Origin of the sequence: Cobetia sp. Dlab-2-AX, from assembly GCF_024124625.1 — a bacterium.
GTDB lineage: Bacteria > Pseudomonadota > Gammaproteobacteria > Pseudomonadales > Halomonadaceae > Cobetia.
This window is the reverse complement of the sequence record NZ_JAMXRV010000006.1, coordinates 1-57,671: the sequence shown is the minus strand read 5'-3', so window position 1 is coordinate 57,671 and position 57,671 is coordinate 1. Positions and strand designations below refer to the sequence as shown.

The window sequence follows — 57,671 nt, the reverse complement described above, 5'->3', positions numbered from 1 at the left end:
GATGGTCATGATGTCACGCGCACAGACATTGCCCTCGTCATCGAAGCGCGGCAGACGCTGAGTGCGCCCCAGCGCGACGATGGCGACCTCCGGCTGGTTGATGATTGGCGCGGCATAGGTGCCGCCCAGCGCACCGATATTGGAGATCGACAAGGTGCCGCCCTTGAGATCCGCCTGGGCAACGCGCCCGCTGCGCGCAGCCTCGGTCAGCCGCCCGACCTCACGCGCGATCTCGAGAATGCTCAGGCGTTCGACGCTCTTCACGTTCGGGACCATCAGTCCGCTGGCGCTGTCCACCGCCATGCCGATGTTGCAGGTGCCCTGGTAGAGAATCTCGCTTTCATCCTCACTGAGGCGCGCATTGAGAATCGGCTCCTCGATGACCGCCAGCGCCATGGCCTTCATGATGAACGGCATCAGGGTCAGGCGAATGCCCTGCTGCTCGGCGCGTACCTTGAGGCGAGCCCGCAACGCCAGCAGGTCGGTGATATCGAGCTCATCGCCATAATGGAAATGCGGGATCTGCGTGCTGGCCTGTACCATGCGCCGAGCCATCACCGCCGCGACCCCCTTGAGCGGTACCGCTTTTGACTCAAGGCGTGACGACCTCTCCTCGTGACTGGCCACAGCACACGCTTCGGCAGCTGCCTTGTCGGTCTCGACAGCCTCACCGACCTTGTGAGCATCATCAGGCACGAGGTCAGTCTCGCGAGCCTCGGATTGCTTGAGATAAGCCAGCACATCTTCCTTCAGCACCCGCCCGTTACGCCCCGAGCCAGCAATGGCCTGGAGTTCGAGCTGATGCTCGCGCAACAGGCGGCGCACGGCAGGGGTCGCGGGTATGCGAGGCCGGCTCTCCCCATGACTCCCGTCTTGCCCACTCTTTTTGTCGCTCTTGTCGTCGCCCTCCTGGCGGTGCTCCGCCAGATACTCTGGCTGAGCCTGCTTGCGCTCAGGCACGGTGACTTCACTCTCAGTGCTCTCAGCGCTTTCAGCCTCTGCCTCTTCATCAGGCACATAGGCATAAAGCGGCGTATGCACCCGAGCATTCTCGCCCTGGGCGTAATGGAAGCGCACGATACGTCCGGGCTCCGAGGCGGTGATCTCGACCAGCGCCTTGTCGGTCATCACATCCACGATCGTCTGGTCTTCTTCCACCGTGTCGCCTTCCGCGACGTGCCAGGTGACCACCTCACATTCGACGATGCCTTCACCGATATCCGGCAGGATGAAATCACGCGAGCGTCGTTCAAGGGCCGCGGCTGTCTGTGTGCTAGCTGCGCCATTGCTGGCTGGTTTGGCAGACGCTGACGCAGCCACATCCGACTGACTGCTGGCCGCCTGGCTGGCGGCTGACTGAGTCGGTGCCGTCGAGCGAGCAGGTGCTGCAACCGTCATGACATCGCCGGCGTGATCATCCTCGCGCTCGCCGTGTCCGGTCTTCTCGCTATCACTATCACTGCCAACGCCGTCATCCACCGCAAACAGCGGCGCATGGACACGGGCAATCTCGCCTTCCTGACAGTAAAGCTTGACCACAGTACCGGCGTGGGGCGCGGGGATCTCTACCAACGCCTTGTCTGTCATGACCTCGGCCACCGGCTGATCTTCCTCGATCACGTCGCCTTCCTTGATCAACCACTTGACCAGCTCGCACTCGACAATGCCTTCGCCGATATCGGGCAGGATGAAATCATTCATGGCGCGCATCACTCCCTGTCATCAGTAATTCAAGCTTTGCTTGATGGCCTCGTAGATCTTGAGCTCGTCCGGCAGATGCTCCTTCTCGAGCACCAGCGGGAACGGCGTATCAAGGCCAGTGACGCGCCGGATCGGTGCCTCGAGATACAGGAAACAACGCTCCTGCACGGTGGCGGCGATCTCGCTGGCAAAGCCTCCCGTCAGCGGGGCTTCATGACTGACCACCAGACGACCGGTCTTGAGCACCGAGTCACACACCGTCTCGATATCCCAGGGCAGAATGCTGCGCAGGTCGATGATCTCGCAGTCGATGCCATCCTGCTCGGCAAGCGCAGCGGCCTTCTCGATGACTTCCATCTGAGCGCCCCAGCCGAGCAGCGTGATATCGCGGCCTTCACGAATGACATCGGCCACGCCCAGGGGCAGTTCATAATCGGCTTCTGGTACCTCGCCTACCGAGGCGCGATAGAGCCGCTTGGGCTCCATGAACAGCACCGGATTGGGATCACGAATCGCTGCCAGCAGAAGGCCCTTGGCCTGGTGCGGGTTGCGTGGGATCACAATCTTGAGGCCCGGAGTATGCGCGAAATACGCCTCGGGCGACTGGGAGTGATAGAGCCCACCTGCGATGCCGCCACCATAGGGCGTGCGAATCGTCAGGCCGCCGACATCGAACAGATCACCGGAGCGGTAGCGGAACTTGGCCGCCTCGTTCACGATCTGGTCAAAGGCGGGGAAGATGTAGTCGGCGAACTGGATCTCGGCCACCGGCGTCGCCCCCTGTGCCGCCAGCCCGTTGGCGAACCCGATGATGCCCTGCTCGGTGAGTGGCGTATTGAAGCAGCGCTCTCGACCGTATTTGTCCTGCAGGTGGCTGGTAGCTCGGAAGACGCCGCCAAATACCCCGACATCCTCCCCGAACAACACCACACGGGGATTGGCGGCCATGGCAATATCCAACGCATTGTTGATCGCCTGCAGCATGTTCATCTGTTTCTTGCCCGAGGCCGAGACCGCTGCATCCTTGCTGCCAGGCGCGGCAGACGCTTCTTTCGCCGCTGAACCCGCCGCAGCTGAGTCGCTTGTAGCTGAATCTGTCACTGGCGTTTTCTCCAACGGCTGTTCACTCATCTGCTCGCTCATGATGTCTGGCCTCCATCCACACGCTGATGGCGTTCCTGATACACCTTGCGGCTGTCTTCCAGCTCCTGTGCTGTGAATCCCATGCTGGCGGCGCCTTTGGGGTAGGCGTGCGGGTACTTGCGAATATGTTGTTTCACGTCTTCGAGCTGCTGTGTGAGCAACGGCGTCGGCGTGTCGTAGACATCACTGATCAGCGTGTCCAGCGCCGGTGGCGCCAGTTTCTCGGCGCGCTTCATGGACTCAAGCACTTCGCGACGCAGTTGATCACCAGTGGCCTTTTCCTCCTCTTCGCTCCACCAGCCTTGTGCCTCCAGCCAGTTGCGCATGCGCAGAATGGGGTCCTTGTCGCGCCAGATGGCCTCCTCCTTCTTGCTGCGATACCCGGAGGGATCATCCGATGAGGAGTGAGCCGCCAGACGGTAGGTCATCGCCTCGATCAATACCGGCTGATGGGTCTCGACCGCGATCTTGCGCGCCGCCAGGGTGGCTTCGTAGACGGCGATCACGTCATTGCCATCCACCCGGATGCTCTGCATGTGATAGCCGAAGGCGCGGGGCGCGATGCCATCAGCGGCGAATTGCTCGCATGACGGGGTGGAAATGGCATAGCCATTGTTGCGACACAGGAAGATGCACGGCACCCGATGCACGGAGGCCATGTTGAGGGCGGCATGAAAATCGCCCTCGGAGGCGGCCCCTTCACCGAAGATGGTGATGGTGCACTGCCCCTTGCCCGCCAGCTTCTGACCGTAGGCATAGCCGGTCGCCTGGGGGATCTGGGTTGCCAGCGGCGAAGAGATGGTCATGTAGTGCAGGTCACGCGACCCATAGTGGATCGGCATCTGACGGCCCTTGCCGTAGTCGCGCTCGTTGCCGAACATCTGGTTCATGAATTCGTCACAGCTGAAGCCACGCCAGGCAAGCGCACCCTGCTCACGGTATTGCGCCATGATCATGTCATCGTCCTGAAGCGCCGCCGCACTGCCGATCACCGTGGCTTCCTCACCGGTGCATTGCATGTAGAAGCTCAAGCGCCCCTGGCGCTGGGCAGCCAGCATGCGCTCATCCAGCACCCGGGTGAACAGCATCGTGCGGTAGATCTTGAGCGCCGTGTCGCGCTCGATCGGGTCGCGTTCGATCGGATCACGTTCGATAGGTGAAGCGTCCTGTGACGGCTCTCCCTGTACCTGCGACTCATCGACGGGATAAAGGGTGCCGTCCTGACGCAGGCGCTTGAAGATCGGGATGCAGAGTTCATCGCCGGTCATGAAGGCCAGATGATGCAGCACCGTCGGCCCCTGCGGCGCGATCTGGTCTGCCGTCGGCATGGCGGTCAGGTCATTCAGCTCTGGCTGTAAGCCATCGGGCGGCGCGCTCCCCGGGGAGACGGGTCCGCGTGTTGTTGTATCGGACATGCTCAGCGTCCTCTCTTACCGATCAGGCGTTTGAGGGATTACCCAGCCCTCGTGAGGCCGGGCAGGCAATGGCGTACCTTCAGGAATGTCGAACCGGAAGCTGTCGATTCGACGATGGCAACAGTGCCTACCATCAGACTAGTGGAAAGTCGCTCTGGCGGCCTATCAGTTAACGTTAACGTCAAGGTATCGCAAAGGCAGACGATATGCCTGCCTGACAACTACTTCTTTGGTGGAACCTTTTGCGGCATGGGCTCATGCGCGTTCGGCATAGAAAGCTGAATTCGCGCGTAAGAACGCTTTTTTGCGACTAAAGGTGCAGAGGGTGAGTGAAGGCTGACTGTTAATCTTCCCGCACCAAAAAAGTGCTTAATGCAGTGCGCAATCGTGACAAGGCATCGAGACGACAGACTCGGGCGCGCCCTGAGCATCATCAGCGATGATCATCGCTAGACACCTAAGGACAGTTCCATGAGTGATTCCTCCCGCCCTAACCTGTGGCGCCGTTTGCCGTTGTGGCAGAAGATCCTGGGCGGCCTCGCCCTGGGGATACTCGCTGGCGCCCTGATGGGAGAAAGCGCCAGCATGTTCAAGCCGCTGGGCGATATCTTCATCAATGCGATCAAGATGCTGATCGTACCGTTGGTCTTCAGCACCCTGGTGGTCGGTATCACCTCGATGCGTGACCCGCAGAAGATGGGCCGCATCGGCGGCAAGACCATCGCCCTCTACCTGCTGACGACCGCCTTCGCGATCGCCATCGGCATGCTGGCCTCCAGCATCTTCCAGCCGGGCAACGGTTTCACGTTCGACTTCGACAAGGCGATGGAAGCCAAGGACGCGCCTTCACTGGTGCAGATTCTGGTCGACCTGGTGCCGAGCAACCCCATCGATGCGCTGGCTAACGGCAACATCATGCAGATCATCGTCTTCGCCATCGGGATCGGCATCTCGCTGATCATGATCGGCGACAAGGGCGAGCCGGTCGTGCGCGTCTTCGACAGCTTCGCCGAAGTGATGTACAAGCTGACCGAGTTCGTGATGGCCTTCGCGCCGTTCGGTGTCTTCGGCCTGATGGCGCACGTCTCCGGCAACTACGGCCTGGATGTGCTGCTGCCGCTGGCCAAGGTGATCGGCGTGGCCTATCTGGCGAGCATCGTGCACGTACTGGTGGTCTACTCCGGCCTGTTGGCGACGCTGGGCAAGCTGAACCCGGTGCGCTATCTGCGCGGTATCGTCGATGCGCTGGTCGTGGCCTTCTCTTCGGCTTCAAGCTCCGGCACCCTGCCGATCTCCATCCGCTGCGCCCAGAAGAACCTCGGTGTCTCGGAAGGTGTCTCCGGCTTCGTGCTGCCGGTCGGCGCGACCATCAACATGGATGGCACCGCCATTTATCAGGGCGTGGTGGCACTGTTCATCGCCCAGATGACCGGGATCGAGCTGTCGATGATGGACTACGGCATGATCGTGCTGACCGGTACGCTCGCCTCCATCGGCACCGCCGGTGTACCGGGTGCCGGCTTGATCATGCTCTCCATCGTATTGAGCCAGGTAGGCCTGCCGCTGGAAGCCATCGCGGTGATCGCCGGTATCGACCGTATCCTCGACATGGCACGTACTACCGTGAATGTTGCGGGCGATCTGATGGTCACCACCCTGGTCGGCAAGTCCGAGAACGAGCTGGACCTCGAGATATATAACGCGCCCCAGCACAAGAAGGACGCCTGAAGCAGGCTCAGGCGCTCTCAACAGCGCCTGGCCTTGAAACATACATCGTAAACACGAACGCCCCGCTCAATGAGCGGGGCGTTCGTGTTTCAAGAGCAGTGTTCAGACTCCGTATTTCAGGCTGTCACCAACAGGGAGATATCAACGGCAAGGTCAGGCAGATTCCGGCGGCGAATCGCGCAGTTCACGCCTGAGCACCTTGCCAACGTTGGTCTTGGGCAGCTCATCGATGAAGACCACCTGACGTGGCACCTTGTAGCTGGCCAGCTCCTTGCGCGACCAGTCACGCAGCGCATCCGCCTCGAGCTCTGCGCCGTCCTTGAGCACGACATATAGCTTGATCGCTTCACCACTGCGCTCATCCACCACCGAGACGGCGGCCGCCTCGAGCACATCCGGGTGACGCACGATGACGTCCTCGACCTCATTGGGATACACGTTGAAGCCGGAGACGATGATCATGTCCTTCTTGCGATCGACGATGCGCATATAACCATCGTCCTGGAAGACTGCGATATCCCCTGTGCGCAGGAAGCCATCGGTAGTGAAGCTGTCCTTGGTTGCCTGCTCACGCTGCCAATACCCCTTCATCACCTGCGGCCCCTTCACGCACAGCTCGCCCGGCTCCCCCATCGCGACCAGTGCACCCTCATCGTCATACAGGCGCACCTCGGTGGAAGGCATCGGCCGACCGATGGTGCCGAGCTGAATGGCATCCAGCGGGTTGAACGACACGATCGGCGAGGTCTCGGTCATGCCGTAGCCCTCGGAGATATCGCTGCCGGTGACCCGCTTCCACTCTTCTGCCGCCTTGCGCGTCAGCGCCACGCCCCCTGAGGTGGTGATCTTGAGCTTCGAGAAATCCAGTGCCTGGAAGCCGGGGTTGTTGCACAGCGCCACGAACAACGTGTTGAGACCGACGAACATCGTGAAGTCGTGCTTTTGCAGCGTCTTGACGAAGCCCGGGATATCGCGCGGATTGGGAATCAACAGGGTGTGATTACCTTCACTGAGCATGCAGGCCAAGTGAATGGTGAAGGCGTAGATGTGATAGAGCGGCAGCGGCGCCACCAGCGTTTCGTGGCCGGGGTTCAAGCCCTGCGTCAGGGCCATCTTGCCTTGCAGCATGTTGGCGAGCAGGTTGCGGTGAGTCAGCATCGCGCCCTTGGCGACCCCGGTGGTGCCGCCGGTGTACTGCAGCACAGCGATATCATCGAGTGCCAGTGTCGGCCGTTCCCAGCGCTCGGCCTTGCCCTGCGAGATGGCCGTGCGCAGCGCAATAGCGTCAGGCAGGTGGTAACTCGGCACCAGCTTCTTGACGTGCTTGACCACGGTATTGATCAGCAGTCGCTTGAAGGCCGGGTGCATGTCGCCCAATTCACAGACCAGCACGTACTCAAGGCCAGTGCGCCCCCGCACGCGTTCGACCTTATCCGCCATGTTGGCCAGTACTACCAACGCCCGCGCGCCGGAATCATTGAATTGATGCTCCATCTCACGTTCGGTATACAGCGGATTGGTATTTACCAGCACCAGGCCTGCACGCAGCACGGCGAAGGCCACCACCGGAAACATCAGCGTATTGGGCAACTGGATGGCGACACGATCGCCCGGTTGGAGGTCGGTCTCATGCTGGAACCAGTCCGCCAGCTGACGACTGGTGGCATCCAGCTCCGCAAAGGTCATGGTGCGGTCCATGCAGGTAAAGGCAGGGCGCTCGCCATGCGCCGAGCAGGCCTTCTCCAGCATGTCCATCAGGGAGTCGTAGCCGCTGAAATCCACCTCCTGGGAAGACCGCAGGCACGACATGCCGCTCATGTCGCCTGTCGTTGCCTGTGCGCTCGAAACGTCGGGCGAGGCATTTGCCAGGCGGGCAGGCTGTGTATTCAAGTCATTAATGGAGTCGTTAGTGGACTTGCCTGACTCATCGGGTCGAGCCGCTATGGGATCATGCATGGCGTTGCTCCTTGATCAGTACGTGGGGCGCTCGGCGTCACTGCCCCCGCTACCTTGTTGTTGTAGACGTCGTTGCAAGACGTCGTAAGTCATCGTGGTGAGACGCTGCTGGGGCTCCGTCGGGTGAGTGTCAGCCTGTTGGCCCTTCACTGTCGACAGCATAGCCGCAAACCGAAGCTGCGCGCCGTTGGCGGAATCGATGGACCTGCCAGCATTGGAACATACGTACGTTTGATATTGCCTTGCGACCTTGGTGACATGCGCAGGCCTGCTCTGGAGCAGGGAAACAGCCCTGAGCCCAGGAGGTAAACGGCCCTGACCTGAAAGCGAGAAACACCGAGGCCCCTGCCCAGGGGGCAGAGGCCTCATGTCTTGCACTCCGAACGCACGCGTCAGGCGCATACGTCTGACAAACGGCAACTCAGGAGAGGTCGCGGACCTCGTTCTCGATCATCTTGCGGATGTGCTCCTCGTTCTCGATCAGCGACTCGCCATCCGCACGCAGCGATTTCAACAGCCCGAACATCATCGCGATCAGCACGAAGGTGAACGGCAAGGCGCCGGCGATCGAGGCAGCCTGCAGGGACTTGAGCGCCTGATCGCCCCCCAGCAACAGCAGGATCAAGGTCACGGCGCCCAGCATCATGCCCCAGATGATGCGTTGTTGAACCGGAGGGCGACGACCGAAGGCCAGCAGGCGTCCCAGCACCAGGGTGCCGGAATCCGCAGACGTGACGAAAAAGATGATCACCACGACCAGCGCGGCCACCTTGGCCACGGTCGCGGCGATGCCGGGTGTGAGCACATCGAACGAGTGGTAGAGGGTGCCGGCGTAGTCCCAGTTGGTGACCGCAGCCGTGTAGATGCCCATGTCGGCCCCGTACAGGGACTGATAGATCCCCGCCGAGCCGATGACACCGAACCAGACCAGCGCGACGACGGAGGGAATGACCATCACCCCGAGAATGAATTCACGAATGGTCCGGCCGCGCGAGATGCGGGCAATGAACATGCCGACGAAACCGGCCCAGGCGATCCACCAGCCCCAGTAGAAGATGGTCCAGCCACCCTGCCACACTTGCTCGTCCGGCGTGCGCGCCGTCCACAGTGTCATCGAGACGCCATCGGTGAGGTAATCCCCGAGCGCGGTGATCGAGCTCGCAATCAGATAGTTGGCGTCGCTCACCAGCAGGAAGTAGGCAAGGATGCCGAGGCAGACCCAGGTATTGAAGGTGGAAAGCAGCTTGATGCCACGTGCCACGCCGCTGGTCGCTGACAGGGTGGCAATGACGCTGATCAACACGATGGAGACCACGGTCACCATGCGCGACTTCTCTTCGATGAGGCCCAGTGACATCAGGCCGGAGCCGATCTGCTCGACGCCCAGACCGAGCGTCGTGGCGATGCCGAAAATGGTGCCGAACACGGTCAGGATATCGACGGTGTGTCCGATGGGCCCGTAGATCCGGTTGCCGATCAGCGGATAGAGAGCCGAGCGCATCGAGAGCGGCAGCCCTTTGCGGAAGGCGAAATAGGCCAGTGACAGCCCGACGATGGCATACATGGCCCAGGCGATCGTGCCCCAGTGGAAGACGGTGAGCTTGATGCCACCGGCGGCCGCTTCCGCGACGCGGCTGTCAGGCACCGGGAAGCCTTCGTCTCCCGGCATGAGACCACTCGCCAGGGCGACCTGCTTGGCCTCGAAGAAGGCGGCAACGGCCGCCTTGACGTCAGCACTCAAAAACGGATTGCCGCCGCTCCAATCACTCGCGAAATGGATCATGGGCTCGGACATCGAGAAGAACAGCATGCCTGCGCCGGTCCCGCAGCCGAACAGCATCGAGAACCAGGCAAAATTGCTGAACTCGGGACGCTCATCGTCACGCCCCAGCCGAATCTTGCCGACACGCGAACACATCACGTAAAGACAGACCACGAAGGTCGAGAACATCACCAGCACGTAGTACCAGCCCAAGGTGCTCTCTATCCAGGACTTGATGCCCAGAAACTGCTCGCTGGCCGTTTTGCCCAACAGAATCGCATAGAGAATGAAGAACACGGTCATGGTGATCGCGGTGATACCGAGCGTCGAGTTGAGTCCCTTCAGGACACCTCGCTGCTCGATGAGTGCATCCAGTTCCTTTCCTTTCAGCATGTTTCTACCTCGTGACGGGTATTTATTATCATTTTCATGATGCCGCTATCGTCGTTGATGACAGCGGTATCGTTGTTCATGACTGCGGATGCTGGGGCTCAGGGAACCTCAGCCGTCATGGAGACATTGCGGGCAGATCGCGCTCGCCTTCGGTCAGTCATGGGCGAGAATCCTGGCAGGAGACAACACCGCGGCATGTCATCTGGCTCCAGCCGATATGCGACTTTATGGGGGAAAATCCATGCTAAAGGCCACCCGCTTGCGAGACCAATAAGATCTCGACGCCGCCTGAATAAGCAGAGCTAATGCCTGAACCGACAAAAGGCTCACATTCTGGTGTCTTTGGACAAGGGTCCTATCCGAGCCGGTTCTTTCAGGGAACCTCGTTCAGGGGAACCTCATACAGACTGACAAAGGCCCCCGGCGGATCTCTCCACAAGGGGCTCTTGCGTCATGGCGACCCGAGAAGTGTCATTGACTGCCCGTCCGGATCATTGACCGACCGACTGGCTCAGACGTAACTGGTGCAGGTAGTGCATATGACGCTCGTACTGCTCGAGCAGATCATTGATGACCTGGTCCTTGCTGTAGCCCATCAGGTCATAGGATTGACCGCCTTCCTTGAGGAAGACTTCGGCACGACAGTAATCCTCTTCATCCCCCTCGTCTTCCTGATCCAGATTGAGGTCCGGACGCAGATGAGAACGAATACGCACCCCGTAGACGAAGTCATCTTCCTCACCGTGGCGTGCATTGAAGTAGACGCGATCACGGCTGGTGGTGACGTCGACTTCCAGCCCCTGGCTGCGCAGCTCTTCGGCCAGCTCCTGCATGCCTTCCGCGACAGTGCCGCGCAGGAAGCCACGTACCATGGCGCGCGTCGGGAAGCTCATCAGGTGCTGGGCACGCTTGCGCCAGTTGCCCTTCTCGCCCATCGGCGTCGCGGCGGCAGTGTTAACCGACAGAGAACGGCGCTTGACGGACTCGAGATTGAGCTGACGCAGCAGCCCGAATATCGCGGCCAGCAGGATCATGCCGAACGGCAAGGCGGTGGCGATGGTGGCTGTCTGCAGCGCCCCCAGACCACCAGCCAGCATCAGCACGATGGCCAAAAGACCCACCGCGAAGGCCCAGTAGATACGCTGCCAGGTCGGGGTGTCTTCACGACCGCCGGAGGCCAGCATGTCGACCACCATCGAGCCGGAGTCCGCCGAGGTAACGAAGAACACGATGACCATCACCAACGCGATCACCGAAGTGATGGACGACAGCGGCAGCTGCTCAAGGAAGGTGAACAGGGCCAGCGAATAGTTGTCGTTGACGGTGTCGACCAGCGCCGTGACGTTCTGCTCCAGAATCATCGAGATGGCGGTGTTGCCGAAGATGGTCATCCACAGAAGGGTGAAACCGGCCGGCACGAACAGCACGCCGATCACGAATTCCCGGATGGTACGGCCACGCGAGACACGCGCGATGAACATGCCAACAAACGGAGACCAGGACATCCACCAACCCCAGTAGAGCAGCGTCCAGCCACCGATCCAATCGTTGGGTTCATAGGCATAGAGCTCGAAGGTCTTGCCGACGATATCCGCCATGTAGAAACCGCTGTTCTGCACGAATGCCTTGAGCAGGAAGGCCGTCGGGCCGAGCAGCAGCACGAACAACAACAGCACCACGGCCAGGCCGAGGTTGATCTCGGACAGGATACGAATGCCCTTGTCCAGGCCGGTCACGACCGAAATGGTGGCAAGGCCGGTGATCACGACGATGATCGCGACCTGGGTCCAGTCGTTGTTCGGCATGCCGGTCAGGTGCGAGAGCCCGGCATTGACCTGTGCCACACCGTAGCCCAGCGTGGTCGCGACACCACAGACGGTGCCGACGATGGCGAAGATGTCCACCGCATGGCCGATCGGGCCGTAGATGCGCTTGCCGATCAGAGGATACAAGGCACTGCGCAGCGTCAGCGGCAGGTCATGGCGGTAGCTGAAGTAGGCCAGAATCAGCGCGACGATGGCGTAGATCGACCAGGCATGCAGCCCCCAGTGGAAGAAGGTCAGCTTCATCGCTTCACGCGCGGTCTCGACCTGCTCCGGGGTGCCTGTCGGTGGATTGAGGAAGTGCATCACCGGCTCGGCCACGCCGAAGAACATCAGACCGATGCCCATGCCCGCCGAGAAGAGCATCGCGAACCAGGTGACGTTGCTGTAGTCCGGCAATGAGTGGTCCGGCCCCAGGCGAATCTCGCCATGGCGTGAGAAGCCGACATACACCACCGAGATCAGTACGATCGCCACGCACAGAATGTAGAACCAGCTTGCCGTGTTGGTGATCCAGCTCTGAACCGCTTCGAATATCGACATAGCGGTACCGGAAAAGGCCGCCGTGAAGATGACCAGCATCAATACGATGGCATTGGCACCGAAGAAGACCGGTGGGTTGACCTTGGCAAACAGGCCGGAGCGCGGCGCGTCACTGGCGGATTCGCCACCGCCCGCTGCAGGAGTATTGCGCATGAGGATTTCCTTGTGAGTGTACTGCAAGGCAGTCATGACCGGTGTCGACGCCTTGCTGGCACACGACACTATAATGAAAAAAAATAATCAGATCGTTTGGAAATAATATCATCTAATAACCAAGCAGCCAATGTCTTGTCCAACTACCGTCCAACTTCTCGCCACGCTCTTGGCGCACAATGCCATTTGTTTTCTTGATGCTTGCACGCTGGCACCCAACACCATCAGCACACTCAATTGCCATGCTGTCCATACAGGAGTATACGCATGAGTCGCAATCGTCATTCCGGCAAGGCCCCCCTACGCTATCTCGCGCTGGCTCTCGCCCTGTTGAGTGCCCTGCCGGCCACGTCTGCTATGGCCGGACCAGGGCATGGGCGTTTCGATGGTCCGGGCTACATAGGCCCCGACATCGTGATCGGGCATGGTAAGCCCGGTCGGCTGATTCGCTGGGCACCGGGTGGCCCGGGGCACGGTCATGGCCTGCCCGCAGGGGCGCGTGGTGTCTGGGTGGGCGCTACGCTGTATTTCCTGGCGGCAGGCACCTATTACCTGTGGGAAGAGAGCCAGCAGCAGTATCTGCCCGTCCAGGCCCCCGCTCAGGCGACACTCACGGCCGCGGCGGTCGATGTCATCGCCTACCCCACCAAGGGCCAGAGCGAAGACCAGCAAGCGCGTGACCGCTATGAGTGCCATCGCTGGGCCAATCAGCAGAGTGGCGCTGAAGCCAATTCCGCGGCACCGCCCGTGACCGCCAGCAACGCAGACACCTATCGCCGCGCGCTGAGTGCCTGCTTCACTGGTCGCGGTTACAGCGTGCAATAGTCTGCTTGAGCCATGAGCATGAAAAGCCCCGCCAGTTCGCGATGATCGCGGCCTGGCGGGGCTTTCTTGTGTCTGTCTGCTTGTTACGGATTCGCCTGCTTGCGGGATTTGCTGCTCGTGGCGATCAGCCGCGCCGCTTCTGGTGCCGTTCGCGGTTGTTGTCACGCGCCGCGCGGGATTTGCGCAACATCACCAGCGTCGCCCCCAACCCACCATGGCGCGGCGTGGCACTGCTCCAGGCCTGCACCTCGGGCATCTGCTCCAGCCAGTGCACCAGGTAGGCACGAATCAAGGCGGCATGCGATTCGCTGTCACGCCCCTTGCCATGAATCACCAGCAGGCAACGCAACTCGCTGCGCCAGGCATCTTGGATGAAGCGATGCACCTCACGGCGACACTCGATGAGCGGACGACGCATCAGATTGAGCTGCGCCTCAGGTGGGTAGCCGCCTTGGCGCAAGCGCTCCAGCACACCGGTCTGGATGCCATCGCGGCGAAACTCGACCGGGTCGTGCGGCGAGAGATGCTCCACGTAGCTGTCGGACAGCCCGTCCAGCTCGTTGCCCACGGCCTTCTGTGCGTCTTCACGCCGTGCAAGCTGAGCCTCGCTGGGGCCCTTGCGGACAGTGGTGACATCGGCGCGGTCCTTGCCGCGCGTCAGGGGAGCAACGCCTTGCATCTCACGACTGAACAGATCATCCGCCTCGGCACTGCTCAACTCACGGGCATGCGCCGCCGACATCATTGCAGGGGAAAAACGTGACATGGCACCCTCCAGTCTTCACCAGGACGTGTCAATTACGTGGAGCGCGTAGCCAAGGTCGACAAACGACGACGCCCCGAGACAGAGCATGCCTCGGGGCGTCGGTTCAGCTCAAGTCGCTGACGTGATTTCTTGCGTCATCACGCATCAAGGGCGGATCAATGCCCGGTCTTGAGCTGCTCCCAGTACTTCTGATAGATCGACAGCGCATCGCCGACATCGGTCTGGAATTCGCCGCGGGCGAGATCCTGCTGAGTCGGGAAGACCACCGGGTTGTCACGCACTTCCGGGTCCATCATATTCTTGGCCGCCAGGCTCGGCGTGGTGTAACCCACGTACTCGCTGATTTCCTTGCTGACTTGCGGGCTGATCAGGTAATCGATGAACTGATAGGCCGCATCGACGTGACGCGCGTTGGACGGAATCGCCATGGTGTCCATCCACAGGATAATGCCTTCCTTGGGATAGACATACTCGACCGGCACGCCTTCCTGGTTGGCCTGATAGACCTCACCGTTCCAGATCAGGCCGGCATCGACCTCGCCCTGCATGAAGGGCACGCGCGCCGCATCCGAGTTGAAGGCACGCACATTCAGCATCAGCTGGGACAGCTTCTGGTAGGCCGCCTTGATCTCATCGGGGTCCGTGGTGTTGCCGCTGAAGCCGAGGCTTGCCAATGCGACATGGAAGACTTCGCGCATGTCGTTGGAGAGCAGCAGCTTGTCACGATATTTGTCGTTCCACAGGTCGTTCCAGCTGGTCAGCGCGCCCTCTTCGACATAGTCCGGGTTGTAACCGATACCGGCACTACCCCACATGTAAGGCACGCTGTACTGGTTGCCCTTGTCGAAGTCACGATCGACCAGATTGGGGTCGAGGTCCTCGAAGTGGTCGAGCTTGCTGACATCCAGCTTCTGCAGCAGGCCTTCACGCGCCATCTTGTCGATGTAATAGGTCGACGGGAAGACGAGGTCGTAGCTGTTGTCGCTGTCCAGCAGCTTGAGCTTGGCGTACATCGCTTCGTTGGAATCGAAGGTGGAGTAGACGACATCGATGCCGGTCTGCTCTTCGAAGCGCTCGATGACCTCATCGGGCATGTACTCGGTCCAGTTGTAGACGTAGAGGACCTTGTCGCTGTCATCCGCGGCCAGAACGGGGGCGGATGTGGCCACGGAAGCCAGGCTGACGGCAGCCATCAGGCCAGCGGCACGCAGCGGGAAACGGGAACCTTGCATGTTATTTTTTCTCCTTGAGCAACAACTGTGAAATCAACAGCAGACAGAGCGACAGCCCCAACAGCAGGGTTGCCAATGCATTCACTTCAGGTTTGAGCCCCAGTCGCACCATCGAGTAGATGCGCAGCGGCAGCACCTCGAAGGTCGGCCCGGTGACGAAGGTCGAGATCACCACATCATCCAGCGACAGGGTGAAGCTCAACAACCAGCCAGAGGCGATCGCCGGCATCAGCGCCGGCACCAGCACGTGCCAGACGGCGCGGGCTTCACTGGCCCCCAGATCACGCGCCGCTTCCAGCAACTGCGGGTTGATGCCCGTCAGGCGAGAATAGACGGTGATCACCACGAACGGCAGACAGAAGGTGGCGTGCGAGACCAGCAGCGAGAAATAGCCCAGCTGGATACCCAACGCAATGAACAGCGCCAGGAAGGCGATCGCCATCACGATGTCCGGCATCATCATCACCGTGAACAGCATGCCATTGAGCAACGGCTTGCCACGAAAGCGATAGCGATAAAGCGCGGTGGCCGTCAGTGTGCCGATCAGGGTCGCCAGCGTCGCCGCCGTCACCCCGAGCCACAACGTATTGAGCGCAGCCTCCATCAGATTGCCATTGCTCAGCAGCTTGTCGTACCAGCGCAGGCTGAAGCCGCCCCACACGAAGGGGTTGCGTGAGTCATTGAACGAGATGCCGATCAACACCAGGATCGGCACATACAACAGCGTGAAGATCAGCGTCAGATAACAGCGGCTGAACCAACGCAGCGCGGCCCTTGCCTTCATAGGGTCACCTCACGCTTGAAGAGCTTGACGCTGCGGTAATAGGCCAACAGCAGGAACGCCATCACAAGTGTCAGCATCACGCTGATCGCCGCGCCGAAGGTCCAGTTGTTGGCCTCCAGGAACTGACCCTTGATGATGTTGCCGATCAGCGGATGGCGTGAGCCGCCCAGCAGGTCCGAGACATAGAACATGCCCATCGCCGGCAGGAACACCAGTAACACGCCCGCGATGATGCCCGGCATGGTCAGTGGCAGCACGATATGGCGGAAGGTGGCCAGACCATTGGCGCCAAGGTCGCGGGCCGCCTCCAGTGTCGGGCGATTCAACTGCTCGAAGACGGCATACAGCGGCAGGATCATGAACGGCAGCAGCATGTAGACCAGCCCCACGATCACCGCCTCCTCGGTATACAGCAGACGCAGCGGCGCATCGATCAGGCCGAGATTCATCAGCACATCGTTGAGCAGCCCGCGCGTTGCGATCAGCGTGCGCAGGGCATAGATGCGGATCAGCGAGTTGGTCCAGAACGGAATGATCACCAACAGCAGCAGCAAGGGCTGCAGGCGCGGACTGGCCCGCGAGATCATCCACGCGAAGGGATAGCCGAGCAGCAGACAGATCAGCGTCGTGACCAGGCCGATCCACAGCGAATGACCGAAGACGCCCAGATACACCGGGCTGATCATCTGGCCATAGTTGGTCACGAAGCCCTGCCACAGCGTGCTCGGCGACAGCTCACCGCCCAGCAGCTGGCCGGTGTTTTCCGGCATCAGACTGACCAGCACCACCAGCAGCGTCGGGGCCAGCACCAGCAGGATCAGCCAGCCCCAGATGACGGTCAGGGTGGCCGTCTTGAAGGGATTGCGCGCCAGACTCATGCACCCGCTCCCGTCACGGCAGGCACATCATCGGGCAGGATGATCTCCCAGTCCGGCACCCAGCTGACACGTACGCGCTCGCCAAGGCGATAGTCGAAGTCAGGATCATCCTCGTCGAAGAACTCGCTGGCCAGCAACTGCTGACCGCTGTCCAGCTCCAGCACCGTGTCCAAGGTCATGCCCTTGTAGTTTCGCTCGATGACCCGTGCCGGGAAACCTTCGCTGTCCTCGGCGCCCTTGAGTCGCATGTCTTCCGGGCGCAGCAGCACCTGCACCGCCTCTCCGCCCTGATAGGCGCGGCCATGGCTGCTGAGTTCCACCGTCTGACCGAGCAGCGTGATCTCAATGCGTCCGGCCGTCGCCGCGGGGCGCACGACCTGTGCCGCCAGCTGGTTGATCTCACCGACGAAGCGCGCCACGAACAGCGTGCTCGGCGATTCATAGACCTCACGCGGTGTGCCGATCTGCTCGATGCCACCTTCGCGCATCACCACCACGCGATCGGACATCGACAGCGCCTCTTCCTGATCGTGAGTGACGAACACGAAGGTGATGCCCAGACGTCGCTGCAGGCGCTTGAGCTCGTTCTGCATTTGCTTGCGCAGCTTGTAATCCAGCGCCGACAGCGGCTCATCGAGCAGCAGGACGCGGGGTCGCTTGACCACGGCGCGGGCAATCGCGACGCGCTGCTGCTGCCCGCCGGAGAGCTGGTCCGGGCGGCGGTCCGACAGATGGGCCAGTTGCACCATCTCCAGCGCTTCGCGCACCCGCTCATGAATCTCGGCCTTGGCGACCTTCTCCATGCGCAGACCGAAGGCCACGTTGTCATAGAGGTTCATATGCGGAAACAGCGCATAGCTCTGGAAGACGGTATTGACCGGGCGCTGGTGAGCGGGACGCTCATGCAAGGCCGTCGACTCGAGCGTGATAGTGCCGCTATCCGGCGATTCGAAACCGGCGATCATTCTCAGCACGGTGGTCTTGCCGCAACCGGACGGGCCCAGCAGCGTGACGAACTCACCATCGTTCAAATCCAAGTCAAGGCTGTCCAACACCTTGCGATCACCAAAGGTCTTGGAAATGCCACGCAACTTGACCAGCGGGGCCTTCTCAGGAGCAGAGCTTTTCATCGGCGGGTTGTCACCTCCAGCGGGCGCCGCGAACGGCACCCTCATGCATGTCAGGCGCGCCAGGGACTGGCACGCCACATCGTCAATTCCATCGTGCCTGGCCACCGGGAGACTGCCAGCTCTCGCCTCGCCGCTCGCATTGGCGCTGGCACACAGGTCGCGCAAAGGTCACATCAGGCAGCAGGCAAGGCACCGTCGTCAGTCTGGCATGCCAACCTTTCACTTGCGTGTCTGCACGGCGAGCCGCCGCCAGCTGACCTGTCTCACCCATACCTCACCCATACTTCAGTCAGGCTCTCCAGCGTGCAGGTCGACTTCTAGCAAGACAAGCGAGCGGTTCCGGGTCATGCGCGAGAGACAAATAAAAAGGCCCGAGCGGGAGTCGGGCCCTTTCATTGTCATCAGTCTTCGGCGTTCGCCTCACCCTGTGCGGGGAGAGCCGTCGGCACAGGGTGCGCATTCTGCCCATTCAATCTCGGGCTGTCACCTTACCATCGCGTACCCGTCGCCTTCAGGTCGCGGCAAGTGCGGGATCCTGCGAGCCCTTCTTCTCCACCGCCGCGGACTCAGCGTCCACCTCCTCCACTCCGGGCAGGACATCCACCAGGCTGCAGGCCATGCGTTCCTTCTCGGCGGCGCGCGCATGCGCCAGCGCTTCGCGCAGCGGCTCGAGGCGCGGATGCGGCGCTTCGCCCGCCTCGCCGGCCGGCAACTCCCAAGGCAAGGCATGGGCCATTTCCCACAGAGAGTAATGGTTGAGGTCACGCCCCAGTACCCATTGGCCATCCTGGGTCTGACTGGCGATGTTCTCGGCGATCAGCGGCTTGAGGACTCGGCGATAACGGCTGCCAAGCACCTCCGTGAGGCGGTCATCGGACAGCGGCTCACCGTGCTCATGGGCATCCTTGAGCAGCATCACGGCGCCAAGGGTCTGCCAGAACGGCGGCCAGCGATGCCAGTCAGCATTGGAGCGTTCGCCCATCCAGGCTGCAACCTCCGCCCCCAACAGCACAATGCACCAGGACAGGAACACCCACAGCAGGAAGAGCGGCACGGCCGCGAAGGCGCCGTAGATAGCCTGATAGGACGGGAAATGCGTCACGTAGAGCGAGAAGCCCGCCTTGGCCAGCTCCAGCGCCAGCGCCGTGGTCAGCGCGCCGACTGCGGCGTCACGCAGGCGAACCTTGCAGTTGGGCACCGCGGCATAGATGAAGGTGAAGGCCGCAGCGCTCAACAGCGGCGGCAACAGACGCAGCAGCAGGGCCTTGCCGCCCAGCATCTCGGCAGCCGAGTCGAAGAAGGACAGCGAGGTCAGAAAGGACGACAGCAAAAAGCCCGAGCCCAGCATCAGCGGCCCCAACGTCAGGACGGCCCAGTACATCAGGAAGCTCGACAGTCCCTTGCGCCCTTCCGGCACCTGCCAGATGGCATTGAAGGCGCCTTCGATGGTGATCATCATCATCACCGAGGTCACGAACAGGAAGATCAGACCCACCGAGGTCAGATTGCGCGCCTGACCGGAGAACTCGTTGAGATACTCGAGCACCGTAGCGCCGGTCGAGGGCAGAAACTGGGAGAACACCGTGGTCTGCAGTTGATCGCCCACGCCGTCGAAACTCGGAATGACGGCAAACATCGCATAGATGACCGTCATCAGAGGCACAATGGCGAACAGCGTCGTATAGGTCAGTGCCGACGCGGTCTTCTTGCCGTCGTGATAGTTGAAACGTGATACCAGCTTGAGGATGACGCCGATGGCGGGCATGACCCGCGAGATCCCTGGCAGTTGTGGCATTCTTGTGCGCCCCTCTACAATGCGTGCCTGATGCATACGCCACCGCCGGCCATGGCCAGTAGCGCCTGCGTGAAACCCATCACCTGTCCGGAAACGGAGACAGTCATGTCAATATTGAAACTCTACCATAACCCACGCTGCTCCAAGTCACGGGAAACACTGGCGCTTTTGACCGCGCGCCTCGAGGGCGATGCCTTCGAGACCGTCCGCTACCTGGAAGATCCCCTCGATCGTGGGCAGCTCGAGGCCCTGGCCGCCCGAGTGGAAGGTGGGGCGCGGGCTCTGACCCGCGAGAACGAAGCCGAGTGGAAGGCACTGGGCCTCGTAGCCCCCAGCGATGCGCAACGCCTTGACGCGATTGCCGCAACGCCGAAATTGATGCAGCGGCCGATTCTCGATGATGGCGCGCATGCCGTCATCGGTCGCCCACCCGAAGATGTGCTGGTGCTGTTGAGCGACGCGTGATCCCCTGACGACAAGATATGCCCACTCAAGCGCCCCGCTTGCCCCTTTCGACAGATTGTCATCCACCTGAGGAAGCTCATGTCCGCAACGCCCTCCGACGCGACGCCGTACGTCCTCGTCCTCTATTACTCCCGCCATGGTGCGACCCGCACGCTGGCCGAGCAGGTCGCCGCCGGTATCGAGTCCATCAGCGGTGTACAGGCGCGCCTGCGCCGTGTGCCCGAGATCTCGGCCACCTGTGAGCAGACCGAGCCGGAAATCCCCGACAGCGGGGCCATGTATGTCGAGCTGGACGACCTGCGCCATTGTGCGGGCCTGGCGCTGGGCAGCCCGACCCGTTTCGGCAACATGGCGGCGCCGCTCAAGTACTTCCTGGACTCCACCAGTGAGCTGTGGATGAACGGCGCCTTGATCGACAAGCCTGCCACCGCCTTCAGCGCCTCAAGCTCTCTGCATGGCGGCCAGGAAACCACGCTGATCACCATGCTGATCCCGCTGCTGCATCATGGCATGGTGTATGCCGGTGTGCCCTACAGCGCCACCGAGTTGCTCGAGACCACCCAGGGCGGCACGCCCTACGGCACGACCCACGTCAGCGGCAAGCGTGGCGACAACGATGTTGATGACAACGAACAGCGCCTGGCACTGGCGCAAGGCAAGCGTATCGCTCGCCTGGCCCTGGCCATGCAACCTCTCAGGGAGACGAAATAGATGCGCGCCTGGCTTGAACGACTGGAACGTGAGCAGGGCCTCGACATGCTCGAGGCCAAGAGCCGTCGCGGTGTGATCGCAAGTTTTGCGGCCGTCGCCCTGCTGCTGCTGATCGGCGGCATTCAGCTGATGGCGCAGAGCGAGAACAGCGGCCTGCTGCCGCTGCTGATCCGCCTGCTACCGCTCGCCCTGTTTCTACCCGCCATCATCACTCGCCGGGCACGCGGTCATGTCTGGCTAGCCTTCGTCAGCCTGCTCTACATCATGCAGGGCGTGATGCTGGCCGGTGTGCCTGGCCACGCCGTCATCGGCGTACTGGAAGCACTGGCGGCGCTGGGGCTGTTCATTTCCAGCATGGCTTACGCCCGTTTCCGCTCGCGCAACCTCAAGCGTCAGCCGCAGGCCTGATCAAGCCCTGGCCTCTCCATTTCCCGCCCTTCTCGTCGCGCCTTGTTCGTCTAGAATGGCCGACTGAAATAGGCGACTAGAATAGCCGTAAAAAAGCCGACTAGAATGGCGGGTATCGGTTTGCGCCTTCCCATGGCGGCTTGCCGCTTTCCCCACCGCTACCCACCGCTTCTTCCAGCGTGTCTCCTCAACCATCGCGAGCCGCCTATGCTGTATCGGCTTTGCGAGTTGACCACAGCGAGGCTTTGTCATGATCAGCCTGACAACACACTTGTCTTTTCCGCGCCCTGGGGGCATTTCGCGCAACCGCCTGACCACTGGCGTGCTAGCGGCTGGCGCGGTGCTTGCCAGCCTGTTGGTATCGCCTGCGGCACTGGCCGACAAGGCGGAGGATGCCATCCAGTACCGTCAGGCTGTCTTCCAGACACTGGCGTGGCAATTCAGTCCGATGGGCGCGATGGTCAAGGGCAAGCAGGACTATGATGTCGAGGAGTTTCGCACCCGCGCCGAGCGACTGGCGCTGTTGGCTCAGATGCCATGGGAGGGCTTCATCGCTGGCTCCTACGACGGTGATACCGACGCGCTGAGCAAGATAGAGAGCGACCGTGCAGGCTTCGACAAGCGTGCAGAAGCGCTGATGACCCAGAGCCGGGCATTGGCCGACGCCGCCGTCAGTCAGGACCTTGACGCCCTGCGCAGCCAGTTCGTCGAGACAGCCAAGACCTGCAAGGGCTGTCATCAGCAGTATCGCGCTGACTGATATCGCCAAAGCTCCTTCAAGACGCAAAAGCGCCGCCATGAGATTGCTCGTGGCGGCGCTTTTGCGTCTTGGCATACTTGAGGGCGAAAGTCAGAGTGAAAGCAAGCAAAGCTTACGGCAACTGCGCCCCCTGCCAGATGACCAGAACGGCAATACCGATCGCCAACCCCAGCGCGAGCCACCTGCGTGGGCGTGAAGGTGGCACTGGCTCACCCTCGTCTGCCACCGACTCATCGCGCCTGAAATGCTTGCGGCCATGCACCATCGCCCAGATCAACCACTCACCGCGCAGGCCGTGCCAGACAATGGCCATCAGATGCAGAGCGATCAGCCCCCACAGCAGCGTGATATTGGTGTGATGCACCCAGGCCAGCCCCTCGGCGACACTCGCTGGGACCCGGTCATGCAGGGGCCCTTCGAACAGCAGGTCATCGGTCAGAAACAGCCCGCTCGATCCCTGAATCGCCAGCACCAGCAACATGGTCAGCGTCATCCAGCCCCCCAGGGGGTTATGGCCTGCATGGCGTGGCGCGCGACCCGCCAGAAAGTCACCGGCGTAGCGCCAGGTCGTGCGCGGTGACGCCACGAAGCGGCTGAAGCGAGCATGCCCGCTGCCCACCAGCCCCCAGATGAGGCGAAATACCACCAGTCCGATCACGCAATATCCCAGCCGTGCGTGCCAAACCATCGGAAAGTCGAGCCCTGCGCCCACCTCGGCGGTGTACCACATGCCGATGATCGCCAGAATCAGCAACAGGTGAAACAGCCGGATGGCCAGCCCCCAGACCTCGACACTGCGCAGCGATGAAAGCCCGCCCTCAACGGGAAGCAACGTATCAGACGAGGTCTTGCGGGATCGGTTCGAACTCATCCTGATGACTCCCTCAGCGAATGAACCTTTGATGGCACGGCATGTGGTCAGGCAGCGATAGGCAGCCAGCGAGCGACTACAGGCCAGCATAGGTGGCCGTGACCTGGCGACCCACGGTAAAGCAACCTGCTCTGCCGCCATGAGACATGTGAAATATCAGTAATGAAGCGCTGAGTCAGCACTTTCCACTGCCAGCTGCCACCTTGGCAGCATCGCCTGACACTTGATGACATTATATGCTGCGTAGATTGTCTGCAGCTTGTGGGGACTCGGCCTCTTGAAGGCCCCCTGCATGTGTCGCCCATCTTCACCCCGCCTGCGCAGAATGGAACTCTCGCCATGTCATCGCCTTCCACGGCCAGTACCTCGCACGCCTCCCAGGGCGACACCGCCGGTGCAGGCTCGCCTCCCCGGCAGCCAGTCAGCGATCGCCACCTATGGCAACAGGCACTCAACCAGACCTTGCCGGTGATGTTCGGCTATATCCCGCTGGGCGCTGCCTTCGGCGTGCTGTTCACCCAGCTGCCGTTGAGTCCATGGCTGGGCCTTCTCATGTCACTGGTCATCCTGGCCGGGGCCGGCCAGTTTCTGGCGGTGGCATTGCTCGGTGCGGGAGCCGGCATCACCGAGGTCTTCGTGGCCACGCTGCTGCTCAATTCGCGTCACCTCTTCTACGGCCTGTCGCTGCTGGAGCGCTTCCGCGCGGCGGGCCTTGGCAAGCTCTACCTCATCTTCGGGCTGACCGATGAAACCTACTCGCTGCTGGCCAGCCTGCCGTGCAGCGGCGAGCGCGATGATCCTGTGGCGCGCCGTGATGACCAACGCCTGATGTTGCGCATCACCTTCCTCAACCAATCCTGGTGGGTACTGGGGACGCTGCTGGGTCTGGCAGCCGGACAGCTCAGCTTTGACAGCAGCGGCATCGAGTTTGCGTTGACGGCACTGTTCGTGGTGCTGGGCATCGAACAGTGGTTCGCCCTGCGCGAGCGCTGGCCCTTCATGCTCGGCCTGCTGGTCACGCTCGCGGGCCTGTGGCTGTTGCCGGAAGACCAGCTGTTGCTGGGCAGCATCGCGGCAGCCTGCGCGCTCCTGCTGGGGCAATATCATTACCAGCGTGGCAAACAACAGCCACACGGCAAGCACGCCTCGCATGACGATCATCCCCCACACGGCAAGTCTGGCTCGCGCCAGACTGAGCACAATCAAGCCTCGGAGCACACCACCCCATGACGACCTTGCAGGCCTTGCTATTGATCGCCGTGTCAGCCGGTGCGACCTTCGCCACGCGCGCGTTGCCCTTCGTGTTCCTGTCCCGCCATTCGGCCCATCCGCTGATTCTGCACATGGGCCGCTATCTGCCGGCCATCGTCATGGTCGTGCTGATCATCGTCTCGCTGTCGGCCATGCAGCTGCCTGACATGTCAGAGTCCGTGTACCGCATCTCGGCCTGGCGGAGTTGGCTTGAAAGCGCCGAGGGCGCCGGCATGCTGGTCGCGGCCCTCTACGTGGCGGGACTGCATCTGTGGCGCCGCAATGCGCTGCTCTCGATTGCCGTCGGTACCGGGCTTTACATGGCGTGGCTGCAGCTGGGCGGTATCTGAGGCTTGCGATCCAGCACGTGAGCGGTCACAGTCATCTCATTACATGAGCAATTCATCAAGGGAGCCCACCATGAACCGCGATATCGCCGATGTGCGCAGAACCTATTCCGGTGATGGCCTGAGCCTTGCGAACACACCGCTGGAGCCCTTCGAGCTGTTTCAGGAGTGGTTGACCAGTGCCCTGTCCACCGATGACAACGACGCCAATGTCATGACGCTCTCCACCGTCGACAGCCAAGGCAAGCCGCATGCGCGCATCGTGCTGCTCAAGGGCTGCGACAGTGAAGGCTTCATCTTCTATACCAACTATCAGAGCCACAAGGGCAGCGAACTGGCCAATGTGCCCTTCGCCGCACTGACCTTCTGGTGGCCCGCGCTGGAGCGCCAGGTGCGCATCGAAGGCAGCGTCGAGAAGGTCGCGGATGCCACCTCCGATCAGTACTTCGCCTCACGCCCCAAAGAGAGCCAGCTGGGCGCCTGGGTCTCGCAGCAGAGTGTCGAGATCCCCGATCGCGAATGGCTCAGCGAGCGTCAGGGTCGCTTCGAGCAGGTCTATGCCACCACCGAGGTACCGCGTCCGGAGCATTGGGGCGGCTACCGCGTGGTGCCGGAGATGATCGAATTCTGGCAGGGTCAGCCCTCGCGCCTGCACGATCGCGTGCGCTACCAGCGCCTGGACACCGAAGACGGCGAATGGCACAAGCAGCTGCTGGCGCCCTGACCCGCTAGCCAGTCCATGCCGATAGCCACTCTGCGCCAACACAGCGCTCTTTTCGAGGCTCCGCTCATGCGGGGCCTCTTGCGTTGCCGTTCGGGTTACTGTGCGGGCGCCGTCCGGGATGCCGCTTGTGTTATCGCTTGCGCTAACCTGAGACCCCCGCAGGTGCAGATTCGCGCGGTCAGCGGCTTGCCCTCGCCGGGCACAAGCCGGACAATGGCCGCCCTTTCGGCCTCTCGAACGCCAGTCGGCCTGCGCCCTTCACGGTGCCCCCGACATGGCCTGCGATGCCAGACACGCTCAGATTGGAGGCTTCATGGCCTGGGATGACAGCGGCACCCCCAAGGTGGCACGTCAGACACTGGTAGACCGTCTGCTGGCCGGCTACACCCCGTCCGATAGGCATGGCATCTCGCTGGTCGATCACGCCGTGGTCGGTAATGTGCTGCATACCGTGCTGGAGCACCCTCACGGCCATACCTTCATTCGCCAGCACCTGATGCAGGCCCCCAAGAATGGGGATCCCAGCCGCTGGGAATACCATATCCGTGACGAGGGCACGCCAGACATTCCGCTGCAATGCCCCCAGGAGCTACTTGAACAGTCGACAGCGCCCGGTGAGATTGCCGCCCAGTGGCGCACCGACACCCGCGCGGCGCGTGATGCTGCCGCGGCGCGCAAGCGCAAGATCAAGAAGCTCAAGAAGGGTGAGGTGCTGACCGCACTGGATGGCAGCCAGGTGATCTTCGTGCGCGCATTCACCGCCAGCCTCTTCATCGGTCGTGCGCCTGAGGATGGTGAGGACGATGAGTATGAGTATCACTGGCAGGATATCGTGCTTTAGACCGCGCCAGCGCTCTAGAGCACGCCAGCAATTACCTCACTTGCCATTTCGCCCCGCCCTCCTTGATGTCACTGACGAGCCCCTATGCAGCCACAAGCCGACCCGTTCATCGTTCCCGTCTGCCACGAAACCTACGCGGTGCTGTACGCCGACGATGACATTCTGCTGATCCACAAGCCCAGTGGCCTGCTCAGCCTTTCCGGCAAGCATCCGCTCAATCTGGATTCGCTGCATCATCGTCTGGTCAAGGAATACCCCAGCGCCAAGCTGCTGCATCGGCTGGATTTCGGCACCTCCGGCATCATGCTGGTCGCACTCAACAAGCCGGCCAACGGCAACCTGACACGCCAGTTTCAGGACCGCAACATCGGCAAGTCCTACACCGCGATCCTGCATGGCCATCTCCAGGAGGACAGCGGGCGCATCTCGCTGCCCATCGCCAAGGACGTCGACCAGTTCCCACTGCAAAAGATCTGCCACGAGACAGGCAAGGCCGCCATCAGTGATTTCCGCGTCATCGAACGTCTGGAGAACCCGGCGCGCACACGCGTCGAGTTCACGCCGGTGTCAGGCCGCACCCATCAGTTGCGCATCCATAGCCAGCAGATCGGCCACCCGATCCTGGGCTGCGATCTCTATGCGACGGATGAGGCCTTCTTCATGGCCAAGCGCCTGATGCTGCACGCCGAGATGATCAGCTTCGATCACCCGGTGAGCGGTGAGCGCATGGAAGTGCGCAGTCCCTGTCCGTTCTGAGCCAGCCCGTTCTGATCAATTCAGGGTGAGCCCGCCCCGTGTGAGTGACGCGTCCTTGCAGGCACACAACGAAACGCCCCCACAGGAGACCCTGCGGAGGCGTTTCGTCATTCATGACTCAGTGAGTCATGCGTCAGGCATCACTCAGCCGCGGCCGGCAGCCATTCCTTGACGATATCCTGATGGTTTTCCACCCACGCCTTGGCGGTTTCGTAGGGGTCGGCGTCATCTTCCTGGTTGTTGAGCATCACTTCGCCCATGTCAGCCGGGGTCCAGGCGAAGTTGTCGAGAATCGCGTAGACCTCCGGCATGTCTTCCTCGAGTCCCTTGCGCGCCAGGGTGTGAATCTCCTCGGCACCGCCGTAGACGCCCTTCGGGTCATCCAGGTACTTGAGATCCCAGCGGGCGAACATCCAGTGCGGCGTCCAGCCAGTGACGACGATCTCACGCTCACCCTTGATCGCATTGCTCAGCGCGGCGGTCATGGTCGCGCCGCTGCCGGTGGTCAGATCGATGTCCTCGAGAGCGTAGTCCTCAAGCACCTGCTCGGTCAGACGCGTCAGACCTGCGCCCGGCTCGATGCCGACGATGCGCTCATCGATGTCATCGGCGTGGGTCTTGATGTCGTCGATGGTCTCGAGCTTGCTGTAGGACGGCACGACCAGCCCCAGCTTGGTGCCTTCGAGATTGACGCCCAGGTCGTCGACCTTGTCGGCGATCTTGGCCATGTAGTCTTCGTGGGTGGTGGGGAGCCACGCACCGACCATGCCATCGGCATCGCCGAAGGCGACCGCCTGGAACATCGCCGCCGCAGACAGCGCCTTGAGTTCGACGTTGTAGCCCTGTGATTCGAGCACCGCCTTGACCACATTGGTGGAGGCGACTTCAGAAGACCACTCGACGTAAGCCAGCGTCACATCGCCCTTGTCACCGGCGGCATACACGGCGCTCGCCCCGGCCAGTGAGGAGGACATGACAGCGCCGAGCAGCAATGCCTTGGTGGCGGCATTCATCTTCGCGGTGACGTTCAAGGTAGTGCGGGAGGCATCTTGCTTGTTCATCATTTTCCCCTTCATTCGAATTTACTCATTGTTTATCGAAGCACATCTGTCGAAAAACGCGTGCCGACGGCCAAACGTTGAGTCGGGTATGGAAGTGCTCGAAGCGGCCTCCGCATAGCCACAAAGCGCACGGAGGCCACTGGTGAATCCCCTCATGAACGGGGCTTCTTTTCCTTGCTGAAGGTCTGGGTCAGGCGGTCGAGCAGCATGGCCAGGATGACCACCGCGATGCCCGCTTCGAAACCATCTCCCGGACGCAGGCGCTGGATGGCTTTCCAGACCTCATTCCCCAGGCCATCGGCGCCGATCATGGCCGCGATCACCACCATCGACAGTGCCAGCATGATGGTCTGGTTGATGCCGGCCATCACGGTGGGCAGGGAAAGCGGCAGCTGCAGCTTGAAGAGCTTCTGGCTGCGGGTGGCCCCGAAGGCATCGGCCGCTTCGATCAGGTCATTGGGCACCTGCCGAATGCCCAGCGTGGTGAAGCGAATCGCCGGCGGCATCGAGAAGATCACGGTGGCGAAGATGGCGGAGACCGAGCCGATGCCGAAGAAGGGAATCGCCGGGATCAGATAGACGAAGGCCGGCATGGTCTGCATGAAATCCAGCACCGGCATGATGACCTTGTAGAAGCGGTCCGAGAGTGCCGCCAGAATCCCCAGCGGTACCGCGATCACCACCGCGACCAGGGTGGCGATCACCACCAGGGTCAGGGATTCGATCATCGGGTGCCACAAATCCAGGTTCCAGATCAGTCCCAGCCCCAGTACGGAACCGATGGCCAGGCGCGTGCCGGCCAGCCGCCAGCACAGCAGCGCGACCAGAGCGATCAGCGCCCACTCGGGCAGCCACATCAGTGCATCGTTCAGGACGTCGATGCCGGTCTCGGTGAACTTGGAGATACCGCGCGTGATGCCTGAGTAGTTGGTCGTCAGGTAATCCAGCCCCGTCTCGATCCAGTCACCCAGCTCTATCTTCGGGATGGTAAAACCGGTTGCGTCGCTCATGCGTGTGCCTCCCCTGCTTCCGCCAGTTCCGCGAGTACGGACCCTTTGATCACCACGCCCAAGAGGCGGGATTGCTCATCGACCACCGCCAGCGGATGGTGATGACCGGCAAACATCGCGAACAGGTTGTGCAGCGGTTCTTCCGGCGAGACCTGACAGCAATCGGAGTGGATGATGCTCGAGAGATCGGTAAGATTCTCGCGCACGGCACGTTCGGTATCCTCGGCGGTGATGATCCCGAGCACGGTGCGATCACGACGGACCACGAACAGGCTGTCGAGGCCGTTGTCGCCCATCTTGCGCAGCGCCGTGCGCGGGCCATCGTCATCACGTGCGGTGGCCCGCACATCGGTCATCGCCGAGCGGGCAGTGAGGATACGCGACATGTCGACGCCTTCGACGAAGCGCGCCACATAATCATTGGCCGGGGAAGTGAGGATGCTTTCGGGGGAGCCGATCTGCACGATCTCGCCATCCTTGAGCAGGATGATGCGGTCGCCGATGGACAGAGCTTCATCGAGGTCGTGGGTGATGAAGATGGTGGTCTTCTTCATCTTGTGCTGCAGCGCCAGCAACTCCTGCTGCATGTCCTTGCGAATCAGAGGATCAAGGGCCGAGAAGGCTTCGTCCATCAGCAGAACGCTTGAGTCGTTGGCCAGGGCGCGTGCCAGGCCGACCCGTTGCTGCATGCCACCCGAGAGCTGGCTGGGATAGGCATCTTCCCACCCTTCCAGCCCTACCTGCTTGAGCGCATCGCGCCCACGCTGATAACAGACCGTCTTGTCCTCACCGCGCACCTCGAGGCCGAATTCGGCGTTCTGCTGCACGGTGCGATGCGGAAAGAGCGCGAAATTCTGGAACACCATCGAGAAATGCTTGCGGCGACAGCGCAACAGCGACTTGTCATCCAGCTTGGCGACATCATCGCCATCGATGAGGATCTCGCCCTCCGTCGGCTCGATCAACCGGTTCAGGCAGCGGATCAGGGTCGATTTCCCGGAACCGGACAGTCCCATGATGACCAGCAACTCGCCTTCCATCACATCAAATTCCACGTTGGAAAGCCCCAACGTCTGGCCAGTCTTCTCGAGAATCTCAGGGCGCTTCATGCCCTCATCACGCAATTTGAGTGCCTTGTCGGGCTGATTGCCGAACACCTTGCTCAGATTGCGCACTCGAATCTTCACGTCGCGAGTGTCAGTCATTGGCTTTCCTGTCGTCAGCGGGCAGGAAATATTCACGGATTCTGTCAATTACGCACTCAATCCGGCAGGGAGAATGGCTCGCCCTGCCGCTGACATCGCGCAATCTGGCCGCAAGCTGCGCTTGCCGACCTGCTGACAGAATACTGTGTCATCCCCTGCGCCATTATCCATAAAGGATTCTTATATTTGTAATTACAATACAGTTTTATTGATAAGCGCTCAAACACGAACAGACGTTTATACGACCAAGGTGGTATGCTCTTGACGCTTCTTGCTGGTACCTCCCTGAATCACGACATTGCATGTTGTTATTGGTCTATTGCTCTCCATCCCCTGACGCATTGCGTGTGGCCGAGAACCGCCTGGCGTGCACGCGCCCTTGAACAACCCCCGCACACGCCTATCAAATGAGCCCATGCACCAACAAGACGCATCAGGCCTTGGCTTCCAGCCTCAGGCGCTGCCAATCACTGACCGGCTCGTTGAGACGGATGCTGGCATCGATGACCTGCTCCTCCATGTTGTAGCGACAGGTGAAGCCAAGGTGCTTCATCAGGGCACGCATCGGATGGTTGTCGATCATGATCTTGCCGACCATCTCCAGCGTGCCCAGCGAGCGGCAATAGCGCAGCATCTTCTCCATCAGCAGACGACCGATCCCTTCGCCTTGCATGTCATCACGGATGATGACGGAGAACTCGGTGCGAATGTTGTCCGGGTCATTCCATACCCGCACCACCCCCAGCATCTCGCGCTGCGGCGACTGACCTGACTGGACTTCCACTTCACGCTCGGCGATGAAGGCCATCTGGCGGTCGTAATTGATCTGGGCGAGCAACGCGAGATCTCGCTGAGTCAGCGCCGCCTTGTGGTGGAAGTAGCGGAAACGAATGCTCTCCTCGGAGAGCCGCGCGTGGAAGGCCGTGATCAAGGGCGCATCCTCGCCGCGTATCGGGCGCACCTCGACGTGCATGCCATTGTCCAGCGACACCCATTCACGCAGCTCCTCCGGATACGGCATGATCGCGAAACGAGCCGGTTTGCCGAGATCCAACGCGAAGTCCACCGCCACGGCTTCCTCACGGTTGAGCAACAACGGATTGATTTCCAACCCTCTTATGTCAGGCAAATCCGATGCCAACTGTGAGAGCTTGATCAACAGCGTGCTGACGCGCTCGAAATCGCGCTCCGGGTCCGGCGAGTGCTCGGCGATCAGGCGGGAGGCATGGCTGCGCGAGATCAGCTCACGCGCCAGTGTCATGTTGAGGGGCGGCAAGGCCACCTGGCGGTCCGCCAGCACATTGACCTTGTAACCGCCGATACCGAACACGATCACCGGGCCGAATTCGTCATCGCGCGTGATGCCTGCGCTCAACTGCAGCGAGTGTTTGCCACGCTGCATCGGCTGCAGGCAGAACTCATGAATGCGCGTGCGCTCGTGGTCACTACGGCCGCGTTCGACATCGCCCTCCGCCACCTTCTGGGTGATGCGGCGGATCGCCAGCGCGATATCCTCCGGACCGGAAAGGTCCTGCACCACGCCGGAAGACAACCGCTGTGGGTAGCGGCGATAGCGGAACGGCTGGCTGTTGTGTTCATGCACCACGCGCAGCGCATAGGGGCCATGACGAGAAGGCTTGTCGTCATCCGTGGCAGAACGCTGCAACTCGACGATGGCACGCACGCCTTCAGCGGCGTCGAGTACATAGCGGCTGGGCGCGGTCGCGATGCCGTAGGTATCGAGCACCTGCGCCGTCTCCGAGTGGGTCAACCATTCACGGCCCGCACGCCGCGCGCTATGCACCAGGTCATGGGCACGGGCGCGGATCTCGGCACTGGTCGAGAAGGCCAGGCTCGGTGGCGTCTGCTGCAACAGTGTCTGCACGCGGTGATAATCGACCATCTGCAGGAAGGCCTTGACGCCCTTCTCAGGTGACAGATAGGTCGGAATGCCGGCCAGATGACATTCATGACGGGCCGAAAGTGCCTGCTCAAGTCCCATCCAGCTGGTCAGCAGGTTGCGTCGGAATTGCTTGCGATGCGCCACCAGCGCCTCGGCCGTCGCCCGCGAAGGAGCAAGACGTGTCGGCGCATGCACGACCAGCACGGCGTCCACGCCACGGTCATTGGCCACGATGTTGACCGCGGCCAGGAAGTCTTGTGGCGTAGCATTGCCGCCCAGATCCACCGGATTACGCCCCGGCAGGCTGACGTCCAACTCGGCCTTGAGCAGCGCCTGGCGGCTCTCCTCACTCAGCTCGGCCAACTTGCCGCCACCCGCCATCAGCTTGTCGATGGCCAGCAAGGCCGGGCCCAACCCATTGGAGACGATCGCCAGTCGATCACCGCGCAACGGCTTCATGCGATTCAGCGTCTCCAGCGCATCGAACATGTCTTCGCTGTCATTGACACGCACCACCCCGGCACGCGCGAGGGCAACATCGACGATCCGGTCGCGATTGGGCACGCCCCGCGTGACATGTGTGCCGAACAGGTCGGCCTCGGGGGTGCGCCCGCTCTTGATCGCCAGCACCAGCCGATTGCGGGACGCCTCACGCAGCGCGGTCATGAAGTGCATCGGGTCGTGAATGCGCTCCAGGTGCAACAACAAGGCCTGCGACGGCCCGTACTGGTTCAGATAGTCGATCAGGTCGGGCAGCATCACATCGACGCTGTCGCCCAGGGTCACCAGATGCGAGAAGCCGATGCCGCGCCCAGCCGCCCAGTCGATCATCGCATTGCCCAGCATCCCCGACTGGCCGAGATAGGCGACCTTGCCTTTGACCACTGGCTGTCCGCTGAAGGAGGCATTCAGGTGGCGGTTGGGCACGCAGATGCCCATGCATTCCGGCCCGAGCAGACGAATCCCACTGCCACGGGCGGCCTTTAGCAACCGACTGTTGAGACTTTCCTGATCACGGTGGATACGCGGGATTTCGACTCCCGGCTCTCGTGCCTGCGAGGCATCCAGCACGTCGTCCGTGCTGTCGGCGATTCGCGGATAGCGCTCGGGGCTCGACGCTAAAGGCTCGCCGGCCTCATCCAAAGACGACGACTCGGTGGCGGAGGGATTGGGGCCTGACTTGCTCGAAATGGACGTGTGAATGCCTGGCAGGCGCGGGGCAGAGAAGTTCAGCCCATCGCGGCGTGACAGCATCTCAAGCCCCTTGCCGGTAACGCGAGCCAACGAGCTGACCGGTGTCGGCGCGACACCTCCCGAAATCAGCAGCGCCGCCTTGACGCCGCGCCGGCCCAGCTTCTCGATCACACGCGGCAAGGTATCCGGCGGTGAGCACAGAATGGCCAGGTCCGGCACCTGCTCCAGCTCACTGACCCGCTTGACGCACGCCACGCCATGCACCGTCTCATATCCCTTGGGATTGACCACCGTCAGGGCGCCCTTGAAGCCCCCTTCAAGCAGATTGCGCAATACCTGCCCGCCCAGTGAATGCGGCTTTTCCGAAGCGCCGATCACCACAATACTGGCGGGCTCGAAGAAATTGCGCAGAAATCGCGTTCCCATAGGCTTGTCCTGTCAGCGGTTGCGCCTCGTCAGCGCGATATGAGCAGCATGCCGCGAAAGCGCAGGTCTGAACAGCCATCCTCGCGCCCTTCATGCGTGAAACAAGGTAGACCATCGGCGACTGGCTCATGCCATTGACGACTCTTACTGTTACGTCATGGTGCAGACCATTATGACCCGCACACTCACGCAGGCATGCCGATGATCACCTCCTACATATCCCATCGCGACTGCGGTCAGCATTTCATGGGCCCCACCCATCCCGAGAGCCCACTGCGTCTGCAGGCCATCGAACGTCAGCTGGCGCTGAGCGGTGTGATTCAGCATGTCCAGCAATACAGTGCGCGAGCGGCAACGCTTGAGCAGCTGGCGCGCGTGCACCCCATGCGCCACCTGCAGGCACTGGAAAAATGCCCACCCCAGGCCGGGCAGCTGCTGACCATCAACGAAGACACCGTGATGTGTGCCGATAGCCTGGTCGCGGCGCGACTGGCCGCCGGCGCGGTGGTACGCGGGGTCGACCAGGTGATGCGCGATCAGGCCGACAACGTCTTCTGCGCCGTGCGCCCACCGGGCCACCATGCCGAACGCGCCGATGCGATGGGTTTCTGCTTCTACAACAACGTGGCGGTGGGCGCCCTGCACGCCCGCCAGCATTACGGCGTGAAGCGGATCGCGATCCTCGATTTCGATGTGCACCAGGGCAACGGCACCGTCGATATCTTCAAGCATGATCCCGATACGCTGGTATGCTCCTCCTTCCAAGACGCCATGTACCCGTGGCGCTATCTGGAGAGCCGCTGGGAGCACATCCACAACACCCCCTTGAGCGAAGGCAGCGGCTCACTGGCCTTCCGGCGCGCCATTGAAGCCCAATGGCTGAAGAAGCTGGATGATTTCAAGCCGGAGTTGATCCTGATCTCGGCGGGCTTTGATGCGCATCGTGAAGACCCGATGGCGGAACTGTGCCTGGAAGATGACGACTATTACTGGGTTACCCTGCTGGCGATGGATGTCGCGCGGCGTCATTGCCACGGGCGTATCGTCTCCGTGCTGGAGGGCGGGTATTGCCTGGAGGCACTGGGGCGCAGCACCGAGGCGCATCTCAAGGCGCTGGCGGGCTTGCCGATGCAGGATGGCCTCGATGCGCGTGCCAGCGGCCAACGCCCCGGCCAGTGCCCATTAGATCAGCTCGATCTCGCGCCTCCCACCGTGGATACCCTCCCAACCCGCTCCGCCCCTGGCACACCAGACGGCGTCCAGCCGCCGCTTGCCAAGCCCGCCGAGGATGAGCGTGATCACCCGCTGTTCTAGCGCCTTGCTGTTCTAGTGCCCGGCTGTTCTAGCGCTGGGCATCCCCCGCACAGGTGGCTTCCCCCTGGCGAGCACCACACCTCGCGACAGGTTTCCCGCAGCCAGGAAACCTGTCGCTGCATCAAGCGAGCACCAGCAAGCCTTGAGTGTTACAGACAGCCATGTCGCGGACAGCCATGTTGGCTACGTGTCGGGATGATGCGCACTTGCCATGCTGTGATAAGCTGGCGATAAAGTTTCCGATAGTAAACTTTATCGCCAGCTGACAGCGCTGCGACACTCAATGTCGTGCGCCGCCAATATCACGCCCATAGCGAAGCCACTCTCATGAGCACACCGACAGACAAGGACGCCGCCGTCCGGATAGCTTCCGGTCGCAAACCCTTCGTTGAGCCCCTGAAGCTTGGCGAACGCGTGAAGCAGATCCGCCTCTCCCATCATTGGACGCTGGAAGATGTCAGCCAGCGCACGGGGCTGGCACGCTCCACATTGTCCAAGATCGAGAATGAGCAGATCTCGCCGACCTTCACTGCGGTCCAGAAGTTGATTCATGGACTCAACATCGACCTGCCGCAGCTGCTGAGCCCGCCCAAGCGCCAGAGTGGCACTCTCGGGCGTCGCGATCTGACGCGCGTCGGCGATGGCAAGTCACACCCGACACCGACCTATGAGCACGAGCTGCTGTCCTGGCAGCTGGCGCAGAAACGCATGATTCCCTTCAAGACTCGCGTGCGTGCGCGCAGCTTCGATGACTTCCCCGACTGGGTGCGTCACGACGGCGAGGAGTTCCTGATGGTATTGGCGGGCAACATTCAGCTCTATTCGGAATTCTATGAACCCTTGCCGCTGAGTGAGGGTGACAGCATCTATTTCGACTCCGACATGGGTCACGCTCTGGTTTCTACCAGCGAAGAAGATGCCATCGTGCTGTCAGTGTGTACTCGCAATGATTCGGAGCTGAGCTGATGTGAAGTGAGCAGAGCTGTGTTTAAGCGAGCTGGGCTGTGTTGAAGTGAGATGAGCTGAGATAAGCCATATGACGCGCTGGCGGGAAGCTAAACCGCAAAGATTGCCTTAACGCGAGCGCCACCTGGCCGGTCCATTCGAAACAATGACTTGCTAGACCATGCTCGCCGTCAGCCCGCAATAAAAAAATCGCCCACTAGCCATGCGCTAATGGGCGATTTTTTGGATGTCGTAAAGACACTCATGGCTTCCGGCCAGTCCTGACCGCCAGCATCCGCCAGGTGTTCAGCTTATCGAGCGTCTCATTACAGAGCATCTCAATACCGAGTGTCTCGATACCGAGCGCTTCAATCGTGCTGTGCGGCATCGCCGCGCCAGATCAACTGTCCGCATTCGCGCAGATCATAGCCGCCGAGGGATTGCGCCAGCTGAATACCATTCGGTGTGGCCAGATAGTCCAGCAATCCCTGGAAGAGATCGCGGAAGTAGACATTGCGCGGCACCACCAGGTCGAAGGCCTCTTCACAGACCGGCACGAAGCCGAGGCCAAACTCATTGGCGGCCGACAGCGTGCCGGGGCCGACATCCACCTCGCCCCGCGCCACCATCGAGGCCACTTCACGCTCGGAATAGGCGATCGCCAGGGTGTTGAGCTGCTCGGCACGCATCTGATGGCCGGACAGCCACTCCTGCAGGAAGCGCTGCGAGCCCGCCCCCTCCTGTCGCACCGCCCACCGCCGCTGCGAACCGAACAGACCGCTGGGGTCGATGGACAGATGACGATCATCATTGCGGATGATCAGCCCCTGGGTACGACGCGCAAGCCGCACCATCACCCACTGACGATAGCCATCGTGGCCGCGAATCAGCGCCGGATGACGCAGCGCCGCCTCTTCCGCTCGCCCCCAGTGAATGGCGCAGACGTCAGCACGCCCCTGGCTGAGCAGATCAAGCCCCAGACGCGTACCGGTCACACTCATGCCATAGAAGGCGCTACCGGCATGCTGCTGATTGAGGCGCATGGAGAGCGCGGCCAGCAGCGGGTCGTCACTGCCGGTGATCATCAGACGATCCGCCAGTACACCATGATGGCTGGACTCGAGAATCCATTGCTCCACCAATCGGCGTGGAAACAACCACTTGCCGGTCACCTTGGTCGCCGGCATGGTCCCGTCACTGGCCAGCTGATAGATCTTCTTCTCGTTGAGATGCAGCAGGCGCGCGACTTCCTGCACCGTCAGAAAGGGGTTGTCGTGGGGGACCGGAGCCTGCCGACCGGTGGCCGCATTCAGGCCCTCGCCTGAAGGCTCAGCGGCAGAGCTGTCTGAAGGTGTGCCGAGTTCAGAGGAAAAGCCCTGTGAGAATATGACGCCCAGCGGCGAAGAAAGACGACTCATCACTGCCCCTCCTTGTCGTGCCCGGCTGCGCAGGCTGATGAAGATGGCTTGCCTGACGCGTCATGGCGCGATGACTTGAGAGCGTCACCTGCACGCAGCGGCGGGATGGCGTCCAGCACCAGCCGCCCGGCAGGGTCCACCGCCTGGAAGTGGCGCCCCTTGGCGCGCGCGATCAACAGCACGCCAAAGCGTTCCGCCAGCTCCACCCCCTTCTGCGTGACGCCGGAGCGTGAGACCAGCACCGAGATCCCCGCCTGAGCCACCTTCAGTACCATCTCGGAGGTCAGGCGGCCGGTGGTGTAGAAGATGTTGGCCCCCTGATAATCACTGGCATCATCACTCAGGGGCGCCAACCAGCTCAGCCCCGCCAGCGTATCGACGGCGTTGTGGCGGCCGACATCCTCGATGAACGCCAACACCTCATCATCCCGACACAGGGCGCAACCGTGAACCGCACCGGCCTTGCGATAGGTCGCGTTGTGCGCCGCCAGCGCCTCCAGCAGGCGATACAACAAGGCCTGACTGAAGGGGCCTGCGTCCAGCGAGGCCAGTGATTGGCGCTCCAGCAGATTGCCGAACACAGTGCCCTGCCCACAGCCGGTGGTCACGGTGCGCTTGCCGAGGCGCTGCTCGATATCCTCGGGCAGATGACGCGTCACCACCGAGGCGCTCTCGACTTCCCAGTCCACCTGCAGCGCTTCGAGGTCCTCAAGCTCACCCAGCAGTCCCTGATTGCGCAGATAACCGGCCACCAGCGCCTCAGGTTCGGCACCCAGGGTCATCAAGGTGACGATCTCGCGCCGATTGAGATAGATGGTCAGCGAGCGCTCGGCGGCAATGGACTGCTGATGACGCTCACCGCGCTCATCCATGACTTCGATGTCCAGCGTAGTGGGTAGTGTGGCGCGACTGATCGCTGGCCGTGCAGAGGGCATCATGAACTCGGGTCTCCCTGATCGAGCCGGTTGGAATGGCAATTCTTGCGCTGAATCGCCGTAGAGTACCAGTCCGATGGCAGAGCTGTCCCCGCACTGACTGATGAAGACCCTGATATCGCAAGCGCCGGCATGTATCTTGCAAACCAGCACCATCGCAGCATTCTTTTCAGACCCGCTTGCGGGTACAGCAGTGAACAAGGAAGCCATGTCTGAATCCATCCCTCCCCGCAGTGAAGACACCCGCTGGTTGAGCATCACCCTGGCACCCACCACGCAGAAACTGGGGCGTTTCAGCATCGACACCTGGCGGATTGCCGACCTATCCCCCTCTGCAACGCCAGAGGCGAACACGTACGCAGCAGAGCCTGCCGCCGCTGAAGAAGTGGCGCATCGCCGCATCCTGCCGCTGCAGCTTCACCTGACTGAGCGCACCGATTACCGCTACAACCTGCGCTGCGAGCAGCCGCGCCTGTTCGTCCAATGCGATGAGCGCGAAGCCGACGGCATGCAGCCCCGCGTGGTGACGGCCTGCCAGGAGGTGGCATCACAGTGGATGGATGGCGACCAGCTGGTGCTGGACGTGCCGATGCCCCCTGCCTTGATGGTGTGGCTGGAAGCCTACCTCGCGCGTCACGGTGAGCGCATCGACGAAGGCAAGAAGAAGAAACGCAAGGGCGCCGGGCGCGCCAGTCAGGCAGAGCAGCCCGCCGCGACACCCCACAGGGCGCATCAGCCCGGTAATGGTACGGAAAGCACGTCATGAGCCAGCACGACGATAACGCAAGCCCGGCCAATGAAGGCCTGTTCTCGCGCTGGTCACGCCGCAAGCAAGGCGACACCCGCCGAGAAGACCAACTGGCACAGCCGGACAGCGCCGTGGGAACCAAAGACGACACCCTCCCGCCCTCACAGGCGGAAGTCGTCTCTGACCATAGCGCTGACACCTCAGCAGCGCGCGGCTCGGAGCACGAAGCCCCGAGCGGCGATAGCTCCTCCAGAGCAGAGCAGGCATCAGAACAGGCAGCCGCCGAGAACGCTCAGCACGCATCGGACGCAGATAATGCTGAAACGCCAACCATCGAGCTGCCAGACCCCGACACCCTGACCCCAGACGCCGACATCAGTGCCTTCATGCAGAGCGGCGTAGACCCGGCGCTACGCCAGCGTGCGCTGCGACGCATCTTCATGGGTGGCGAGCACTCGGTGCGCGATGGGCTGGATGACTACGACCAGGACTTTTCCAAGATGCGCCCGCTCGCCGAAGGTGTCGCCGACACGCTGCGCAGCTGGACCCGCAAGGTCGAAGAAGGCCTGGAAAAGCTCGATGAGGCGAGAGACACACCCCAGGTGGATACGGTGCAGGAGACAGACGATCAGATCGCTGAGCAGGCACCTGATGGCGGGGCGTCGGTGGGCGAGACACACGCGACACCCAGAGAAGAGATAGTCGAGTCGCCTGACCCGCAAGCGATACCTGCGCAAGACTCGCCCGAGACAGCACCCGAATCAGATGATGGCCGTGTCGCCCGTTACAAGCCGTGACGAGAGGCCGATACCACAAGCCCCACCAGGGCGTCAGGATGACGCGCCGCGACTCGACATGAGTCATTATGACCCACGAGCAAGCCGAGCACGCCTGACCAAGGTCATCCTGATGCCTCATGAGTCACCCTGACGCGCATAATCAAGGCGCACTGACTGCAATGCACAGGCAAGATTCAGCATGACATGCCAACCCTTGAAGATGATGACAAACGTCAACCGCCTGCGGTGATGAGCGCCTGCGCGACCTGACCGCACCTCGCGCGTCGAGCGCGAAAACGGCAATGTCATCAACATGGTGCAAGGACAGCTGGCCTGTCATGAATCCCCACTGAACGACTGTCGATCGCCGACCCGGCCCTCACCGCGAAAGACCGAGAGAGGCCGCGAGAATCAGCGACGACCGGGACCTGCATCATCCGCCTGCCACCTGACGGCAGCTTGCATGCAAGGTCCGCCACGACCGAATAAGGATGAGGATGCTCAGCTCAAGCCTCGAGAGCGCTCAACGCGCCCTCAATCAACAAGCACGCCAACGCGCCCTGTCATCCGCCATGGGTGGCTCGCCTGCCTCCAGTCTGCCGCTGTTGGCAACGGATGCCGGCAGCGCCCCCATCCGCTATCACAGTCAGGGACGCACCGTGATCATCGGCAGCGAGGCGCGAGTGCGCGCACTGGCAAGTCTGCTGACCCGCCTGCCGGCTACCGCTCAGCTGCCGGTGGCACTCTTGATCAGTGAGCAGGACAACAGTGCGCTGGTGACGATGGATGAACAGCATCTCGCCGCAAGCGAGTCCCTGCCTGCGCACAGTGTCCCGCGTGACATGCTCGCGCTGAGCGGTCACCTCGGCCAGTTCAGCCTTGCCAGTGATGGCGTCAATCTGGCCGCCGCATTGGCGCCGCAAGGTGCCGGCAGCGCGCCCCATTTCGACCTGATCGCCGACCTGTCCAGCCAGCCGCTCAACCAGGCGGAACTGCCACCGCCCGGCTATCTGCAGGCCGGCGCGGACATCATCGCCGAGCTGGATCAGCTGGTCGCCGATGCTGAGGTCTCTCAGGAATCACTGCCACAGCTGACCGCTTGGGCCATGCAGTTCGCGGGCCTGATCGGCAACTTCGACAAACCGAATTACGTGACCGTCAATCTCGATACCTGCGCGCACGCCAGTGCCGGCAATATCGGCTGTACGCGCTGCCTGTCATCGTGCAGTGCCGATGCCATCTTCTCGGTGGCTGGTCGTCGCAATGCGCATATCGAGATTGACCCTTACCTGTGCCACGGCGCGGCCAGCTGCGTCAGCGCCTGCCCGACCGGCGCACTGAGCTTCACCCAGCCTCCGGCCGAGCAGCGCATGGAGCAGATCCAGCGCCTGCTGGAGCGCTATCAGGATGGCGGCGGCCTCTACCCGCTGCTGCGCTATCGCCTGGAGCAATCCCTTGCCTCGCAGACTGCCTTGGCGAGTGTCGACCAGGAGCGCTGCCTCGATATCACTCTCGAGGAAATCTCCGCCACCGGGCACGACGAGTGGCTGGCCGCACTCGCACTCGGTGCGACACAGGTCATCGTCGAACTGCCCCACGACCTGCCCGCAGGCCAGTACCAGCAGCTCGAGAGCGAACGTCGCCTGGCATTGACCCTGCTCGACAGCATGGGACTTGCTAATGCGGCCAGTGGCGAGCCGCGCATCCGCTTCGTATCACTGCCGGCCACCCTGCCGCAAATGGATGCCCGCGAGGCTGACCCCCTGCCCTTGATCACGCCGCTGTGTGTCGCTCTGGCACCGGGCGCGGATAGCGAAGAAGAGCACCAGCCCAGCCAGCCGATCGCCCGTGACTGGCTGCTGGGTCAACCGCAGGCACGCCCCGGCAAGCGCGAACGCCTCAATCGGGTGCTCGATCACCTGGCGACCCTGTCGGTCGCGGACCTGGCGCAGGACAGCGTCGCCGTACCGACAGGCGCGCCCTTCGGCGTGGTGAACGTCGACAGCGACAACTGCACGCTGTGTCAGGGCTGCGTCGCCGTCTGCCCGACCAGCGCTCTCTCGGCCAATCGCACCTCGCCTGCACTATCCTTCACTCAAGGTGACTGCGTGCAGTGTGGCCTGTGCGAGCAGGCATGCCCGGAGCAGGTCATCACCCTGACGCCTGGTTTTGCTCCGCAGCCCGAGGTGCGCCGCGAATCGCAGCTGATCAAGCAGGATATGCCCTTCCCTTGCATCAGCTGCGGCACGCCGTTCGGCTCCACCGCCACCATCACGGCGATGCAGACCAAACTGGCCTCGCATGCCTACTTCCAGGGCGATGGTGCACTGCGCCTGAAGATGTGCAGCGACTGCCGCGTCAAGGACATCTGGCACGAAATGGCACGCAATCCCGATGCCCAACTCAAGGTGTGAGCCAATGACATCACCCACGTCGACTCCCGACGACTTTGCAGCAGGTGGGACTGACGACCGTGCACCTGACACCACTGCGGCCGACTCTCTGATAAGCCATAGTGAAGAACAGCAGGCATTGCGCGCCGACCTCTACCGACTACTGGCGCGGCTATTGCGCGCAGCGCCGGATGCGGAACTGATCGGCTTTCTGGCCGAACTCGACCATGACGCCATCAGCCTGCCCGGGGCTGCCGAGCAACAATTGCCGCGTGCGTTGGCGTCGCTGTCATTGGCCGCCCGCGTCAGCGACTCGCGCCGGCTGGAAGACGACTTCTTCCAGAGCCTGGTAGGCGTGGTGCAGGGCGAGGTAGTGCCCTACGCCAGCTGGTACCTCACCGGCTCGCTGATGGAGATGCCGCTGGTCGCCCTGCGCCAGGACCTGAAACGCCTCGGCTTCGAACGCCAGAGCGACGTGCATGAGCCCGAGGATCATCTCGGCGCACTGTGCGAAGTGATGGCCATGCTGATCGATGAGATGCCCGGCGAGCAGGTCAATTTCTTCCGCCGCCATGTGGCCAGCTGGGGCGAGCGCTGCTGCGCCGACCTCGCGGGACGCGAGAGCCCCTTCTATGCCGCCGTCGGCTACCTGGGGCAGGCCTTCCTGCGGGCAGAGCGCCTGAACCTCGGTGATTCGATCCCGCTGCATGCGGCTACCGAACACAACTCTGGCGAGCAGGTGACGGCAGAGACCGTCCAGCTCGTCATGCCAGCCAGTGTGGCGCCCGACGCAAGACACTGATGTCACGCATGACGTGAAGCAACATTCGAGACTGCAACGCTATCCATCTCGCATCACCCAGCAGCATTGCCGACAGGAGATCAGCATGAAGACTGATGACGCAAAAGACAGCCATAACCAGGCGCGCCAAGGGCGCCGCAAATTCCTGCGCGTATTGGGCGCCAGCACCGTAGGGGTTGCTGCAGCAGGGTCATTGGCCGGTGCCGTGATTCCGGACCAGGCCGCGCCGGAAGGCCCCGTCAAGGACAAGGGCACGGACAATTATCGCGAGAGTGATCACATCAAGGCCTTCTACGCCACGCTGCGTGACTGAATGCCAGACAGACAGTGCCCCGAGCCAGCGCCATGCGCGCGGCCAGCGGCCTGAACAACGGGCAGCGCGGAGAGATTTCCGCCCGCCATCGACAGTGACAAGTCGGCACGGATCAGGACTGCCCCTGATCTGAAAGACCGCCGCTCCCGACATTGCCCCCTGACCCGCTGACGCGGCCCGGGCAATGATTCGGGTGACGAGGAGAGATGATGTCATGCGACTGACCCCCACCCCCTCTGCCAAAGAGACCTCAGGACTCGGTATCAACCGCCGCCAGTTCCTGAAACGCAGCGGTGTCGCCACCGGCGGCCTTGCCGCCGCGAGCTTCATGGCCGCCCCGATGATGAAACGCGCCGAAGCCAAGACCGAAGTGTCTGATGCGCCGGTCGAGACGAAGCGCACCATCTGCTCACACTGCTCCGTGGGCTGCGGCGTCTATGCCGAGGTCCAGGAAGGTGTCTGGACCAAGCAGGAACCCGCCTTCGATCACCCCTTCAACCGCGGCGCGCACTGCGCCAAGGGCGCATCGCTGCGTGAGCATGGTCACTCCGACCGTCGCCTCAAGTACCCAATGAAGCTCGAAGGTGGCAAGTGGAAGAAACTCTCCTGGGAGCAGGCCATCGAGGAAGTCGGCGACAAGGTACTCGAGCTCACCAGGGAGCACGGCCCCGATAGCATCTACTGGCTGGGCTCGGCCAAGTTCAGCAATGAACAGGCCTACCTGATGCGCAAGTTCGCGGCCCTGTTCGGCACCAACAACGTCGATCACCAGGCGCGTATCTGTCACTCCACCACGGTGGCCGGGGTCGCGAATACCTGGGGCTACGGGGCGATGACCAACTCCTTCAACGACATGCACAACTGTCGTTCGATCCTGTTCATCGGCTCCAACCCGTCCGAAGCGCACCCGGTGGCCATGCAGCACATCCTGCTGGCCAAGGAACGCTCCAACGCCGAGATCATCGTCGTCGACCCGCGCTTCACGCGGACCGCGGCCAAGGCCAACAAGTACGTGCGCCTGCGCCCGGGCACCGATGTCGCCTACATCTGGGGCCTGCTGTGGCACATCTTCGAGAATGGCTGGGAAGATGAGGCCTACATCCAGCAGCGTGTCTACGGCATGGAGGAAGTGCGTGCTGAAGTCGCCAAGTTCCCACCGGCGGAAGTCGAGCGCATCACCGGCGTCGCCGAGGCCGACATGCTCGACGTCGCACGCCGCCTGTCCCAGAACCGTCCGGGCAGCGTCGTGTGGTGCATGGGCGGTACCCAGCACACCACCGGCAACAACAACACCCGCGCCTACTGCATCCTGGAACTGGCACTGGGCAACATCGGCAAGTCCGGTGGCGGCGCCAACATCTTCCGTGGCCACGACAACGTCCAGGGCGCCACGGATCTGGGTCTGATGTCCCACTCCCTGCCGGGCTACTACGGCCTCTCCGAAGGCGCGTGGAAGCACTGGTCCAAGGTCTGGAACGTCGACTTCGAGTGGATCCAGAACCGCTACGACCAGACCGAATATCACGACGGCAAGCCGATGCATACCAACGGCATCACCGTCTCGCGCTGGGTCGATGGCGTGCTCGAGAACCCGGACCGCATCTCCCAGCGCACCGCGCTCAAGGCGATGTTCTACTGGGGCCATGCCGTCAACTCCCAGACCCGCGGGCCGGAGATGAAGAAGGCGATGGCCAAGCTGGACATGATGGTGGTGGTCGACCCCTACCCGACCATCGCCGCCGTCATGCACGACCGTACCGACGGTGTCTATCTGCTGCCGGCCGCGACCCAGTTCGAGACCACCGGCAGCGTGACCAACTCCAGCCGCTCCCTGCAGTGGCGCGATCAGGTCATCGAGCCGATGTTCGAGTCCAAGCCTGACCACGAGATCATGTACCTGCTGTCTCGCAAACTGGGCTTCGCCGACGAGCTGTTCCGCAACATCAAGGTCGAGGGCAGCGTGCCCGTCGTCGAGGACATCACGCGCGAGTTCAATGCCGGCATGTGGACGGTGGGTTACACCGCCCAGAGCCCTGAGCGCCTTAAGGCTCACCAGCAGAACTGGCACACCTTCGACTTCGAGACGCTCAAGGCCCGTGGCGGCCCGGCCAACGGCGACTTCTACGGCCTGCCGTGGCCGTGCTGGGGCACGCCGGAGATGGGGCACCCGGGCTCGCCCATCCTGTATGACACCTCCAAGACGGTGGCCGAGGGTGGCGGCAACTTCCGCGCGCGTTACGGCGTGGAGCACAACGGCACCAACATCCTCGCGGAAGGCTCCTGGTCCAAGGGCGCCGAGATCGAGGATGGCTATCCGGAGTTCACCGACAAGCTGCTCAAGCAGCTGGGCTGGTGGGATGACCTGACGGCCGAGGAAAAGCAGGCGGCGGAGGGCAAGAACTGGAAGACCGACCTGTCCGGCGGCATCCAGCGCGTGTGCATCAAGCATGGCTGCATGCCGTATGGCAACGCCAAGGCGCGCGCCCTGGTGTGGACCTTCCCGGACCCGATTCCCAAGCACCGCGAGCCGCTGTATACCGCTCGTCGCGATCTGGTGAAGGACTACCCGACCTGGCCGGATTCCGAGTCCATCTATCGCCTGCCGACGCTCTACGCCTCCATCCAGGAGAAGAACGTCAGCGCCAAGTACCCGATCACCCTGACCTCGGGCCGCCTGGTGGAATACGAAGGGGGTGGCGAAGAGACGCGCTCCATTCCGTGGCTGGCCGAGCTGCAGCAGGAGATGTTCGTCGAGATCAATCCGGCTCTGGCCAATGACCAGGGCATCAAGGACGGCGACATGGTGTGGGTCGAGGGCGCCGAGGGCGGCCGCGTCAAGGTGATGGCGATGGTCACCGAGCGTGTCGGCCCGGATGTCGTCTTCATGCCCTTCCACTTCGGTGGGCATTACGAAGGCGAATCCCTCGAGTCCCGCTATCCGGAAGGCACCGTGCCCTATGTGCTCGGTGAATCGGCCAATACCGCGACCACCTACGGCTACGACCCCGTGACCCTGATGCAGGAAACCAAGGTCACCTTGTGCCGCGTCAGCCTCGCCTGACTCGAGTGACGGCCGCGTCCAAGTGACGCGGCCATGACGCAGCACAGGACACGATCGGACGTATCCGTTACCAGAATCATCCGGCCTGTTGACCGAGGAACCCGGCGACAGGCCGTGAAGGAGAAGCACCATGGCCCAGATGAAATTTTTGTGTGATGCAGAGCGCTGCATCGAGTGCAATGGCTGCGTGACAGCCTGCAAGAACGCCAACGAGACCGAGTGGGGCATCCAGCGTCGCCGCGTGGTCACCCTGGACGACGGCAAGCCGAGTGAAGTCTCCATCTCGGTGGCGTGCATGCATTGCGATGACGCGCCGTGCATGGCGGTCTGCCCCACCGACTGCTTCTACAAGACCGATGATGGCATCGTCCTGCACGACAAGGACATCTGCATCGGTTGCGGCTACTGCCTGTACGCCTGCCCGTTCGGCGCCCCGCAGTTCCCGCAGCAAGGCGCCTTCGGCGAGCGCGGCAAGATGGACAAGTGCACCTTCTGTGCCGGCGGCCCGGCCGACAGCCCGGAAGAAGAGTTCGAGAAGTACGGCGCCAACCGCATCAGCGAAGGCAAGCTGCCGCTGTGCGCCGAGATGTGCTCCACCAAGGCCCTGCTGGCCGGCGATGCCGAGACCGTCTCCGACATCTTCCGTCAGCGTGTGGTCTACCGCGGCCATGAAGACGGCGCCTGGTCGCCGGTCGACAAGGCCAGCCATCCGGAAACCTCTGCCAATCTGACCACCAGCAGCGTCCAGCAGGCGGACCACCTGGCCTACGACGCAGCCCGCAAGGGGTAAGGAGGCGACATGCGCGCGCACTTTACAGCTTCACGGTTGACCGTGGTCGCCATGTTCCTGTGCCTGATGCTGGCCAGTCTCTGGCTGGCTCCTCAGGCACTGGCCGCGAACCCTGACGGCGAGATCGGTCAGGCGGTCGGCACGGTGGACGCCGATACCTGGCGGCAGGTCAAGAATGGGGGCAACTCCATCGACAGCCGTCATGACTCCAACTACAGCCTGATCAACCAGAGCGGCGAGACCTGGCGCCAGATCCGCAATCGCTGGATCTCACCGGGCGGCCTGATCGCGCTGGGTGGCATGCTGGCCGTGCTGGCGATCTTCTACCTGCTGGTGGGACGCAACAATCTGGACCACCCGCGCAGCGGCAAGCTGATGCTGCGCTGGACGGCGCTGGAGCGTGCCATGCACTGGACGCTGGCGACGCTATTCCTGACGCTGGCCATTACCGGCATCAATCTGCTGTGGGGCAAATTCGTGTTCCGCAATGTGTTCGGGGATGTGTTCTGGGCCAACATGATCATGGCGACCAAGGTGATCCACAACTATGTGGGCCCCCTGTTCTCGATCATGCTGATCTTGGTGCTGGCCAAGTGGCTGAAGCTCAATATTCCCAAGAAGCATGACCTTGACTGGTTCCGTCAGGGTGGCGGCATGATGAAGGGTAAGCATCCGGATGCCGGCTTCGCCAATGGCGGGGAAAAGGCCTGGTACTGGATTCTGGCGACGGTCGGCCTGGTAGTGATTGCCAGCGGGCTGGTGCTGGACTTCCCGATCTTCGGTCAGACGCGTGACAACATGCAGTGGGCCAATGTCTTCCACGGCATCGCCTCGCTGATGCTGATCGCGGTGTCCTTCGGCCACATCTATATCGGCACCGCTGGTACCGAGGGTGCCTTCGAGGGCATGAAGACCGGCTATGTCGATGAGACCTGGGCCAAGCAGCACCACAATCTGTGGTACGACGAGGTCAAGCAGGCCGAAGCGGCAGACCCGGCAGCAGACCCCTCTACGGCACCTGACGATAGCCTGGCACGTCAGCAACGTCCGAATTAGCGCGGCGTCAGACATCCGCTGGATGAGTGAAGATACGCCCGGTCAGGTTCGCCTGCCGGGCGTTTTCGCTTGCCAGCGCCTGCTCTCTCGCTTGCCCGCGCACACTCTTTCGCGACTCTGCCACCCACTGGCATTCCACCGGCCAATCCGTCTGCCAAATCACAGACCGAACCACGGGCGTGCAGCGCTGGTTCACAGCTCTGCATTAGTTGCGTAAAGTTTCAGATATCCCGCCTGGGCCCACCAGGCACCCCGACAGCATGAAGGCAGGCGCCAGGCTGCGCCTTCTCAGGAGAATTCGATGAGCGACCCGACCCCTCAAGCCGTACAAGACCTGAGCCAACTGGACGAACAGACCCGCACCGAACTGGAAGCGGCCGCGTTCCGTCGTCTGCTCAAGCACCTGGATGACAACAAGGATGTCCAGAACATCGATCTGATGATCCTCGCCGACTTCTGCCGCAACTGCCTGTCCAAGTGGCTGATGGCCGCTGGCGAGGAGCGCGGCGTGAGCTTCGATTACGACGCGGCGCGCGAGCATGTCTACGGCATGCCCTATTCCGAGTGGAAGACACACCACCAGGCCAAGGCGACCCCAGAGCAGCTGGCAGCGCTCGAGGCACGTCAACAAGGCAAGAAGGACTGATCATGAGCGGCAATGACGAACAGATCGGCCTCACCATCGCGGTATTGACCGTCTCGGATACACGTACGGCGGAGAATGACCGCTCCGGCGACGCCCTGGTCGACAACCTGACGGCGGCTGGCCACAGCCTGCATGAAAAGCGCATCGTGCCCGATGACGTCTATCAACTGCGCGCCGTGGTCAGCGAGTGGATCGCGGAGCCGGCCGTGCAGGTCATCCTGACGACGGGCGGCACAGGCTTCACCGGGCGTGATTCCACGCCGGAAGCCATTCGCGTGCTGCTCGACAAGGAAATCCAGGGCTTCGGCGAACTCTTCCGTCAGCTTTCCCACCAGGAAGTCGGAAGCTCGACGATCCAGAGCCGCTGTCTGGGAGGGCTTGCCAACCGTACCGTGGTGTTCTGCCTGCCCGGCTCCACCGGTGCCTGCAAGACGGCCTGGAACGGTATCCTCAAGGAGCAGCTCGACAGCCGTCACCGCCCCTGCAACTTCGCCAACCTGGTGATTCCGGAGCGCGGAACCCATGCCCACTGACACCAGTAAAGACCCGCATTCTCGCCCGTCGCCATCCGCGGAGGCAGAATGTGGCTGCGACGCCGTGCCTGTCGGCGCCAAGGGGCTGGCGCCCCTGGCCAGTGCACTCGCCGCGCTACGTGACAGCTGCCCGCTGATGCCTGCCGAGCGCGTGGCAGTCAGTGACGCTGCCGGGCGCGTGCTCACCGAGGACGTGCATGCCAAGCTTGACGTGCCGCCTGCCGACAACTCCCAGATGGATGGCTACTGTGCCCGCGTGGCAGACATTGGTGACGGTGCCTGGCTGCCGATCAGTCAGCGTGTCGCGGCAGGTCAGCCTGCCACTCCGCTGGCCGTGGCGAGTTGCGCGCGCCTGTTCACCGGAGCGGAAATCCCCGACGGTGCCGACGTGGTGGTCATGCAGGAAGAGGTGACACTGCGTGAAGACGAAGATGGCACCACCCTGGCCTGGCTGCCCGGACCTCGCACCCACGGCGACAACATTCGGGTACAAGGCAGGGATGTCAGCAAAGGCAATCGATTGCTGGCGGCGGGCACGCGACTGGATGCTGCCGCGCTGGGTCTTCTCTGTGGACAAGGGCTCAGCTACGTATCGGTACGACGCAAGGTACGAGTGGCCCTGTTCGCGACCGGCGATGAACTGATTGAACCCGGCCAGCCGCTCAAGCCCGGCCAGATCTACAACTCCAACCGCGTAATGCTCAGCCAGATGCTCAGCGACTTCGGGGCTGAGGTGGTGCTGGCGCCACTCAATGTGGCCGATACCTTCGAGGCCACCCGTGACGTCCTCGCTTTGGCGGCGCAACAGGCTGACCTGATCGTCACCTGCGGTGGAGTCAGCGTCGGCGAGGAAGACCACGTCCGCCCTGCCATCGAGGCGCTGGGCAGCCTGGATCTGTGGCGTCTGGCCATCAAACCGGGCAAACCGCTGGCGCTGGGGCGTATCAACAGCCCCCGGGGTGACTCGGTGCGTGTCGTGGGCCTGCCGGGCAATCCGGTTTCCAGCTGGGTCGGCGGCTGGTTGTTCGTTCGCCCCTTGCTGGGCGAGATGACCGACTGTGATGCATTGCGTGAGCTGAAACGCATGACGGTTCGCGCAGCCTTCACGGCGAAGACTGCCATCCGTCAGGACCACCTGCGCGTGACCTTGTCGCCCGGCAGTGACGGCCAGCTTGAAGCGTATGCCTTCCCGGACCAGAATTCAGCAGTTCTCTCCTCCTGTGCCGGTGCTCAGGCATTGGCCGTGATTCCGCCCCACGCACAGCTCAACCACGGCGACAGTGTGGAATGCCTGTGGCTCGAGCGCTGACATCTCCCCCTCTCTGTTTTCACAACTGTCGTGACTACTGATGCGATGAACGTCGCGACAACTGACGCTGGAATGCGACACCCTAGTGACACTCCAGCGTCATCTTGACCTCGCCCCTGAGTCCGGCACACTGACTGCCTTCATTCATCTGAGTTCTGACTGCCTACGGCGGCTCAGGACACTGGACTCTTGAGCAAGGACACCTCAATGCCAGCCTCTTCCTCGTCGCCTCGCGCGCTGTTACGCCCACTTGCCATGGCCGTGTTGCTTGCCGCCACGTCGTCATCTTTCCCGGCGCTCGCCGATGACACTACTACGTCGCCCGCCCCGGGCACGTCGGTCACTGAGTGGAGCTATGAGAGTGAATCAGCGGACGGTACCAATGCCGGTGCCAATGGCCCCGAGCATTGGGGAGAGCTCACCCCGGGGTATGCCGAGTGCTCGGCCGGCAGCCAGCAGTCGCCGATCGACATCGATAGCCAGTCACGCACGCTGAATGAAGCGGGCCCGATACTCGACTACCATTCGTCGCTGCTCGTCACGCGCGATACGGGCCACACCCTGCAGATCGAAGGGGCCAGCGGCAATACCATGACGCTGGATGGCACCCAGTACACTCTGTCGCAGGTGCACCTGCATGTGCCGTCAGAGCACGCCATCGACGGCAAGCGTGCCGCCATGGAAATCCATCTGGTGCACAGCACGCCGGAAGGCAAGCTGGCTGTGCTGGCCGTACTGGTCGAGGAAGGGCATGACAACCTGGCTCTCAGCCGCCTGTTGAGTCGCCTGCCCCAGCGCGGCCTCTCCGAGACCCTGACAAGCGGCCTGTCTGCCAACCTGCTGCTGCCGCGCGAGCATGCCGGCTGGCAGTACTCCGGCTCGCTTACCACCCCACCATGCTCTGAGCCCGTCACCTGGTTTGTCATGAAGACGCCGATCGAAGCCTCTCAGGCACAGATTGACGCCTACCGTGAATGGCAAGGCGGAGAGAATGCCCGTCCCCTTCAGCGCTGATTGATACAGGCCACGCCACGGACGACAAAGGCGCCACCCTAGCGGGTGGCGCCTTTTTTATTCTCGAAAACATATTCCATTCGTTTAAACAACGTATTCCGCGCCTCAATAGCCAACAGTTTATAAGCATACCATAAATTAAAATCATTTTTGCCGCTAAATTAACCAGTTAGCACTACTTGATCTTTAGTCGCACGACCGATTAGGAGAATCATACTCAGCACATGATCTGAACCCCTTCACCAGGCGTTATTGAATTTGACACTCGACTCCCCGATCTCCAGTAGAGCAGCGGTTCGCGGAGGCAACGAGACATTGAGTCATGAAAATTTACAGCCGAAAGAAAACCTATACACGAATAAACTATACTCCAACGAAAGAGATTGACACCTGAGTACTAGAAAAATGATCCGAGCCACAATAACGTGTTGATTATCGATAATTAATAGAAAGTCGCGAATGCACAAGAAGTGCCATTGAGGACAACGATATGCCGGTAACTGCCAAGGTCGCGCCCCACGGTCAGCTCGCGGAGCAGGAAACGATCCTGCGTGAAGTCGATACCATTGCCCTCAATAGATCATCGGATGTCAGTCTGGATCTCCATCCTCGCGATATCGAGGTGATGACCCGCCAGGGAGACAACCTGCTTGTCACTCTCGAAAACGGGGAACTGATCACGATCGAGAACTTCTACGCAGACCCCACCGAGCTCAGCCATCTGTATCTACAAGGCGATGAATTCGCCGGTGAGCTCTTTCAGGTGGGTCTGGGTGAAGCTGGCGCAGGAGGGGCCGTGCCCTTCACCAGTACCGCGACCTTGACGACGGCAGAGACGGCTCTCACTACCGCAGCAGCGGGTGCGGGCACTGCGGGAGCAGAAGCTGCGACGGGCGCAGGCGCGGGGGCTGGCATCAGCACCGTTGGCCTCGTGGCAGGCGGCGTTGCCGTGGCCGCCGGTGTCGGCGTGGCCGCTGCCACTGGTGATGACAACTCCTCCTCGGATGAGGACACAACAGCGCCTGAGGCGCCTGTCCTCGACGGGACCAATGGCAACATCCTCACCGGCAGCAGTGAGCCCGGCGCCACTATCGAGGTCACCAATGCCGCCGGCGACAGCGTAGGAAGCGCCGTCGCCGATGCGGATGGTAACTTCTCGGTCGAGCTGTCCCCCACACAGGAAGCCGGCACCGAACTGACCGCCACCGCGACCGATGCCGCCGGCAACGTGAGCGAAGCTTCCACCGCAGTTACCGTGCCGCAGGATGCTGACATCACGGCACCGAACACCCCGACCATCACCTCCGCGACCGACGACGTGCCAGCCGATACCGGTGTCCTCGCCTCCGGCGACAGCACCAATGACGCGACGCCGACCCTGACCGGCAGCGCCGAGATCGGTAGCACCGTCACCGTCACGCATAATGGCGAAGTGATCGGCACGACCATCGCCGATAGCAATGGCACGTGGAGCTTCACACCAGGCACTGAATTCGCCGATGGCGAGCACGTCTTCAGCGTCACTGCGACCGATGCCGCCGGTAACGAAAGTGCATCCTCTGGCGAGTTCACACTCACCGTCGACACCTCCGCGCCTGATGCTCCAGTCCTGAGCGAGACCGATGGCGAAACCGCCAATGGCAGCACCGTCAATGGTAGCGCCGAGGCCGGTGGCACCGTCGAAATCACCAATGGTGATGGCGATCTGCTTGGCACCGGCACTGTCGCCGATGACGGCACCTTCAGCATCACGTTGTCGCCGAAGCAGGAAGCCGGTACTGAGTTGACCGCCACCGTCACCGATGCCGCGGGTAACGAAAGCCCAGTCTCCGACACCTTGGTGGTACCGGAAGACGCTGACGTCACCGCGCCGAACACCCCGACCATCACCTCCGCAACCGACGACGTGGAAGCCGTGACCGGTACCCTCGCCGATGGCGACAGCACCAATGATGCGACCCCGACCCTGACCGGCAGCGCCGAGATCGGTAGCACCGTCACCGTCACCGTCACGCATAATGGCGAAGTGATCGGCACGACCATCGCCGATAGCAATGGCACGTGGAGCTTCGCACCAAGCACTGAATTCGCCGATGGCGAGCACGTCTTCAGCGTCACTGCGACAGATGCCGCCGGCAACGAGAGTGCGCCGTCTGGCGAGTTCACACTCACCGTCGACACCTCCGCGCCTGATACCCCAGTCCTGAGCGAGACCGATGGCGAGACGGCCAATGGCAGCGCCGAGGCCGGTGGCACCGTCGAAATCACCAATGGTGATGGCGACCTGCTGGGCACCGGCACTGTGGCCGATGACGGCACGTTCAGCATCACGCTGTCTCCGAAGCAGGAAGCCGGCGCTGAGCTGACCGCCACTGTCACTGACGCCGCGGGTAACGAAAGCCCGGTCTCCGACACCCTGGTGGTGCCGGAAGCTGCGGATGTCACTGCCCCCAACGCCCCGACTATCGCCTCCGCAACCGACAACGTGGAAGCCGACACCGGTGCCCTCGCCTCCGGCGACAGCACCAATGACGCGACGCCGACGCTGACCGGCAGCGCCGAAGCCGGCAGCACCGTCACCATCACCCACAACGGCGAAGTCGTTGATAGCGTGACGGCAGATGCCAATGGCAGCTGGAGCTATACCCCGAGCACTGATCTCACCGACGGTGATCACGTCTTTAGCGTTACCGCGACAGATGCCGCCGGCAACGAGAGTGCAGCCTCTGGCGAGTTCACCCTCACCGTCGATACTGCTGCGCCGGATGCGCCAGTCCTGTCCGAGACCGATGGCACCACCGTCGCCGGAACCGGTGAAGCGGGCACCACGGTCGAGATCATCAATGCCAACGATGATGTGGTGGGTACCGCGGTCGTCGATGCAGAAGGCAACTTCTCCGTTGAGCTCTCACCGGAGCAGGAAGCTGGCAGCACTCTGACAGCCACGGCAACCGATGCGGCCGGCAATGAAAGCGCAGCGTCCGCGGCACTCGATGTGCCGGTCGATGCTGACGTTACCGCGCCGAACACCCCGGCCATCACCTCCGCCACAGACGATGTGGCAGCCGTGACCGGTGCCCTCGCCTCCGGCGACAGCACCAATGACGCGACGCCGACGCTGACCGGCAGCGCCGAAGTCAGCAGCACCGTCACCATCACCCACAACGGCGAAGTCGTTGATAGCGTGATAGCCGATGCCAATGGCACCTGGAACTACACCCCGAGCACTGATCTCACCGATGGCGATCACGTCTTCAGCGTCACCGCGACCGATGCCGCCGGCAACGAAAGTGCGTCGTCCGGCGAGTTCACGCTCACCGTCGATACTGCTGCGCCGGATGCGCCGGTTCTGTCCGAGACCGATGGCGAGACGGCCAATGGCAGCGCCGAGGCCGGTGGCACCGTCGAAGTCACCAATGGTGATGGCGATCTGCTGGGCACCGGCCCTGTTGCCGATGACGGCACCTTCAGCATCACGCTGTCTCCGAAGCAGGAAGTCGGCGCTGAGCTGACCGCCACTGTCACTGACGCCGCGGGTAACGAAAGCCCGGTCTCCGACACCCTGGTGGTGCCGGAAGACGCTGACGTTACCGCGCCGAACACCCCGGCCATCACCTCCGCCACGGATGATGCGGCAGCCGTGACCGGTGCCCTAGCCTCCGGCGACAGCACCAATGACGCGACGCCGACGCTGACCGGCAGCGCCGAAGCCGGCAGCGCCGTCACCATCACCCACAACGGCGAAGTCGTTGATAGCGTGATAGCCGATGCCAATGGCACCTGGAACTACACCCCGAGCACTGATCTCACCGATGGCGATCATGTCTTCAGCGTCACCGCGACAGATGCTGCCGGCAACGAAAGTGCGCCGTCCGGCGAGTTCTCCCTCACCGTCGATACTGCTGCGCCGGATGCGCCAGTCCTGTCCGAGACCGATGGCACCACCGTCGCCGGAACCGGTGAAGCGGGCACCACGGTCGAGATCACCAATGCCAACGATGATGTGGTGGGTACCGCGGTCGTCGATGCAGAAGGCAACTTCTCCGTTGAGCTCTCACCGGAGCAGGAAGCTGGCAGCACTCTGACAGCCATAGCAACCGATGCGGCCGGCAACGAAAGCCCGGTCTCCGACACCCTGGTGGTGCCGGAAGCTGCGGATGTCACTGCCCCCAACACCCCGACCATCGCCTCCGCCACGGATGATGTGGAAGCCGTGACCGGTGCCCTCGCCTCCGGCGACAGCACCAATGACGCGACGCCGACGCTGACCGGCAGCGCCGAGGCCGGCAGCACCATCTCCATCACCCACAACGGCGAAGTCGTTGATAGCGTGACAGCTGATGCCAATGGCGCCTGGCGCTATACCCCGAGCACTGATCTCACCGACGGTGATCACGTCTTCAGCGTCACCGCGACCGATGCCGCCGGCAACGAAAGTGCAGCCTCTGGCGAGTTCACCCTCACCGTCGATACTGCTGAGCCCACCAATCCGGCCTTGGCGCTCACCACCGATACCAACATCACCGACGACGGCATCACCAGCAATGGTGAGGTCACCGTCAGTGGCCTCGAGACCGACGCGACCTGGGAGTACTCCCTCGATGGCGGCAGCACCTGGATCGATGGCACTGGCACCACCTTCACCCTCGCCGAAGGCAGCTATGCCGATGGCGACGTGCAGATCCGTCAGACCGATGTCGCCGGCAACGTCAGCAATGAGGTCAGCCTCGGTGCGGTGACGATCGATGCGACCGCCCCAACGGGCAGCATCGCCTTCGTCGATGGTGACGATGGCCTGCTCAATCTGGCAGACATCAGCGCCGTCGATCTGACTGGCAGCATCGAGGCCGGCCTCGACAGCAGCAATGTCGTGATCACCATCACTGACAGCGCCGATCCAGCCAACGAGATCACCGTCTCCACGACTGATATCACGGTCGACGGTGCCGGCAATCTGTCCGTCATCGGTCTGGACCTGAGCACCGCAACTTCCGGGCTCACCGAAGGCGCCCTCACCGTCTCGATGACCGTGATCGATGTGGCGGGCAATACGTTCGAGACTGACGGCACCACCACCAGTGACCTCACGGTGCCTGACGCTCCGGCCCTCGCGCTGACCACCGACACGCTCGATGCCGACGGCATCACCAGCAATGGCGAGGTCACCATCAGTGGCCTCGAGACCAACGCGACCTGGGAGTATTCCCTCGACGGCGGCAGCACCTGGATCGATGGCACTGGCACCACCTTTACCCTCGCTGAAGGCAGCTATGCCGATGGCGACGTGCAGATCCGTCAGACCGATGTGGCCGGCAACGTCAGCGACGCCGTGAACCTCGGTGCCGTGACGATCGATGCGACCGCCCCGACAGGCAGTATCGCCTTCGTCGATGGTGACGATGGCCTGCTCAATCTGGCAGACATCAGCGCTGTCGACCTGACTGGCAGCATCGAGGCCGGTCTCGACAGCAGCAATGTCGTGATCACCATCACTGACAGCGCCGATCCAGCCAACGAGATCACCGTCCCCACGACTGATATCACGGTCGACGGTGACGGCAATCTGTCCGTCACCGGTCTGGACCTGAGCACCGCAACTTCCGGGCTCACAGAAGGCGCCCTCACCGTCTCGATGACCGTGACCGATGTGGCGGG

44 protein-coding genes and 1 pseudogene (1 of these 45 running past the window's edge) are annotated in these 57,671 nt (G+C 62.1%); 26 read left to right on the top strand and 19 right to left on the bottom strand.

What is annotated here, in order from left to right; all coding sequences use genetic code 11:
- The 3 genes from NH396_RS11335 to NH396_RS11325 form a co-directional block, all read right to left on the bottom strand.
- A protein-coding gene (locus NH396_RS11335) for a dihydrolipoyllysine-residue acetyltransferase (RefSeq protein ID WP_253063705.1) crosses the window boundary here: on the bottom strand, positions 1–1,701 show its 5' portion. The gene continues 111 nt to the left of window position 1, outside the view; only the first 1,701 of its 1,812 coding nucleotides appear in the window; it begins with the start codon at positions 1,699–1,701; the stop codon falls past the left edge of the window.
- 21 nt (positions 1,702–1,722) lie between these two features.
- Complete coding sequence (locus tag NH396_RS11330; protein ID WP_213113805.1) at positions 1,723–2,691, bottom strand: alpha-ketoacid dehydrogenase subunit beta; 969 nt, start codon at positions 2,689–2,691, stop codon at positions 1,723–1,725.
- 149 nt (positions 2,692–2,840) lie between these two features.
- The gene (locus NH396_RS11325; RefSeq protein WP_253064041.1) at positions 2,841–4,112 is read right to left on the bottom strand and encodes a thiamine pyrophosphate-dependent dehydrogenase E1 component subunit alpha; all 1,272 of its coding nucleotides are present in this window, start codon (positions 4,110–4,112) and stop codon (positions 2,841–2,843) included.
- Positions 4,113–4,730: 618 nt separating this feature from the next.
- Between NH396_RS11325 and NH396_RS11320 the strand changes: the two genes are divergently transcribed.
- The gene (locus NH396_RS11320; protein ID WP_253063703.1) at positions 4,731–5,987 is read left to right on the top strand and encodes a dicarboxylate/amino acid:cation symporter; all 1,257 of its coding nucleotides are present in this window, start codon (positions 4,731–4,733) and stop codon (positions 5,985–5,987) included.
- Positions 5,988–6,140: 153 nt separating this feature from the next.
- Here the strand turns inward: NH396_RS11320 and NH396_RS11315 are convergent, their stop codons facing one another.
- The 3 genes from NH396_RS11315 to betT form a co-directional block, all read right to left on the bottom strand.
- Positions 6,141–7,805, bottom strand: coding sequence for an AMP-binding protein (locus tag NH396_RS11315; protein WP_253063701.1), 1,665 nt, complete (start codon positions 7,803–7,805; stop codon positions 6,141–6,143).
- A 559-nt stretch (positions 7,806–8,364) separates the two neighbouring features.
- Positions 8,365–10,098 carry a BCCT family transporter gene (locus tag NH396_RS11310; RefSeq protein ID WP_253063699.1) on the bottom strand — a complete coding sequence of 578 codons (1,734 nt, stop codon included), beginning with the start codon at positions 10,096–10,098 and terminating at the stop codon, positions 8,365–8,367.
- Between the two features lie 491 nt (positions 10,099–10,589).
- Positions 10,590–12,617 (bottom strand): choline BCCT transporter BetT, encoded by a 2,028-nt coding sequence (betT, locus tag NH396_RS11305; RefSeq protein ID WP_253063697.1) that lies wholly within the window; start codon positions 12,615–12,617, stop codon positions 10,590–10,592.
- Between the two features lie 267 nt (positions 12,618–12,884).
- Here betT and NH396_RS11300 point away from each other — a divergent pair, with 267 nt between their 5' ends.
- Complete coding sequence (locus NH396_RS11300) at positions 12,885–13,442, top strand: hypothetical protein (protein ID WP_253063695.1); 558 nt, start codon at positions 12,885–12,887, stop codon at positions 13,440–13,442.
- A 124-nt stretch (positions 13,443–13,566) separates the two neighbouring features.
- On the opposite strand, the gene smrA is transcribed toward NH396_RS11300, so the two are convergent.
- The 6 genes from smrA to NH396_RS11270 all read right to left on the bottom strand — a co-directional run bounded on the left by smrA (position 13,567) and on the right by NH396_RS11270 (position 20,027).
- Positions 13,567–14,208, bottom strand: coding sequence for a DNA endonuclease SmrA (gene smrA, locus NH396_RS11295; protein WP_253063693.1), 642 nt, complete (start codon positions 14,206–14,208; stop codon positions 13,567–13,569).
- Positions 14,209–14,363: 155 nt separating this feature from the next.
- Positions 14,364–15,440: an extracellular solute-binding protein gene (locus tag NH396_RS11290; RefSeq protein ID WP_253063691.1), complete on the bottom strand. Its 1,077-nt coding sequence runs from the start codon at positions 15,438–15,440 to the stop codon at positions 14,364–14,366.
- Position 15,441: 1 nt separating this feature from the next.
- Positions 15,442–16,224, bottom strand: coding sequence for a spermidine/putrescine ABC transporter permease PotC (potC, locus tag NH396_RS11285; protein ID WP_253063689.1), 783 nt, complete (start codon positions 16,222–16,224; stop codon positions 15,442–15,444).
- Complete coding sequence (potB, locus tag NH396_RS11280; protein WP_253063687.1) at positions 16,221–17,102, bottom strand: spermidine/putrescine ABC transporter permease PotB; 882 nt, start codon at positions 17,100–17,102, stop codon at positions 16,221–16,223. The genes potC and potB overlap by 4 nt, the downstream gene beginning before the upstream one ends.
- The gene (potA, locus tag NH396_RS11275; RefSeq protein WP_253063685.1) at positions 17,099–18,232 is read right to left on the bottom strand and encodes a spermidine/putrescine ABC transporter ATP-binding protein PotA; all 1,134 of its coding nucleotides are present in this window, start codon (positions 18,230–18,232) and stop codon (positions 17,099–17,101) included. The genes potB and potA overlap by 4 nt, the downstream gene beginning before the upstream one ends.
- Positions 18,233–18,743: 511 nt before the next feature.
- The gene (locus tag NH396_RS11270) at positions 18,744–20,027 is read right to left on the bottom strand and encodes a YihY family inner membrane protein (protein ID WP_253063682.1); all 1,284 of its coding nucleotides are present in this window, start codon (positions 20,025–20,027) and stop codon (positions 18,744–18,746) included.
- 105 nt (positions 20,028–20,132) lie between these two features.
- Between NH396_RS11270 and NH396_RS11265 the strand changes: the two genes are divergently transcribed.
- The 4 genes from NH396_RS11265 to NH396_RS11250 all read left to right on the top strand — a co-directional run bounded on the left by NH396_RS11265 (position 20,133) and on the right by NH396_RS11250 (position 22,371).
- Entirely contained in the window at positions 20,133–20,492 is a 360-nt protein-coding gene (locus tag NH396_RS11265; protein ID WP_253063680.1) for an ArsC/Spx/MgsR family protein, read from the top strand.
- Positions 20,493–20,570: 78 nt separating this feature from the next.
- Positions 20,571–21,203 carry an NAD(P)H:quinone oxidoreductase gene (gene wrbA, locus NH396_RS11260; RefSeq protein WP_253063678.1) on the top strand — a complete coding sequence of 211 codons (633 nt, stop codon included), beginning with the start codon at positions 20,571–20,573 and terminating at the stop codon, positions 21,201–21,203.
- Complete coding sequence (locus tag NH396_RS11255; protein WP_253063676.1) at positions 21,204–21,611, top strand: DUF2069 domain-containing protein; 408 nt, start codon at positions 21,204–21,206, stop codon at positions 21,609–21,611.
- Between the two features lie 271 nt (positions 21,612–21,882).
- Positions 21,883–22,371: a cytochrome c gene (locus NH396_RS11250; RefSeq protein ID WP_253063674.1), complete on the top strand. Its 489-nt coding sequence runs from the start codon at positions 21,883–21,885 to the stop codon at positions 22,369–22,371.
- Positions 22,372–22,483: 112 nt separating this feature from the next.
- Here NH396_RS11250 and NH396_RS11245 read toward each other — a convergent pair whose 3' ends face one another.
- The gene (locus NH396_RS11245) at positions 22,484–23,242 is read right to left on the bottom strand and encodes a cytochrome b/b6 domain-containing protein (protein WP_253063672.1); all 759 of its coding nucleotides are present in this window, start codon (positions 23,240–23,242) and stop codon (positions 22,484–22,486) included.
- A 339-nt stretch (positions 23,243–23,581) separates the two neighbouring features.
- Here NH396_RS11245 and NH396_RS11240 point away from each other — a divergent pair, with 339 nt between their 5' ends.
- The 5 genes from NH396_RS11240 (at position 23,582) to NH396_RS11220 (ending at position 27,161) form a co-directional block, all read left to right on the top strand.
- Entirely contained in the window at positions 23,582–24,472 is an 891-nt protein-coding gene (locus NH396_RS11240) for an AzlC family ABC transporter permease (RefSeq protein ID WP_253063670.1), read from the top strand.
- Entirely contained in the window at positions 24,469–24,843 is a 375-nt protein-coding gene (locus tag NH396_RS11235) for an AzlD domain-containing protein (protein ID WP_253063668.1), read from the top strand. The genes NH396_RS11240 and NH396_RS11235 overlap by 4 nt, the downstream gene beginning before the upstream one ends.
- Positions 24,844–24,913: 70 nt before the next feature.
- Entirely contained in the window at positions 24,914–25,564 is a 651-nt protein-coding gene (gene pdxH, locus NH396_RS11230) for a pyridoxamine 5'-phosphate oxidase (protein ID WP_253063666.1), read from the top strand.
- A 313-nt stretch (positions 25,565–25,877) separates the two neighbouring features.
- A complete protein-coding gene (locus NH396_RS11225; protein WP_253063664.1) occupies positions 25,878–26,405 on the top strand; it encodes a hypothetical protein in 528 nt (175 codons plus the stop codon).
- 84 nt (positions 26,406–26,489) lie between these two features.
- On the top strand, positions 26,490–27,161 hold the full coding sequence (locus tag NH396_RS11220) for an RluA family pseudouridine synthase (protein ID WP_253063662.1): 672 nt from the start codon (positions 26,490–26,492) through the stop codon (positions 27,159–27,161).
- A 140-nt stretch (positions 27,162–27,301) separates the two neighbouring features.
- On the opposite strand, the gene NH396_RS11215 is transcribed toward NH396_RS11220, so the two are convergent.
- The 4 genes from NH396_RS11215 to NH396_RS11200 all read right to left on the bottom strand — a co-directional run bounded on the left by NH396_RS11215 (position 27,302) and on the right by NH396_RS11200 (position 33,960).
- Entirely contained in the window at positions 27,302–28,222 is a 921-nt protein-coding gene (locus NH396_RS11215; protein WP_253063660.1) for a glycine betaine ABC transporter substrate-binding protein, read from the bottom strand.
- A gap of 152 nt (positions 28,223–28,374) precedes the next feature.
- Positions 28,375–29,232: a proline/glycine betaine ABC transporter permease gene (locus tag NH396_RS11210; RefSeq protein ID WP_253063657.1), complete on the bottom strand. Its 858-nt coding sequence runs from the start codon at positions 29,230–29,232 to the stop codon at positions 28,375–28,377.
- Entirely contained in the window at positions 29,229–30,437 is a 1,209-nt protein-coding gene (locus tag NH396_RS11205; protein WP_176677040.1) for a betaine/proline/choline family ABC transporter ATP-binding protein, read from the bottom strand. Before NH396_RS11205 ends, NH396_RS11210 begins: the two co-directional genes overlap by 4 nt.
- Before the next feature lie 433 nt (positions 30,438–30,870).
- On the bottom strand, positions 30,871–33,960 hold the full coding sequence (locus tag NH396_RS11200; protein WP_253063655.1) for a bifunctional acetate--CoA ligase family protein/GNAT family N-acetyltransferase: 3,090 nt from the start codon (positions 33,958–33,960) through the stop codon (positions 30,871–30,873).
- Positions 33,961–34,161: 201 nt separating this feature from the next.
- Here NH396_RS11200 and NH396_RS11195 point away from each other — a divergent pair.
- Together NH396_RS11195 and NH396_RS11190 are read left to right on the top strand one after the other, a co-directional pair.
- Positions 34,162–35,088, top strand: a pseudogene (locus NH396_RS11195) (histone deacetylase family protein); the annotation flags it as partial.
- 513 nt (positions 35,089–35,601) lie between these two features.
- Complete coding sequence (locus NH396_RS11190) at positions 35,602–36,240, top strand: XRE family transcriptional regulator (protein ID WP_253063653.1); 639 nt, start codon at positions 35,602–35,604, stop codon at positions 36,238–36,240.
- Positions 36,241–36,587: 347 nt separating this feature from the next.
- Here NH396_RS11190 and NH396_RS11185 read toward each other — a convergent pair whose 3' ends face one another.
- Both NH396_RS11185 and NH396_RS11180 read right to left on the bottom strand, forming a co-directional pair.
- On the bottom strand, positions 36,588–37,637 hold the full coding sequence (locus tag NH396_RS11185; protein ID WP_253063644.1) for a helix-turn-helix transcriptional regulator: 1,050 nt from the start codon (positions 37,635–37,637) through the stop codon (positions 36,588–36,590).
- Positions 37,637–38,572, bottom strand: coding sequence for a formate dehydrogenase accessory sulfurtransferase FdhD (locus NH396_RS11180; RefSeq protein ID WP_253064035.1), 936 nt, complete (start codon positions 38,570–38,572; stop codon positions 37,637–37,639). Before NH396_RS11180 ends, NH396_RS11185 begins: the two co-directional genes overlap by 1 nt.
- Positions 38,573–38,780: 208 nt before the next feature.
- Between NH396_RS11180 and NH396_RS11175 the strand changes: the two genes are divergently transcribed.
- From NH396_RS11175 to NH396_RS11115, 13 genes are all read left to right on the top strand, one after another.
- Positions 38,781–39,338 (top strand): DUF3305 domain-containing protein, encoded by a 558-nt coding sequence (locus tag NH396_RS11175; protein ID WP_253063642.1) that lies wholly within the window; start codon positions 38,781–38,783, stop codon positions 39,336–39,338.
- Positions 39,335–40,117 (top strand): DUF3306 domain-containing protein, encoded by a 783-nt coding sequence (locus NH396_RS11170; protein ID WP_253063640.1) that lies wholly within the window; start codon positions 39,335–39,337, stop codon positions 40,115–40,117. The genes NH396_RS11175 and NH396_RS11170 overlap by 4 nt, the downstream gene beginning before the upstream one ends.
- A 479-nt stretch (positions 40,118–40,596) precedes the next feature.
- A complete protein-coding gene (locus NH396_RS11165; protein WP_253063638.1) occupies positions 40,597–42,513 on the top strand; it encodes a 4Fe-4S dicluster domain-containing protein in 1,917 nt (638 codons plus the stop codon).
- Positions 42,514–42,517: 4 nt separating this feature from the next.
- Positions 42,518–43,294, top strand: coding sequence for a molecular chaperone TorD family protein (locus NH396_RS11160; RefSeq protein WP_253063636.1), 777 nt, complete (start codon positions 42,518–42,520; stop codon positions 43,292–43,294).
- 85 nt (positions 43,295–43,379) lie between these two features.
- The gene (locus NH396_RS11155) at positions 43,380–43,607 is read left to right on the top strand and encodes a twin-arginine translocation pathway signal (protein ID WP_253063634.1); all 228 of its coding nucleotides are present in this window, start codon (positions 43,380–43,382) and stop codon (positions 43,605–43,607) included.
- Positions 43,608–43,821: 214 nt separating this feature from the next.
- A complete protein-coding gene (locus NH396_RS11150; RefSeq protein WP_253063632.1) occupies positions 43,822–46,668 on the top strand; it encodes a molybdopterin-dependent oxidoreductase in 2,847 nt (948 codons plus the stop codon).
- Between the two features lie 130 nt (positions 46,669–46,798).
- Positions 46,799–47,458: a formate dehydrogenase FDH3 subunit beta gene (fdh3B, locus tag NH396_RS11145; protein ID WP_176677031.1), complete on the top strand. Its 660-nt coding sequence runs from the start codon at positions 46,799–46,801 to the stop codon at positions 47,456–47,458.
- Positions 47,459–47,509: 51 nt separating this feature from the next.
- Positions 47,510–48,514 carry a formate dehydrogenase subunit gamma gene (locus NH396_RS11140; protein WP_253064033.1) on the top strand — a complete coding sequence of 335 codons (1,005 nt, stop codon included), beginning with the start codon at positions 47,510–47,512 and terminating at the stop codon, positions 48,512–48,514.
- Positions 48,515–48,815: 301 nt separating this feature from the next.
- Complete coding sequence (locus tag NH396_RS11135) at positions 48,816–49,160, top strand: DUF1244 domain-containing protein (protein ID WP_054556717.1); 345 nt, start codon at positions 48,816–48,818, stop codon at positions 49,158–49,160.
- 2 nt (positions 49,161–49,162) lie between these two features.
- On the top strand, positions 49,163–49,693 hold the full coding sequence (gene moaB, locus NH396_RS11130) for a molybdenum cofactor biosynthesis protein B (RefSeq protein ID WP_253063630.1): 531 nt from the start codon (positions 49,163–49,165) through the stop codon (positions 49,691–49,693).
- The gene (gene glp, locus NH396_RS11125; protein ID WP_253063628.1) at positions 49,683–51,002 is read left to right on the top strand and encodes a gephyrin-like molybdotransferase Glp; all 1,320 of its coding nucleotides are present in this window, start codon (positions 49,683–49,685) and stop codon (positions 51,000–51,002) included. Before moaB ends, glp begins: the two co-directional genes overlap by 11 nt.
- A 207-nt stretch (positions 51,003–51,209) precedes the next feature.
- The gene (locus NH396_RS11120; RefSeq protein WP_253063626.1) at positions 51,210–52,016 is read left to right on the top strand and encodes a carbonic anhydrase family protein; all 807 of its coding nucleotides are present in this window, start codon (positions 51,210–51,212) and stop codon (positions 52,014–52,016) included.
- Between the two features lie 490 nt (positions 52,017–52,506).
- On the top strand, positions 52,507–57,671 hold a 5,165-nt coding region (locus NH396_RS11115; RefSeq protein WP_253063624.1), incomplete at its 3' end, for an Ig-like domain-containing protein.

Bases quoted from the DNA above. Each gene is read 5' to 3' on its own strand.
- fdh3B (WP_176677031.1), top strand. From the start codon at position 46,799: ATGGCCCAGATGAAATTTTTGTGTGATGCAGAGCGCTGCATCGAGTGC.
- NH396_RS11185 (WP_253063644.1), bottom strand. From the start codon at position 37,637: ATGAGTCGTCTTTCTTCGCCGCTGGGCGTCATATTCTCACAGGGCTTT.
- NH396_RS11175 (WP_253063642.1), top strand. From the start codon at position 38,781: ATGTCTGAATCCATCCCTCCCCGCAGTGAAGACACCCGCTGGTTGAGC.
- NH396_RS11200 (WP_253063655.1), bottom strand. From the start codon at position 33,960: ATGGGAACGCGATTTCTGCGCAATTTCTTCGAGCCCGCCAGTATTGTG.
- moaB (WP_253063630.1), top strand. From the start codon at position 49,163: ATGAGCGGCAATGACGAACAGATCGGCCTCACCATCGCGGTATTGACC.
- NH396_RS11300 (WP_253063695.1), top strand. From the start codon at position 12,885: ATGAGTCGCAATCGTCATTCCGGCAAGGCCCCCCTACGCTATCTCGCG.
- NH396_RS11320 (WP_253063703.1), top strand. From the start codon at position 4,731: ATGAGTGATTCCTCCCGCCCTAACCTGTGGCGCCGTTTGCCGTTGTGG.
- NH396_RS11240 (WP_253063670.1), top strand. From the start codon at position 23,582: ATGTCATCGCCTTCCACGGCCAGTACCTCGCACGCCTCCCAGGGCGAC.
- NH396_RS11205 (WP_176677040.1), bottom strand. From the start codon at position 30,437: ATGACTGACACTCGCGACGTGAAGATTCGAGTGCGCAATCTGAGCAAG.
- NH396_RS11120 (WP_253063626.1), top strand. From the start codon at position 51,210: ATGCCAGCCTCTTCCTCGTCGCCTCGCGCGCTGTTACGCCCACTTGCC.
- NH396_RS11140 (WP_253064033.1), top strand. From the start codon at position 47,510: ATGTTCCTGTGCCTGATGCTGGCCAGTCTCTGGCTGGCTCCTCAGGCA.
- NH396_RS11170 (WP_253063640.1), top strand. From the start codon at position 39,335: ATGAGCCAGCACGACGATAACGCAAGCCCGGCCAATGAAGGCCTGTTC.
- NH396_RS11330 (WP_213113805.1), bottom strand. From the start codon at position 2,691: ATGAACATGCTGCAGGCGATCAACAATGCGTTGGATATTGCCATGGCC.
- NH396_RS11180 (WP_253064035.1), bottom strand. From the start codon at position 38,572: ATGCCCTCTGCACGGCCAGCGATCAGTCGCGCCACACTACCCACTACG.
- NH396_RS11315 (WP_253063701.1), bottom strand. From the start codon at position 7,805: ATGAGCGGCATGTCGTGCCTGCGGTCTTCCCAGGAGGTGGATTTCAGC.
- NH396_RS11160 (WP_253063636.1), top strand. From the start codon at position 42,518: ATGACATCACCCACGTCGACTCCCGACGACTTTGCAGCAGGTGGGACT.
- NH396_RS11245 (WP_253063672.1), bottom strand. From the start codon at position 23,242: ATGAGTTCGAACCGATCCCGCAAGACCTCGTCTGATACGTTGCTTCCC.
- NH396_RS11215 (WP_253063660.1), bottom strand. From the start codon at position 28,222: ATGAACAAGCAAGATGCCTCCCGCACTACCTTGAACGTCACCGCGAAG.
- betT (WP_253063697.1), bottom strand. From the start codon at position 12,617: ATGCGCAATACTCCTGCAGCGGGCGGTGGCGAATCCGCCAGTGACGCG.
- pdxH (WP_253063666.1), top strand. From the start codon at position 24,914: ATGAACCGCGATATCGCCGATGTGCGCAGAACCTATTCCGGTGATGGC.
- NH396_RS11135 (WP_054556717.1), top strand. From the start codon at position 48,816: ATGAGCGACCCGACCCCTCAAGCCGTACAAGACCTGAGCCAACTGGAC.
- NH396_RS11210 (WP_253063657.1), bottom strand. From the start codon at position 29,232: ATGAGCGACGCAACCGGTTTTACCATCCCGAAGATAGAGCTGGGTGAC.
- NH396_RS11190 (WP_253063653.1), top strand. From the start codon at position 35,602: ATGAGCACACCGACAGACAAGGACGCCGCCGTCCGGATAGCTTCCGGT.
- smrA (WP_253063693.1), bottom strand. From the start codon at position 14,208: ATGTCACGTTTTTCCCCTGCAATGATGTCGGCGGCGCATGCCCGTGAG.
- NH396_RS11220 (WP_253063662.1), top strand. From the start codon at position 26,490: ATGCAGCCACAAGCCGACCCGTTCATCGTTCCCGTCTGCCACGAAACC.
- glp (WP_253063628.1), top strand. From the start codon at position 49,683: ATGCCCACTGACACCAGTAAAGACCCGCATTCTCGCCCGTCGCCATCC.
- potC (WP_253063689.1), bottom strand. From the start codon at position 16,224: ATGAAGGCAAGGGCCGCGCTGCGTTGGTTCAGCCGCTGTTATCTGACG.
- NH396_RS11165 (WP_253063638.1), top strand. From the start codon at position 40,597: ATGCTCAGCTCAAGCCTCGAGAGCGCTCAACGCGCCCTCAATCAACAA.
- potA (WP_253063685.1), bottom strand. From the start codon at position 18,232: ATGAAAAGCTCTGCTCCTGAGAAGGCCCCGCTGGTCAAGTTGCGTGGC.
- NH396_RS11255 (WP_253063676.1), top strand. From the start codon at position 21,204: ATGCGCGCCTGGCTTGAACGACTGGAACGTGAGCAGGGCCTCGACATG.
- wrbA (WP_253063678.1), top strand. From the start codon at position 20,571: ATGTCCGCAACGCCCTCCGACGCGACGCCGTACGTCCTCGTCCTCTAT.
- NH396_RS11235 (WP_253063668.1), top strand. From the start codon at position 24,469: ATGACGACCTTGCAGGCCTTGCTATTGATCGCCGTGTCAGCCGGTGCG.
- potB (WP_253063687.1), bottom strand. From the start codon at position 17,102: ATGAGTCTGGCGCGCAATCCCTTCAAGACGGCCACCCTGACCGTCATC.
- NH396_RS11325 (WP_253064041.1), bottom strand. From the start codon at position 4,112: ATGACCGGCGATGAACTCTGCATCCCGATCTTCAAGCGCCTGCGTCAG.
- NH396_RS11310 (WP_253063699.1), bottom strand. From the start codon at position 10,098: ATGCTGAAAGGAAAGGAACTGGATGCACTCATCGAGCAGCGAGGTGTC.
- NH396_RS11150 (WP_253063632.1), top strand. From the start codon at position 43,822: ATGCGACTGACCCCCACCCCCTCTGCCAAAGAGACCTCAGGACTCGGT.
- NH396_RS11225 (WP_253063664.1), top strand. From the start codon at position 25,878: ATGGCCTGGGATGACAGCGGCACCCCCAAGGTGGCACGTCAGACACTG.
- NH396_RS11265 (WP_253063680.1), top strand. From the start codon at position 20,133: ATGTCAATATTGAAACTCTACCATAACCCACGCTGCTCCAAGTCACGG.
- NH396_RS11155 (WP_253063634.1), top strand. From the start codon at position 43,380: ATGAAGACTGATGACGCAAAAGACAGCCATAACCAGGCGCGCCAAGGG.
- NH396_RS11290 (WP_253063691.1), bottom strand. From the start codon at position 15,440: ATGCAAGGTTCCCGTTTCCCGCTGCGTGCCGCTGGCCTGATGGCTGCC.
- NH396_RS11270 (WP_253063682.1), bottom strand. From the start codon at position 20,027: ATGCCACAACTGCCAGGGATCTCGCGGGTCATGCCCGCCATCGGCGTC.